Source organism: Guyparkeria hydrothermalis (assembly GCF_023555385.1).
GTDB lineage: Bacteria > Pseudomonadota > Gammaproteobacteria > Halothiobacillales > Halothiobacillaceae > Guyparkeria > Guyparkeria hydrothermalis_A.
This window is the reverse complement of sequence record NZ_JAJSED010000001.1, coordinates 1929410-1987080: the sequence shown is the minus strand read 5'-3', so window position 1 is coordinate 1987080 and position 57671 is coordinate 1929410. Positions and strand designations below refer to the sequence as shown.

Here is a 57671-nt window from a genome sequence, read left to right as displayed (position 1 = left end):
GATCTGGTTCACCAACGCATCGATGCTGCCCGCCGCGACGCGCACCTGCTCGTCGCGGCGCTCGGTGGTGGCGGTTTCGGGGCCGCCGGTGGCGGGTTCCGAAGGCGGCGTCTGCGTCTCGGCCGTCGCGGTCGACGCAGGCGCCAGCTTGCCCGGCGATGCCGGTGTCGCTTCCTCGCCACCCTGGGAGCGCTGAGCAAAGCGATTGGCACCCTCCGGGTCACGGATCAGGCCAATCAGCTCTCTTTGCTGCGGGATCGGCTGCTGGTTGCGCACTCGGTCGAGCAATCGAGCGATCACGTCGTAGCTATGCTGGACCAGGGCGACCAGCGACTCGTTGTCCCGGGACTCTTCGCGACGGGCCAGATCGAGGCGACCCTCGAGATGGTGCGCCACATCGCCCAGATTGAGCAGACCTGCCATCCGCGCGCCACCCTTGAGGGTGTGCAGATTGCGGTGCAACAGGCGAACGGATTCGAGATCGTGCGGATGGACGCGCCAATGGGCCAAGTAGGCATCCGCCTGCTCCAGCAGTTCATCCGCCTCGTCCAGGAATATCTGCAGGATATCCTCGTCCTGCTCGGCCGGGTCGTCGTCCGGCCGACGTTCGATATCGGCATACTCGTCGGTTTCGGCCAACTCGTCGGCCGGCTCCTCGACGCTCTCGGCTTGATCGGTAGCCGGGGCGTCCTCTTCCGCCGCCTCCGTCTCAGATGCCGGTTCGTGGTCGCCTTCATCCGCTTCGAAACCGACCGGGGCGGGCGCCTCGGAAGTCCCTTGATCCTCGTCGGCCTCGTCACCCGACGGCTCAGGTTCGTCGACCGACGCTTCGACGGCTGTCCCTTCGTCGCGAGACTCGCGAGCCTCGGCGCTTTCGGCAACCTCGCCGTACTCGGCCAGCACCTTGTTCAGTTGCTCGTCCAGCCGCTGCTCGAGCGCTTCACTGTCGGGACGGTCGCGGACGGGATCGACCGCCCATTGACGCAACGCCTCGATGGCATCGGCACCCTCGGCAAACAGCTCGAGGTCTTCGCCCCCCAGTCGCTCCTGGTGCTCGGCAAGCACCCGAGACCAGTCCTCGAGGTAACGTGCCAGCGCAGCGATGATGTCGACGCCGGCCGTGCGAGCGGATCCGAGCGTGGTATGCAGCAGCCGCACCAGTTCGCTGTCACAGGCGAGGCCAACGCCCTGCTCGCGCGCGGCGTCGATCTTCTGGTGCAATTCATCGATGTAACCACCGATTTCCTGGTCGAAGATCTCGCGCAGGACCGGATCCTCGATCACCGGCACCGCGGCATCGACATCGGCTTCGACATCGGCTTCGACATCGACATCGACATCGACATCGACATCGGCTTCGGCTTCGGCTTCGGCTTCGGCTTCGGCTTCGGCTTCGGCTTCGGCTTCGGCAGCATGATCGGCCTCGGCCGCCTCTTGCGCTTCCACCGGGGGTGATTCGTCGGCCTCCTCGATAAGCTCAGTCTCCCCGGCTTCGATACGATCGGCCAGCTCCCGGGACTCGACCCAGTGTGTCTCCGGTGTCGGGCGCCCTACCTCGAGATCCGGCAACGCGGCTTCCATCAGGGCAACGGCGTCGCTCGCGCCGTCACGGGTCGTCTTGTCGCTATCGAGCTTGCCGTCGATCACCTGATTGAGCAGTCGCTCCCAGGCCCACGCCCATTCACCGATGGCGTCCAGCCCCACCATCCGGCCGCTGCCCTTGATGGTGTGGAAGCCGCGGCGCAAGCGCACCAGTGCGTCGCCATCCTGCCGGGTCCGCCACTCGGTGGCAGCCTCGGCCATGTCCGGCACCGTTTCGCTCATTTCCTCGGCGAAGACCTCTCGCATCTCCGCCATCATCGGATCGTCTTCCGGCGCGGCCTCCGATGCCGCCGGCTCACCTTCGTCGGCTACCGGCTCATCTGCCGCCTTTGTCTCCGGCAACTCGGGGGCCTCGACGGACTGGTCAGGCAGATCGACCGCCTTCTCTTCCTCGTCGGGAGAGGCGCCCGCGCGCAGCTCGTCCTGATCCTCGGCCAGCCCGAAATCAAGCGCCGATTCGAGCGCCTCAGCCGACTGGTCTTCCACCTCGTCGAATGCCAGCGCGGCTGGTTGGCTCGCAGCGTCACCCTCGTCGGCAACACCCTCGTTGCTCGTGCCCGACGACTGCTCGGAATCCGCGTCAACGGTCTCGGTCTCGGTCTCGGTCTCGGTCTCGGTCTCGGTCTCGGTCTCGGTCTCGGTCCACGAGAGGGTGCGCTCTTCGCTCTCGGGCGGCAAACCCTCCGTTTCGGGCGTACCGACCGGCTGGTCCGGCAGCTCGTGCGGCTGGGCATCCTCGCTCGTCGCATCGGCAGCCGGGGCTGCACCCTGATCGTCCTGGTCCTCCGCCAAACCAAAGTCGAGCGCGGACTCCAACGCCTCGGAGGACTCGGACTCGGCTTCGGCAAACGCGAGCGTCTCGGCGTCGTCTCCCGGCTGGTCGACGGCCGCCTCGTCGGCCTCCTCAGGCAGCGGGGCGGCAAGCACCGCCTCATCATCAACGGGCGGTTGATCACTCTCTTCCTCGGACGCTTCCTGCGTTTCCAGAAGCGAGAGTGCCTCGTCGTCCGAAGCGAGCGACTCGCCCTGACCCGTTTCATCGGCCTCGAGTTCCGCCTCGGTACGTTCTTGCGCCTCCGGCAGATTCAGGGCATCAAGATCCTCCTGCGGAGCGGGTGCCTCGGCTTCTGATTCTTCCGGTTCGCTCTGCGGCAGATCCGGCAATTCCTCGGTATCGGCATCCTCCGTGGGAGCCAGCCGCTGGTCGTCCTCGCCCGCATCGAGCGAGTAGTCCAGCGCGGCCTCGAGTTCCTCCCCGCTGGCCTCCTCGGTGGCGTCCGCCTCGACGGCCGCGGCCTCAGTGGGGGAGTCACTCTCCGTCTCGCGGGTGTCGGCCTCGAGCTCTTCCTGGTCGACCTGCCAGAAGTCGAGCAATTCGTCGGCAGTGCCAAGAGCATCTTCGGTCGGTTCGGTCTCCGGTGAGGGACCCTCTTCGGCGAACGCTGCGTCCTCCTGTTCGGCCTGGGCCGACTTCTCGATGGGCTGTTCCGTAACTCCTTCGACCGGTTCGTCGTGACCGATAAGGTCGTCGATACGGCGCTTAGGCGCCTCGAGGAATCGTGCGATCTCCTTCCGGAAGTCGCGCAGGTTCTCGAGATAGAACTCCAGTGCAGCGAAGATTTCGCTGAGTGCCGGAAGGCTGTGTTCATCAGCGCCCGGTTCGCCGGACGCCTGGTCCCGACTCCATTGCGCCAGGGCCATGGCCAGCGGTGTGGCCGCATCATAGCCAGACAGTCGCAATACCTCACCGATGCCGGTCAGCATGTCGGCGGCCTGGGCCAAGGCTTCGCCCGGGGAGACATCGGCATTGTCGTCACCGGCCAGTCCGGCATTGATCTTCTCGCGCGCCTCGCCCAGCGACTCGTAGGCGGCACTGGCGATCGCACCGATCGAACTGGCGACAGTCTGGTCGTGCAGCGACTCGCCACGCTCATGATCGGCCATGTGGCGCGGGATGCCGTCGATGACCTGCTCGAGCAGCATGACGGTACCGGCCAGGTCCATGAGCATCGCGTCGTCGAGCGACTCGGTCCCTTCCGTGACAGCAAGCAGCCGATCGCGCCCCTCCTCGAGCGCCGACGCTGCGGCGTGATAGCCCAGCGCGTCCAGCACACCCGACATCTGCTCGAATTTCGACAGGATGCGGTTCAGCGGCTCGAGATCATCGCGCTTGCCACGGACGAACAGGTCGAGAACGTCCTGAGTGACGAGCAACTCCTCCTGGAGCGCCTGCTGAACGGCGATGAGCGCCTCGGCATTCAGGCCGACAAAGTGCGCCGGCGCCTCCGCGCGCTCCAGCTGGGTACGCCACTCGGCCGCCGTGTCGTAGCAGATGCGGTCCTGGTCATCGACCAGATCCAGCAGGGACAGGAGCACGGTGGCGCCCAGGTCGAGGCCGGCATGATTGATTACCGCCTCGCTTCGCCCCTGCAGTTGCAGGCGGAAGAGCTGTAGAACACGTCCTACGGCGCGCTTGAGGGTGGGGGCGTATCGGTCGGGATTCGATTCGGTCAGCCGTAGCAGTTCGCCGACGACCCGGATCGCGATGATCGCGCTGCGGCTCGATTCGTGCGCGATGATCTCCATGGAGAGATCGCGCAGGCCCGGAAGCACCGTCCAGTCGTCCCGCATGACCGCCAGCACCTCGCGCTCCATCCGCCGCAGCAAGGGGCGCAACTCGGCTTCGGCGTCCACCCCCTTCGGGCGATGTGGGCGCTTGCCCAGTTCATGTTCGGCCTGCAACAGGAAGGAACGGGCAGCCAGTTCACGGACATCGAGCGGCGGTTGCCCGATGGTCTCGCGCAGCCGGCTGACCATCGGCTGCAGACTCGCCGGGGTAATCTCCGTCCCGGCAGCCATGCGATCGAGCAGCGCCTGCAACAGTGCAGCCGACTCGATCTGGGCAGACACGGCGGATTCCTCGCGCCCATCCTCCTCGAGTGGCTCTAGTGCGGCCAGCTGGGTGCGGACCAGCACGCGCACCAGCTGAATATCAACCATCGAAAAGACGCGATCCAAGGTGTGGAGCGCCTGAGTGGCATCGAAGACGTGCTCGGTCGCGTTCTGACCCTCGGACAGCTGCTCCAGGGCCCTCAAGAGCTCGGCGAGCCGCTCTTCCAGCCCCTCACGGAGCCAGTCGAACACGATCGCATCGACTTTCCTTTCTGTCCGCATCTTCAGTTACACCGCCTTTCGGCATCCCGCCTGCTGGAATCTCCGCTGCCGGTGATCACGGCGCCGGAGGCTTGGTCCTTTGACCCGATCGGGATCAGGCCCGCTTTTCGGCCGGCTCGTCCCAGCTCTCGTCCGACTCGGACTCGTCGTCGACCGCATCCACCGGTTCGGCCCCAACCGATGCCTCGTCGCGCTCGGGCATGGTGAAGCCGGCGACCGAACGGTTGAGCTCCTGGGACAGCGACCCGAGTGCACCGATCTCGTCGGCCGCCTGGGTGGCGTTCTCGGCGGTTTGCTGGGTCTCCTGCCGGATCCGGTTGACCGCTTCACGCAGGTCGGTGGCCACCGAAGCCTCCTTCTGCGCGACCGAGGTGATGTCGTTGATCTGCTGAGAAAGTTTCAGCGAGACACTTTCGATCTCGGACAGCGCCTTGCCGGCATTCTCGGCCAAGGTTGCACCGTCGACGACATTGGATGTGGTCTGCTCCATGGCGAGCATCGCCTCGGAGGTATCGGTCTGGATCGTGTTGACCAACAGCTCGATTTGGCGGGTCGCATCACTGACGCGCTCGGCCAGTCGCTGAACCTCGTCGGCGACCACCGCGAAGCCGCGGCCCGCCTCGCCAGCCATGGCCGCCTGGATGGCGGCGTTGAGTGCGAGGATGTTGGTCTGGTCGGCGATGTCGGTGATCAGGCCGACGATGTCGCCGATCTCCTGCGAAGATTCGCCCAGGCGCTTGAGTCGCTTGGAGGTTTCCTGGATCTGCTCCCGGGTCTGGTTCATGCCCTTGATGGTTTGACGCACGGCATCGCCACCGCGGTGGGCCACGTCGACCGACGACTCGGCAATCTGAGCCGACTGCTGAGCGCTGACCGAGACGCTCTGGATCTCGTCGGACATCTGCGCGATCGCGTCCGAAATCTCGGTGATCCGCTGGGCCTGGCCACGCGACTTCTCGGCGAGGGCGCGGGAGCTGTCCTGCGAGGACTGCACCGCTTCGGCCACCCGAACCGAGGTGTCGTTGATGGTACCCACCAGGTCGCGTAGGGCGTCGATGGTGTAGTTGACCGAGTCGGCAATCGCGCCGGTGATGTCCTCGGTCACGGTGGTGTGCGCGGTCAGGTCCCCGTCCGCCAGCGTCATCATCTCGTCGAGCAGACGCAGGATCGCCGCCTGATTCCGCTGGTTGGTGGCCTCGGTCTCATTCAGCGCGCGACGGGACTCCTGCACCAGCGTCACACCCAGCCAGATCAGGAAGAGCAGGCCGATCGCCCCGCTCGCATAACCCAGGTAGAGGAACTGCGAGGCCTGGTTCTGGTCTTCGGCCAATGTGCGCGCCAACTCGGAACTCGCCTGGGTGAACTCGCCCGACATGACGTCGATCTCGCGGGCTGCCTGGTTCGCTGCCAGCAGCTGCGGCGCCTGTTCGAGTACGGCGGATACGAGCTGGTTGACCGTGGCGAACAGCACGCCCACTTCGCGCAGCCCGTCGCGGACAGCCGGGTTGTTCACCCGCGGGGCCATGCGGTTGCCATTGAGCAGGCCGTTCAACACGCCGCCAAACAGCGCCACGTCCCGGCCGAAGCGCTCGGAGGCGTTCACCGCCTGCTCACCACCGCCGGTGATCTCGTCAAGCGTCGTCCCGATCCGCTCGATGAACATCAACTGACGGGTGGCGAGGTAGATGACGTGGCTGGGCGCGTCGTTGGCAACCAGCGTCTGAACCACCTCGTCCGAGGCGGCGGTCAGATCCGGCAGGATCTCCTCGATCTGCCCGGACTGTTCGCCGACGCTCAGTATGGCGGCACGCCCCTCGAGCACCTTGGCCAGGGAGTCGTTGTAGACATTCCAGCGCTCGGCCACCGTACCCAGGAGATCCTCACGGTTCGGCGGCACCGCCAGCTGCGGACGCTGGGGGTCCTCACCCTGGAGGGCGTTGAGGCTGTCGGTGAAGTCGGCGCGGATCGACTGGACCCGGTCGAAGGCGCCCGGGTTGCCCCGGATCGCGCGCAGCACCTCGATGGTCAACTCCTGCGAGGAGCGCTCGAGCTCGGCCGCCGCCAGGCGGCGATCAAGAAAATCCTGTTCGCGCTGGGCCGAGTAGATGAAAACGACAACCGTCGCGATCAGGGCCAGAACCGCCAGGACCACGAGGACCAGTATCTTACGGCTGATGCCGCCCATCCGTGCGCCAAGACTCATAGTTGCCACTTACTCCTGAGATCGATTCATCATTTTGTTGCTAGCGGGCTCCTGCCCGGAACCGCGGCATCATGCGACGGCATTGAGAAACTGGTCGTTTTCCAGCAGCGAGCGGAACTCGAGCACCGGCAGCCATTCGTCGTTCAGCCGCACCTCTTGGTGAAAGCCCGCCAGAGCGGCGAGATCCCCGTGGTGCGTGGACTCGCTCAGCGGGCGCTCCTCTCCATAGGGCACCTGCCGAATGCCGTAGGAGCGCTCCACGAGAAAGGCGGACGCGGCCTGGGCGTGTTTCGCCAGGAAAACCACGCTGTGACGCGAGGCCGGCGACGCGGTATCGAACCAGAAGCGAGCCAGGTCGAAGACCCCGGTCAGCTCGCCGCGCAGGTTCGCCAGGCCGACTACCCAAGGCTTGGCGCCCGGGAGCATCACCTGGCGCGGCGGGGTGACGATCGCGCGCACCTCGTCGAGTGCGACCAGCATGCGGCGACCGTCCACGGCAAACAGAATGCCCTGCCAGGTCCGGACGTGGTCCTCGTTCCTCGGCAGGCCGACCGCATGCGCATCGACCTGGACGTTGAGCCAATCGAGGTAGTCGAACGCGTCTTCAGAGTGCGACATGGCGTCAGCCGAGCACGCTCTTGAGCACGGAGATCAGGTCGGCTTCCTTGACCGGCTTGACCAAGTATTCCTTCGCGCCCTGGCGCATGCCCCAGATCCGGTCGGTCTGCTGATCCTTGGTGGTCACGATGATCACCGGGATGTCGCTGGTTCCACCGTCCTTGTTGAGCGTGCGGGTGGCCTGGAAGCCGTTCATGCCGGGCATCACTACGTCCATCAGCACCGCATCGGGACGCACTTGCCGAACCAGATCGACACCCTCCTCGCCGCTGTTGGCCACGGAAACCTGGTGACCATGACGCTCGAGAATCTGCTGGAGCACATACACCTCGGTCGGCGAGTCATCAATGACAACGATGTGAGCCACTACCCTGTTCCTCTAGAAAAAATCCGATTCAGATACCGTCGCCGGCCAAGACCGACTGCCGTCCGGGCCTCAGCCAGCTATCGCGCCCTCGTCGGCCACAGGACGCCCCTCGGCGAACCGCTCGACGGCCGCCAGGATCTCGTCACTGTTGAAGGGCTTGGTGAGGTAGTCGGAGGCGCCGACAATGCGCCCACGCGCCTTGTCGAAGATGCTGTCCTTGCTGGACAGCAGGATGATGGGGGTGCCGGCGAAGCGATCGTTGTTCTTGATCAACGCCGTGGTCTGGTAGCCGTCGAGACGCGGCATGAGGATATCGATAATCACGACGTCGGGATCGAAACCGCCGATCCGTGCCAGCGCGTCGAACCCGTCGATCGCACTCTCGACCTCGCAACCGGCCTTGCTGAGGATGCTGTCAGCCGTCCGTCGGATGGTCTTACTGTCGTCGACCACCATGACCCTAAGCCCCTCGAGGCCCGCGTGATTCTCTGTCGCTTCCATGTCTTCGTCCTTGCTGCTGGCCGATTCTTGCCGTGCTCCGTCCGGAATGTAACCAACGTGCTTCACTTTGGCAAACGCCCGCACGACCGACACGGCGGCGGAACAAGGCAGCGCCCCATCGTTTACAATACCGCCAGCGAACGCCTGCCGCCCACTGGCCCGCCACGCCACCCAGCGAAGAGCCTGACGAAAATTCGATGTCAAACAATCACTCAGCCCTGCAGATCGACAGCAACGAACTCACCCCGGAACTCGAGGCGAACTACTGCGGCCCACTGCTGATGATCGAATCCCACATCATCGAGAACCGCCGCCATATCGAGACGTGGTTCCGGGAGCAGTGGCGCCACACCCCTGCTCCGTTCTACTCGTCGGTGGACCTGCGCAATGCCGGCTACAAGCTGGGCCCGGTGGATACCAACCTCTTCCCGGCAGGCTTCAACAATCTCAACCACAGCTTCGATCCGCTGGTCGTCCAGGCGATCCAGTCGGCGGTCGAACATGCCTGCCCCGACGCACGCGGCATGCTGATCATTCCGGAGCGTCACACCCGCAACCAGTTCTACCTCGAGTCGCTGGCGACGATGGCGGAGCTGTTCGAACTGGCCGGCTTCGAGACGCGCATCGGCTCGCTCGACGAGTTGGACGAGCCCGCCCGCTTCGAGCTGCCCTCCGGGCGGACGCTGATTCAGCACCCGATCCACCGCGAGGGGCGGCGCATTGAGGTCGATGGCTTCTCGCCCTGCACCATCGTGCTCAACAACGATCTCTCCGGCGGGCGCGAGGAAATCCTCGACGACCTCGAGCAGACCGTCGTGCCGCCGACCGCGCTGGGGTGGTGGAATCGATCGAAATTCAACCACTTCAGCCACTACCAGGCGCTTGCCACCGAGCTGGCCGAGCTGATCGACCTTGACCCATGGCACCTGGCGCCGATGATCCTCGACTGCGGCCAGATCGACTTCATGAAACGCGAGGGCGAAGCCTGCCTGCAGGAGAAGGTGGGCGAAATGCTGGACGCCATCCAGAAGAAATACGACGAACTCGAGATCCGCGAGAAGCCGTTCGTGGTGATCAAGGCGGATGCCGGCACCTACGGCATGGGCGTAATGATGGCCCAGTCGACCGAGGACGTGGTGGGTCTCAACCGCAAGCAGCGCACCCGCATGGCTGCCTCCAAGGACGGTCGCGGGATCAACCGGGTGTTGATCCAGGAAGGGATCTACAGCTTCGAGCGCCTGGGCTCGAGCGGCCATGTCGCCGAACCGGTGCTCTACATGATCGACCGCCATGTGGTGGGCGGCTTCTATCGCGTGCACACCAAGAAAGGCCAGAGCGAGAACCTCAATTCGCCGGGCGCGGAATTCGTCCCGCTGCCCTTCACCCAGTCCTGCGTCACCCCGGCGCCGGATGCCTCGCCCGACAGCGACCAGAACCGGCTGTACTGCTACGGCGTGGTCGCTCGCTTGGCATTGCTGGCCGCCGCGCGAGAACAGCGCGACCTGATCGGCGGTCCAGCCGGTGACTCGGCCGCCGGCTGACCCCACCGACCGCAAGCGGAGCCGCCTCATGCGCATCGCCGTCGTCATGGATCCGATTGATCGGATCAAACCATGGAAGGACACGTCCTTCGCGTTCCTGCTCAGCGCCCAGGCACGCGGCTGGGAATGCTGGTACATCGAGCCCGAATGGCTGTTCTTTGCCGATGGCGCACCGCGGGCCGAGGCCGCGCCGGTCCACGTCGTCGATCGCGACCGGGACTTCCACACGCTGGGCGAGCGCTCTGCTCGCGCCCTGACGGACTTCGACATCATCCTGCAGCGTCAGGATCCGCCGATCGACCTCGACTACCACTACATCACCGGCCTGCTGTCGCTGGCCGAGCAGGCGGGTGTCGTGGTGGCCAACCGCCCCGACGCGGTGCGCGCGGCCAACGAGAAACTGCTGGCCCAGCACTTCCCCGACTTCTGCCCGCCGACACTGGTGAGCCGCTCGATTGCCCAGTTGCGCGCCTTCGCCGCCGAGCAGGGCGAGATCGTGGTCAAGCCACTGGACGCCATGGGCGGCAGTTCGGTCTTCAAGGTCCACGAGGACGACGTCAACACCCAGGTGATCCTCGAGGTCATGACCAAGGACCAGACCGAACTGGTCATGGCGCAGCGCTACCTGCCCGAGATCCGCACCGGCGACCGGCGCGTGCTGCTGATCGACGGCGAACCGGTCGACCACGCCCTGCTGCGCATCCCGGGGCAGAAGAGCTTCCGCGCCAACCTCGCCGCCGGCGGACGCGGCGAGGTGGTGCCGCTTCGCGAGCGTGACCGGGAGATTGCCGCGGCGGTCGGGCCGTGGCTGGCCGAACGCGGTCACTGGTTCGTCGGCCTGGACGTGATCGGCGACTGGCTGACCGAGGTCAACGTCACCAGTCCCACCTGCGCCCGGGAGATCAGCGCCGCCACCGGGCAGGACGTCACCGGACAGTTGCTCGATCACCTAGCGACACGCGTGCCGACGTGATCGACTCGCGGCGACGCGCCCTGCTGGCCGCGTTGGCCGGTCTGCCGGTTGCGTCCCTCCTGCCCGCCTGCTCGGACAGCCCGTCCCTGCGCGAGGGCGGCTTTTCGGTATTCGGCCAGGTCTGGACGCTGACCTTCCACGACACGTCACCGGAACGCATCAACGAGGCGCTCGGCACGGCCGAAACGATCGTCGAACCGCTCTATCGCCGCCTGCACCCATGGAAGGACAGCGAGCTGACGCGCCTGAACCGGCAGCTCGCCAGCCACGGCACGGCGCGAGCGAGCGACGACATCATCAGCCTGATCCGGGCCGCACGCCCGCTGTTCGAGGCCAGCGGCGGGCGTTTCGACCCGACCATCGGCGGGCTGATCGAACGATGGGGCTTTCATGACGACGGCGGGCGCCAGCAACGCACCGTCCCACCCGCGGAAAAGACACTCGACGCCTGGCTGACCGATGCCCCCTCGCTCGATGATGTCCATGTCGATGGCGACCGGATCCAGGTCGACAACCGACGGGTGCAGTTCGACTTCAACTCCCTGGCCGAGGGCTTCGCCGCCCAGCGCGTACTGGCCGCCATCGAGCAGTTGGGCGTGACCGACTGCCTGCTCGACACCGGGGGCGACCTGTACACGCTCGGTCGTCCCGGCGACCGCGACTGGCGGCTGGGCATCCGCGACCCGCTGGGCGATGCCCCGCTGGGTGGCATTGAGCTTGGCGGCCGGCGGGCGCTGTGCAGCTCGGGCAACTACGAACGACGCTTGGACTACCGTGGCGAAACCTTCGGCCACATTCTCGACCCCTTGACCGCCCGCCCCGCGCACAGCAACGCCGGCACCACCGTTCTCGGTCGCGACCCGGTGATCGCCGATGGCGCGGCCACCGCCTTGATGCTGATCGATCCCGATGAAGCCGGACGCTTCGCCCGGCGACTGGGACTCGACGGCGTCCTGCTTGTGACCGAGAATGGGCAGCCGTGGCGGGACAAGGGCATGCAGCAAGCGATGCAACCGTCGACCGCCGGCGAGACCACCGACTGGCAGACGATTTGACCATCAGCCGAGAGGGCAAGGATGCCAACCCAGAGAATCGCAACTGACGAGCGGGCCGCAGCCGCCGGAACACTCGGATCGAACCGCGTGCTCAAGGCGGCGATCGTGCTGGCCGTCCTGGTGCACATCGGCCTGCTGCTGGTGCACTTCACCCGCCCGGAAGTCGAACGCCAGCCCGTTATCGAGATCACCCTGGACGCGCCGGAGGCCGAGCGCAGCCTCGATGCCGGCCAACGGACCGATAGCGAAGCCCTCGACCTGCCGACCGATCCCACCTTGGCCGGGCAGGCCGGCCCCGACAGCGCCAGCGACACCCTGCGCGAAGACGGGCAAGGCCCCCAGCACGAGGGCGCGGGCGGTATGAGTGAAACCCCGCGCGACCTCTCGACCCAGGACCGCATCGACCGGCTCTACCAGCAGGTGAACACCGCCCTGCGGACGGGCTACGCCACCAGCCGCACGCAGCACGGCCCGCCCGGGCGGTACCTCGCGCGCTGGAAGCGCCAGGTCGAGGTCTACGGCAACGAACACTATCCGTCGGCGCTGGTCCAGCAGAACCTCTCGGGCCGGGTAATCCTGGAGGTCACGATCGGCAAGAAGGGGCATGTGCTCAATCTGGCCATCCGGCGTTCCTCGGGCAATTCGGTGGTCGACAACGCCGCGCGCAACCTGTTGCAGGCGGCGGCGCCCTATCCGCCGTTCCCGGCCGAACTCGCCGCCGAGCACGACCGGCTGGTGATCACCCGCACCTGGGTGTTCACCAGCGACCGCCGCCTTCGCGACGAAACTCCCACAAGCCCTTGATTGGCAACCGCCAAGCCGGCCGTGCGGGCGTTGCGCTGACCGAGCGGCACCCCTATACTTGCCCGTCGCCCGTCAACGGCCATGGACCGGATGACGAGGCAGGCAGCGGCCCACACCGACCCGCCGGGTCCCACGCCGCGAGTCGTCTTTCGGCGCATTCCATTTCAAATTTCAGCGTCTGCTCGGGCAGAGGTGGTGCAAAACATGGCAGTTGAACTCCCGGAAGGTTACAAGCCCTCGGAAGACGAGGAATACATGAACCCGATGCAGCTGGAGTACTTCCGGCAGAAACTCCTGACCTGGCGCGACCAGTTGATGACCGAATCGGATTCGACCATCAACCACCTGCGCGAAGAGAACTGGCAGGAGCCCGATATCAACGACCGGGCAACGCTGGAGTCGGACGCCGCCCTCGAGCTGCGCACCCGCGATCGCTACCGCAAGCTGATCAACAAGATCGACAAGGCCTTGAAGCGCATCAGCGACGGCGACTACGGCTTCTGCGAGGAGACCGGTGACGAAATCGGCCTCAAGCGCCTCGAGGCCCGCCCGATCGCCACGCTGACCATCGAGGCTCAGGAACGCCACGAACGCCTCGAGCGTGTGCAGCGCGATGACTGATCTCGCTCGACGCGTCACCGGGTGGTTCATCGGCGCCGGCCTGCTGCTTGCCGGCCCGATGGCGATGGCCGAGACCCAGGTCCGCATCGAGACGAACCAGGGACCGATCCTGGTGGAACTGTTTGACGAGCGCGCCCCGGCCACCGTCGACAATTTCCTGACATACGTGCGCGACGGCTTCTACGACGGCACCATCTTCCACCGCGTGATTCCGGATTTCGTCGCCCAGGGCGGTGGCTTCACCGCCGACTTCACGCGCAAGGAAACTCGCCCGCCAGTGAAGAACGAGGCCGACAACGGTATCGGCAACACCCGCGGCACCCTGGCCATGGCGCGCACCGCCGACCCCGATTCGGCCACCGCGCAGTTCTTCATCAACCTCGCCGACAACGACTTTCTCGACCGACGCGACGACTCCGCCGCCGGAGCCGGCTACACGGTGTTCGGCGAGGTGATCGAGGGCATGGAAACGGTCGATCGCATCGCGAACCTGCCAACCGGCGCGGCAGGCCCGTTCCGCAAGGACGTCCCGCGCGAGACGGTGCGGATCGACTCGGTGCAGATCGTCCAAACGGCCGACTGAACCGGCGTGGGCAGACCCAGCCACAGCGCCCGCTGCCCCTCATGACGCCGGACGCGCCCGACGTCCGGTTCGTCATCCGCTCCGAGGCGCTCGACGCGCTGCTCGTGGCGATGGCAAGAGCCAGCTACCTACCGCTGGATACCGAGTTCGTCCGCGAGCGCACCTATTTCCCTCGCCTGGCCCTGCTGCAGATCGCAACGGACGACACGGTCTGGCTGGTCGATCCGGAATCCGACATCGACCTGACCCCCTTCTGGCAGGCACTGGTCGCCACCGATGTGCCGGTGATCCTGCATGCCGGTGATCAGGACCTCGACTTGATCCTCTCGGCCGCCGGGCATCTCCCGCGCGACGTCTTCGACACCCAGATCGCCGCCGAGCTGCTCGGCATCGGTGGACAGATGAGCTACGCCGCTTTGGTCGAAAGCCTCTTGGGCGTGACGCTCGACAAGGCCGAGAAGCGCAGCGACTGGCTTGCACGCCCCCTGAGCCCGCAGCAGGTCAACTATGCCGTGCAGGACGTCGCCCAGCTGCATGCCCTCTATCCGATGCTGAAAGCGCAGCTGGCCGACCGGGACCGGCTCGACTGGATGGCCGAGGAAGCACACCGCCAGCTCGACCCACAGCGTTTCATGCCGCATGACGAGCAGCGCTGGAAGAAGGTGCGCGGCGTCCAGACCCTCAGCCGTGCCGGACTCGCCGTACTGCGCGAACTGGCCGCCTGGCGCGAGCACCGGGCCCGCGAACTCGACCGCCCGCGCCGATGGATCTGGGGCGATCAGGCCATGCTCGATCTGGCCCACGCCATCGTCCGCGACAAATCTCCCGCCACCACGGCGAGCATCGACGAACGCCTGATGCGAGGGAAGTCGCCCCCGGCCAAGGACCCCGCGGCCCGCCGCGAACTCGCTGCCGCCGTCAGCGCGGCCCTGGCCGACGACCCCGACGACTGGCCACGGCTGCCACGTCCCCCCGCCCTGCCTCCCGAGCAGCGCGAGCTGGTAAAATCCTGGCAGACCCAGTTGGCAGGGATGGCCACCGAGGCCGGCATTACCGCCTCAAGGCTGGCCACCAGCGCCGAACTGAAACAGCACCTGGCCAATCCGGATCGGCCTTCTCGACTCACTCGGGGCTGGCGCGCGGCGCTGCTTGCCCCGATCCTGCAGGCACAAGACTGACGACTACGACCGGAGGACCATCCGCAGATGACCGACAACGAGATCATCGAGCTGATCCAGGCCGAACTGCCCGACGCCCGCGTACGGCCGGACGGCGAGGGCTGCAATTTCCGCATCGCCGTGACCAGCAGCGCCTTTGTCGGCAAGTCCCTGCTGCAGCAGCACCAGATCCTCAACCGCATCCTCAAGCCAGCGCTCGAATCCGGCGACCTGCACGCGGTGACCTACGACACCCGCACCCCGGACAGCTGAGCCAACCGTTTCAAGAGGCATTCCGACCATGGCCATCGATTCCAGCAACCGAGACCAACTCGAAGCCGCCGCTTTCCGCCGGCTCGTCGCCCATTTGCAGGAGCGCACCGACGTGCAGAACATCGACCTGATGAATCTGGCCGGGTTCTGCCGCAACTGCCTCTCGCGCTGGCTACGCGAGGAAGCCGAGAAGCAGGGCATCGAGCTGGCCGATGCCGACGCGCGCGAGCACGTCTACGGCATGCCCTACGAAGAGTGGAAGGCGCGTTACCAGAAGTAAGACGCCGGACCACTCTCCCGTACAGAAAAACGCCCGAGCGGCTGATCGCTCGGGCGTTTTCGTTTCAGAACAGGGGCAAGGAGCTACACGAGCGAGGGCCACTTGCCGTTTTCCAGCGCCTTGGCCGCCCGTTCACGATAGAACTCGACCTGGGCGTTCTGGAACGGCTGTGTGTCGTTCGCCGTGATCACCCGGTACCAGCCGGTGTAGATCGCAAGCAAGTCGTCGACGCTATAACCGGACAGCTCTCGCGGATCGGCGCTCTGCTGGGCCAGCTCAGCCAGCTGCTGTTTGAGGATCTCGTGCAGACGGACGATCACCGCCGCGATCGGCTCGTCCCGATGCGACGGCGTGGTGCCGCCCAGCATCCGCCCGGCCTCCTTGACGGCCCCAGGATGCGACTCGAGGACCTTGGCCACCTCGTCGAGCATTGGCGCCGCCTTCTGCAGCGCTCGGCTCGCCGGCACCGGGAACCCCCGGCCCTGCGTCGACTCGACCTGCAGCTTGGCGATCTTCATCGCGGTCACCATGTCGGGCAGACCGACGTTGCGGGCACGGCGAATGGCGACATCGAGCCGGTCCGGCGTCATCCCCATGCCGCTGCCGAGGTACTTGAGGTAGGCGATGCTGAGGTTCTCGCGCTCGAGGTACAGCTGGCTGCCGCGCCGATAGGGCATCACCTCGTCGACAGCAAGCCGCTGCTCGATCACCAGCTTGTCGGGGTTGTCCGAGAGGATCTCCGCGCCCGCCAGCGGCGTCCCGCCCGATGGGTGGCAGGTGCCGGCCAACGTCTTGTCCTTGCCGGTCACCACCTCGTCGATCTTGACCGTCAGGGTGCCGTCATCGTGGATCTCGTCGACCAGGCCCACCGCGTATCCGTCCCGCTCGGGATTGGGCTCGAACATCGGCACGAACACCTTCTCGCCCACCTCGAACGACGCGGCCTGCAGCGGCGCACCGATCAGCAGCAAACCGACCGCCAGCCAGGCGGCCCGCCCGCCCCGGATGAAAGCCGACGCCCATTCACGGATAATGGCCCAGGTAATGGCCGCGGCACCCGCGATGCCGCTCCAATCCGCTGACAGGTTGATCCTCATCATCGTTACCTCGATTCTCGTGTTTCTCATGCCTCGCGCACCGCATTGTCCCAGACCACAGCCGATGGCCATCGTTCACGGCGCATGCGTGGAAGGGTCCGCATGAAAGCGCGGTTGGTCGAACGGTTGGTCGACGAATTCGGGCCGCTGGAAGTCTACGAGCAAAGCGGCGAGATCGCGCTGCATTTCGGCAACCAGACCGCGCAGTCGGCATGGCGCCCCGACATGCCGGAGCAACTGTGTTTTGCCTACTACCGGGGACTGACCCTGCCGCTGGCGCTCCACTCGAACCCCGACCACATCGGGCTGTTCGGGCTGGGGGGCGGCGTCATGGCGAAGTTTCTTCTCGAACATAGCGAGTCTAGCATCCATGCCGTGGACCTGCGCCCGGCACTGGCACCGTTGGCTGAGCGTCATTTCGGGCTCGACCTCGATCACCCGCGACTCGATCTGCAGTTCGCCGACCTGTGCGCAGCGGCATGGCAACCGCCCGAGAGGCTGGACGTCGCGCTGGTCGACCTGTTCGACGAGAGCGGCATGACGCGCCTGCCCGATGACGCCGTCGACCGCCTCGCCGGCGCGGTCGCTCCCGACGGCCTGTTGGCGGTGAATCTGTGGCGCAGCAGTATGCCGGCAGTGGTCGAGATCCATCGCCAGCTGTCGGCCCACTTCCATCCCGATGCGCTGGTCGCCCACGTGCCCGATCGCCTGAACACGCTGATGATCTATCGGCGCGATGCCTGGCGACCGGAGGACCTGGAGGCGGGCGTGAAACGCCTGACGGCCGCACCGCGTCCACTGCGACGGGCGCAGGGAGAGGCGTGGCAATGGCTGCAGCCACTACGGGGACAGCGGCGGCGCTGACTCACTTTCGTTATCGCCAGACGAAGAAAGGCCCGCCATGGAAGGCGGGCCTTTCGGGATGTGGCGCAGCGGACGGGACTCGAACCCGCGACCTCCGGCGTGACAGGCCGGCATTCTAACCAACTGAACTACCGCTGCTTGTAGAGATGATGGTGGGTGGTGAGAGGCTCGAACTCCCGACCTAAGCCTTGTAAGGGCTCCGCTCTACCAACTGAGCTAACCACCCAATGGAGCGGGAAACCGGATTCGAACCGGCGACCCCAACCTTGGCAAGGTTGTGCTCTACCAGCTGAGCTATTCCCGCACATCTCACGCAATCGATTGCTCGACCGCGTTTGCTAGAGCGCGCATTATACAAAGCCGAATCGGTGACGCAACCCCTTTGGCGCGCCGATGACGAAAAAATTTCGCCCCACCGAAAGACCGCGCCGCCATCCCCTTGATCGCAGGCCGAAATTGGTCGGGGAACGATCAACCGGGCAGCCGCTCGGCACCGGCATCGCCGCCGTTCGTCCCCGAACGAGACGCCGGCCGCTCGGTTTCCGAGGTCGGCTCGTACAACCCGATCAGCACCCAGCCGGGCCCCGGCCGCTGGCTGGGCTCCTCGCTCAAGGGCCGCAGGTTGCCGTCGGGGCTGATGCCGAACAGCAACTCACCGCGCCCCTCGTAGTGCACCACGTACTCGCTGTAGCCGAAGCTCTCGGTCAGGCGTGTGCTGAACAGCTCCGCACCCGCCTCCATCAACCGGAACAGGTGCCCCAGCGAGACCCCTTCCCGGAACAGGTTGCGGGCATTGAACTGGGTGGTGATGCGCTGATTGTCGGACCCGCTGACCTCCTGCGGCGTCTGCAGGACGAAGACGTTCGACTGGCCGAACTCGTGCCGGTAGCGGACCGCGGCAAGGTTATTGATCTCCGACTGGGCGGACATGGCGAACATCTGGCCGATCCCGACCAGATCGAGCTTGCGGTCGGCGGCCTCCGAAACGGGGTTGCCGTAGTAGGTCTCCAGCCCGTCCATGCGCGCCTGGCGGATCTCGCTGTAGTTGCCGTCGGCAATCACCGCGCGAAAGCCGTGCTTCTTGAGCACCTTGGCGATCTCGCGGGTCACGCGATTGGCACCGACGATCAGCACCCCCCGATCCTCCGGCAAGGCAATGTCCAGCGCTCGCGCCAACGGCCGCGCCGTCAGGGAGGCAAGGACGACAGTGCCCACGATGATGCTGAAGGTCAGCGGCACGATCACCACGGCACTCTCGTAGCCTTCGTCGACCAGCTTGATGGCAAACAGGCCGGAGACGGCAGCGGCCACGATGCCACGCGGGCCGATCCAGGCAATCATCAGTTTCTCACGCCAGTTGAGGTCACTGCCGATCGTCGACAACCACACCTTGAGCGGCTGCGCGATGAACACGATCGACGCGAGCACCAGCGCCGCGCCCAGGCCGACCTGACTCAGCGTGGCTGGCTCGATGCGCGCAGCCAGCAGGATGAACAGCCCCGAGATGAACAGGATGCTCAGGGTCTCCTTGAAGTGCAGGATGTCCTCCAGCGGCACCCCCCGCATGTTTGCCAGCCAGATGCCCATCACGGTTACCGCCAGCAAGCCGGACTCCTCGGCCAGCACGTTGGAGGTGGTGAACACGGCCAGCACCGAAGCCAGGACGGTGACGTTGATCAGGTAGTCCGGCAAGGCATGCCGCGAGAGCACCTGCCCCAGCAACCAACCACCGACCACGCCCAGGAACGCGCCGATCAGGACTAGCTCGAGGAACGGCAGGATCACGCCACTCATGCCAACTTCCCCGGCCTGCGACTGGGTGACGATGAACTCGAACACCAGGACGGCCAGCAGCGCACCGATGGGATCGATGATGATGCCCTCCCAGCGCAGGATCTTCGTGACCCGCGCGGTGGGGCGGACGATGCGCAGCAACGGCGCGATGACCGTGGGGCCGGTCACCACCACGATCGCCCCGAACAGGAAGGCGATGGGCCACTCCAGGCCGACGAACCAGTGCGCTGCCGTCGCGGCCACCCCCCAGGAAATCGCCGCGCCCAGCGACACCATCCGCAGGATCGTCGAGGACACCCCCTGAATGTCGCGAAACCGCAGGGTGAGACTGCCCTCGAACAGGATCACGCCCACGGCCAGCGACACGATCGGGAAGAGCAGATCACCAAAGAGCGCATCGGGCTCGAGCAGACCGAAGATCGGCCCCAATGCGATGCCGATCAGCAGGAGGAACAGGATCGGCGGCACCTTCACCCGCCAGGAAAGCCACTGCGCGGCAATGCCGAGCACGACGATGGCGGTCAGAGAAAGAAGAATGGAATCGTGCATGCAACTGCTCGAAGGGAACCAGTCGGCATGATAGACGCTCGGCGCGTCCGCCGACGAATCATCGCCGAGACGATCGCCCGGCCCGATGGATCGGAACGAAAAATCCCGGGGCGAGCCCGGGATCATGACAGGTGTCGGCCGCCAACAGGCGGCCGACGATCAGGCAGGCCCTGCGGCCTGGCTTACGGATGGATGTAAGCCCAGCCCGCCTGTTGCTGGTCGGCGAGGTAAGCGACGCCGGACGGCACGATGTCGTCCTCGTCTGTGTAGTACAGATCGCTCACCTCGAGGCCTTTGCCGCGCAGCGTGTTGGCGCAGACCTTGAACTCGACGTTGTTGGCCTTGAGGTTGTCGATTGCTGCGGCGAGCTGCGGATCCTTGCGCGCCTCGGTCATCATCTTGATGCCACCGCCGTGCACCACGATCTCGATCTCGGTCTCGGGGCCGGAAGGCGAATTGACGTGGTTGGTCGCGTTGCGCAGACCGGCCTTGATGGTGTTCATGTCGGACTTGTTGAAGTGATAGACCACCTGCTTGGTCTTTTCGGTCTCTGCCATGGCGGTGTTGGCCTGCAGCGCCAGCGGGGCGGCGATGATCAGGGCGAGCATGGTGAACAGCTTCTTCATGTTTCTCTCCGTGTCTTGTTGTGGAAACAGCGAATTCACCCTACGACGCGAATACCCGAGTGTGGAACTGAATTTTTCTTATCAGACGAGTGCCTGCATGAATTAAAAGGGTTGCGAATATTCGCACGTATTTGTGTGCTAAATCATGAATATACGGACACCCTCATCCGGAGCGGCACAAAAAAAAGCCCGCCACGGAGGCGGGCCTGCAACCGGGCTCACCGGCCGAGCCGGGCATCAGGCGTCGTTGTTGCCTCGGGTGACGATGCCCTTCTGACGGGAGAAGTCGAGCATGCGCTGGATCGACTCGACCGCCTTGACGCGGATCGCCGGGTCGACGCTGATCTCGTGGCCTTGCGGGTGCTTGAGGGCGTCGCGCACGCTCACCAGGCCGTTCATGGCCATCCACGGGCAGTGGGCGCAAGAGACGCAGGTGGCCGAGCGGCCGCCGGTGGGTGCCTCGATCAGAGTCTTGCCGGGGGCGGCCTCGGCCATCTTGTGGAAGATGCCGCGGTCGGTCGCCACGATCAGCGTCTCGTTGGGCAGCTCGGTAGCCGCCTTGATCAGCTGCGAGGTCGAGCCGACGCGGTCGGCCATCTCGACCACCGCCTCGGGCGATTCCGGGTGGACCAGGATCGCCGCCTCGGGGTGCTTTTCCTTGAGCTCGGCGAGCGCATCGGCGCGGAATTCGTCGTGTACCACGCAGGAGCCTTCCCACAGCAGCATGTCCGCGCCGGTCTTGTCGCGGATATAGCGACCCAGGTGCTTGTCCGGCGCCCAGAGGATCTTCTCGCCGCGTTCCTTGAGGTGCGAGACGATCTCGAGCGCGTTCGAGCTGGTGACCACCCAGTCGGCGCGCGCCTTCACCTCGGCCGAGGTATTGGCGTAGACCACCACGGTGCGGTCGGGATGCGCGTCGCAGAATGCGGTGAATTCCTCGGGCGGGCAGCCGAGATCCAGCGAGCACTCGGCATGCAGCTCCGGCATCAGCACCCGCTTCTCGGGGCTCAGGATCTTGGCCGTCTCGCCCATGAAGCGCACGCCGCACACCACCAGGGTCTGGGCCTCGTGCTCGGCGCCGAAGGCAGCCATGTCGAGCGAGTCGGACACCCGCCCGCCGGTCTCGTCGGCGAGAATCTGCAGGTCCTCGTCGACGTAGTAGTGAACCACCAGCACGGCGTTCTGCTCGGCCAGCAGTTCCTTGATCTCGGCCCGCAGGGCCTCGCGCTCCTCGGCGGTCACCGGCGCGGCCGGCTTCGAGGCCAGCGCGATGCGGGCGATCTCGGGTTCGAGTGCAACGGGGATCTCGCGCGCGGCGCGATCGGATTGGGCATTCGCGGTCATACGGCCTCCCGGAAAGGACGGCGCGCCGGGCTGCCCCGGCGGCCAACGAACAGGGCACGTCTGCCATCCATGACTATAGACGGCAGCACCGATTGCAAGGACGGGGTGTCGCTCAGCCCTTGTCTTCCTTGGGCGGCAGGCGCACGCGGATCGACAGCTCGCGCAGCGCGGCCGGGTCGATCTCGCCCGGCGCGTCGGTGAGCATGCAGGACGCCGACTGGGTCTTCGGGAAGGCGATCACGTCGCGGATCGAGGTCGCGCCGCTCATCAGCATGGCGATGCGGTCGAGACCGAAGGCCACGCCGGCCATGGGCGGCGCGCCGAACTTGAGCGCGTCGAGCAGGAAGCCGAACTTCTCCTGCGCCTCCTCCTCGTCGATGCCGAGGTGCTTGAACACGCGCTGCTGCATCTCCGGGTCGTGGATACGCACGGAACCGCCGCCCAGCTCGTAGCCGTTCAGGACGAAGTCGTAGGCACGCGAACGGACGTTCTCCGGGTCGGAGTCGAGCTTGTCGACGTCGTCCGGATGCGGCGCAGTGAACGGGTGGTGCAGGGCGTAGAGGCGCTTGTCCTTCTCGTCGTATTCGAACATCGGGAAGTCGACCACCCACAGCGCCTTGAAGCCGTGCTCGACCATGTCGAGGTCGTGGCCAAGACGCACGCGCAGCGCGCCCAGCGCTTCGTTGACCACCTTGGTCTTGTCCGCGCCGAAGAAGATCAGGTCGCCGTCGGCCGCGCCGGTGCGCTCCATGATGCCGGCGATCGCCTCGTCGGTGAGGAACTTGAGGATCGGCGACTGCAGGCCCTCGCGACCGGCGGCCGCGTCGTTGACCTTGACGTAGGCCAGCCCCTTGGCGCCGAAGATCGAGACGTACTTGGTGTAATCGTCGATCTGGCTGCGCGGCATCTTGCCGCCCTGCGGCACGTGCAGCGCGGCGACGCGCCCGCGCGGGTCGTTGGCCGGGCCAGAGAAGACTTTGAAGTCGACGTCCTTGACCAGATCGGCGACGTCGACCAGCTCGAGCGGGATGCGCAGGTCCGGCTTGTCGGAGCCGAAGCGGCGCATGGCCTCGTGCCAGGTCAGGCGCGGCAGCGGGTCGTGCAGCGGCACCTCGACCGTCTCGATGAACAGATGGCGCATCATGTTCTCGATCAGCCCCATGGTCATTTCTTCGTCGGCGAAGCTCATCTCCATGTCGAGCTGGGTGAACTCCGGCTGACGGTCGGCGCGCAGGTCCTCGTCACGGAAGCACTTGACGATCTGGTAGTAGCGCTCCAGGCCCGAGACCATCAGCAGCTGCTTGAACAGCTGCGGCGACTGCGGCAGGGCGAAGAACTCGCCCGGATGGGTGCGCGAGGGCACCAGGTAATCGCGCGCGCCCTCCGGGGTGGCCTTGGTGAGCACCGGGGTCTCGACGTCGATGAAGCCGGCATCGTCGAGGAAGCGGCGCATGGCGCTGGTGACGCGGTGACGCAGGCGCAGACGCTCGAGCATCTCTGGGCGGCGCAGGTCGAGGTAGCGGTAGCGCAGGCGCACGTCCTCGGAGACCCGCTCGTCGTCGAGCTGGAAGGGCAGCGGCTCGGAGCGGTTGAGCACGTTCAGCGACAAACCGAGCACCTCGATCTGGCCGGAACGGATATTGGGGTTCTCGGTGCCCGCGGGGCGATTGCGCACCCGGCCGCGCACCTGGATGACAAATTCGTTGCGCAGCGTCTCGGCGACCGCGAACATCTCCGGGTCGTCCGGATCGAACACCACCTGCACCAGACCATCGCGGTCGCGCAGGTCGACGAAGATCACGCCGCCGTGGTCACGGCGTCGGTTGACCCAACCGACCAGCTCGATTTCCTGGTCGAGCAGCGCCTGGTCGACTTGTCCGCAGGTGTGTGTCCGCATCGGCATTGTCATCAAACCCGTCTTGGTGAAAAGCCCGCTATGGTAGCGCCAGCCGCGGGATTTTTCGAGCGCTGCCGGCGGGAGTCACGCCTCGTCGCGAGGTTCGGGGGACCGGTTCCCGCCCAGGTAGGGCTCGGGCGGCGGGGTATCAAGCAGCCGACCGTCGCCGTCTCGGCGGGGCGGCACCACCACGCCGAGCGAGACCACCATGCGGAAGCCCTCCTCGACGGTCATGTTGAGCTTGATCACCTCGGTGCGCGGCACCATGATCACGAAGCCCGACGTCGGGTTGGGCGCGGTGGGCACGAACAGTGTCACCAGGTGCTCGTCGGTACGGTCCTGCACCTCGCCGATCGGCTCGCCGGAGACGAAGGCGATCGACCACGCGTTGCGCCGCGGGTACTCCACCAGGACGACCTGGCGAAACGAGCGCGAGTCCTGCGAGACGAAGGTCTCGACCACCTGCTTGACCGCCGAATAGATACTGCGCACCAGCGGAATCCGGTTGAGCAGTCGCTCCCAGGCGTGGATCAGACTGCGGCCGAGGATGTTGGCCACCAGCGCCCCGGTCAGCAGCACGATCAGCACGGCGAAGAACGCCCCCATGCCGGGCAGTTCGAAGCCCAGCAGGGCCTCGGGCCGATAGGCCGGCGGCAGCAGCACGATGCTCTTGTCCATGAAGGAAATCAGGGCGTTGACCACCCAGAAGGTGACCGCCAGCGGCGCCCAGACCAGGATGCCGGCAATCAGCCAGCGGCGCAGGGTGAGGAAGCGACCGCCCTTCCCGGACTTGCCGTCCGCCTCGGAGGTCTCCGGCTGTTCGCTCATGCCCCACCCCCGGGGATCAGCGGTCGCAGCCAGGAGGCTATGGCCGCCAGCAGGGCCACCGCCGCCAGCAGCGTGAACCACTGGCGCAGCCGCTGATAGGACCAGCCCACCGGCAGGTTGTCGAGCCAGTGCCGGTCGATCTGCCAGGACACCACCAGCAGCAGGAACAGCAGCGACAGGGAGAGCACCGCCCAGGGCAGCATCGCCACGATCCAGGCGGCCAGCACCAGCAACGCCCCCCAGGCCAGGCGATGGCGCGCGTCACCGACCAGCAGGGCCCGCTCGGCCGGGGTGGTCGCCAGCACCACGCCCCAGTGGATCGCGCCGAGAAAGCCGAGCATCACCGCGGCATAGGCGGACAGGGCGTCCAGCGACGCACCGACCCACGCGGACGGGCCCAGCCAGGCCAGCAGGGCCAGCCCCCAGAACGGCAGCAGCAGTCCCAGCGCAAGCAGGTAGGCGGTAGCACGCATTCCGATCTCCTTGGCCATCGGGCCGTCTTCATGCCGGGCGGCATGCGGGATATGAGCAGCATTCTACGCCCAAGCCTAGACCGGAACGACCCTCGCCGATGACCACAAACGAAATCGCCCGGGAAGCCCGGGCGACGTGAACATCAACTGAGGCGCCGGACGCGTCAGCCGGTGTTGAACTTGCTCACCAGCCGCGAGAGCTCGTGGGCGTTGCGGGCCACCGAGTCGCCGGCCGACGCGGTTTCCTGGGCCGCATGGGCGTTGTCCGTGGTGGTCGCGCTCATGTGCTCGATGCTGGTCTTCATCTCGCCGGAGACGGCGGTCTGCTCCTCGGCTGCGGCGGCGATACGGGTGCTCATGTCCTCGAGACGCTCGAACGCGGAGGCGATCTCGTTGAGCATCCGGTCGGCGTCAGTCACCGCCTCGAGGCTCTTGTTGCTCACCTCGCGACCGGTGGTCATGGCCTCGACCGCCTCGGCGGCACCCTCGCGCAGGCGGGCGATGATGTCGGTGATCTCGCGGGTCGAGTCCTGCGTGCGGTTGGCAAGAGAGCGCACCTCTTCGGCGACCACGGCGAAGCCGCGACCCTGCTCGCCGGCACGGGCCGCCTCGATCGCCGCGTTCAGTGCCAGCAGGTTGGTCTGCTCGGCGATCGCACCGATCACGTCGAGCACCTTGCCGATCGACTGCGACTGCTCGGAGAGGTTGGAAACGATGCCCTCGGCGCGCGTCAGCACCTCGTCGAGCTCCTCGGCGTTGCGGGCACTGCCGTTCACTCGGCCCAGACCGTCGTGCAGCTGGCGATTCGCCTGCTGGACCGCGGAGCTCGCCTCCTCGGCCCCACGGGCCACCTCCTCGGCGGCCTCCAGGGTCTGACCCATACCGGTCACCAGCGAGTCGATCGCCGACTCCTCGCGCTCGGCGCCTTCCCGGCCCCGGCGCGAGGCGCGCTCGAGGCTCTCGGAGGCCTCGGTCATCGCCGCGGACGAGCGGGCGACCTCGCGCACCAGGTTCTGCGCGGTGTCGGCGAAGGTGTTGAACGCCGCACCCACCTGGGCGATTTCGTCGTTGCCGTCGGCCGGCAGACGCTGGGTCAGATCGCCGTCGCCCTCGGCGATGTCGTGCATGCGACCGGCGATCCGCTGCAGCGGACGCGAGATGGTCAGCACCGAGAGCCACGCCAGCAGACCGACTACCACAATCCCGGCGACCACCGCGCCGATCTGCCAGTTGCTGGTCGATTCCAGCGCAGCGAGCAAACTGTCCGATCGCTCGGCGATCTCGCGACGCTCGCGCTGCACGATCGACTCCACGTCCTGCTCGATCCGTTTGAAGATCGGGGTGAGCTCGGTGCGAACGAGATAGGCATCCATGCGCCACTTCTCCGAAGCGTGGATATCGAAGGCATGATCGGCGGCCGCAACGAACTTCGGCAGCTTCTCGTTGAGCTGTTCGACCGCGTCGAGCTGCTCGAAGGTCAGCAGGTAGTCGTAGTCCTGCGCGATCTTCTCGGCGCGCTCTATCGCCTGGGTGGCGTAGAGGTCGAAGTTCTTTCGCATGGCGGGCGCACGGAAAGAGATGAATCCGCGCAGGCTCGCCACCACGTTGCCCCAATCCGCCTGCAGACGCGCGAGGTCGATCACGAGCTGACGACGCGAATAGCGGCTGGCATCGGCGTTCTGCTCGGCGTTGAGCAGCTGACCCAACAACCCCGCGATTTCCCGCTGCAACGGGTTGGCGTTGACGTTGGCGTACTGCATGCCGGGATTGTTGGCCGCCTCGTCACCGGAGATCGCGATGATCTTCTCGGCCGTCGCCGCGAAGTCGTCGATGCGCTGACCGAGTTCGTTGCCGCTGTCACCCCGGTACTGGGCCAGCGTCTGGCGCGCGGCCTCGACCCTCTCCAGCGCATCACGGAAACGCGCCAGATCCTCGTCGCGTTGACTTTGCAGGTAGAAGCCCAGCGCCCCGACGGCGCGCTCGACCTGGATGCGGATCGTGTCGGCGGCAAAGGCGGCCGGCTGGCCGCGCTCGACCACCTCTTCCACCTGGCCGGCGACCTTGCTCATGTTGACCATGGTCAGCACGGCGATCCCCATCATCAGGGCCAGGATCAACCCGAACCCCACCATGTTCTTCTGCGACAAACTGAATCGGTTCAGCCAAGCAAGCATTGCGTTCTCCTGCCCCATGACGGCACTTACAGCGCGGACGGATACCCGCACACCCCTTGCGGATAAAACGGGTTATCGACACACGTCATGGAAACTTGACCCCACCGACTCCGATCGTCGGGTTGCCGGGCGGCGATCGGCAGCTACAGCGTGCTCATCAGGAACGCCACGAACCCGGCCACGGCCAGCAGCACCAACGCCACGCCGAGCCATTCCTCGCGCGAGCCCTTGCGGCTGGCCGCCATCATCGGCTTGATGCGGGGGATCAGGAACAGCAGCACGGCGCCGAGCAACACCGCCATGCCGATTTTCATCCACAGGTCCATCGGCGGCCCTCCGGTCGGAAAGCCCGGGTGGCAAGCACCCGAGCAAAAATAACGAGGCAAAAAAAGGCCCCTTGTCGCCAAGGGGCCGTCGTTCGCTCGTGACGTCTGTCAGTCGTTCTGGCTCATCCCCAGCAGGCTGAGCAGGTGGACGAACAGGTTGAAGATGTTCAGGTACAGGCTGACGGTCAGCAGCAGGTAGTTGTCCTCGCCGCCGTTCACCATGCGGCCGGTGTCGTAGAGGATAAAGCCGCTCATCAGCAGCACGACCGCCGCGGAGATCGCCATCGACAGCGCCGGGATCTCGAGGAACAGGTTACCGAGCATGGCGGCGAGCACGACCACCAGACCGACGACCAGGAAACCGCCCATGAACGAGAAGTCACGCCGCGAGACCAGCGCGTAGCCGGACAGGCCGAGGAAGATCGCGCCGGTACCGCCCAGCGCTGTCATCACGATCTGCCCGCCGTTCGGCAGGGCGAGATACTGGCTCAGCATCGGGCCGAGGCCGAAGCCCAACAGGCCGGTGATGCCGAAGACCACCGCGAGCCCCGCGCCGGTGTGGGCAGTGCGCGGCAGCACGAACCAGATCAGCACCAGTGCCGCCCCGAGGCTGACCAGCGATGTCCAGCCGGGCACGCCGGCAAGCAGGGAAACGGTCGCCATTACTGCCGAGAACAGCAGCGTCAGCGACAGCATCATGTAGGTGTTGCGGATGACCTTGTGGGTCTCGAGCCGATCGACCCCCGTCTGGACGGCCGTCTGATTCTCGAATGCCATGCAACCTCACCTCGTCTCTGGTATTCATGTGATTCGGATTGAGTCCGGAGTATAAGTGCTGTGAACTCAGGCGCAATCATGCCGGTCACTCACGCAAAAGGAGATTCCCCTTGTCGCGACCCCGCCTAGCCTCCGTCCCACGCCGCGTGCTGATCACCGGCTGCTCGTCCGGTATCGGCCGATGCGCCGCCGAACAGCTTGCCGAACGCGGACATCACGTGGTCGCGAGCATGCGTGGGGCCGACGACCTCGCCGCCTGGCCCCATGAGCACATCCCGGCCGTCCGCCTGGATCTCGATGACCCGGCCTCGATCCGCGAGGGGCTGGCGGCAGCCGAGCAGTTGGCCGGTGGTCCGTTCGAGGTGCTCTTCAATAACGGCGCCTACGGCCAACCGGGCGCGGTGGAAGACCTCGGTCGCGACACCCTGCGCGCCCAACTCGAAACCAACCTGCTGGGCACGGTGGAGCTGACCAACCTCGTCATCCCGGCGATGCGCGAGGCCGGCTTCGGCCGGATCGTGCAGAACAGCTCGGTGCTTGGCGTCAGTGCCCTGGCCTTCCGCGGCGCCTACGTCGCCTCCAAGTTCGCCCTGGAAGGCATCAGCGACACGATGCGTCTGGAACTGGCCGGCAGCGGCATCGAGGTCTCGCTGATCGAGCCCGGCCCGATCAGCTCGCGCTTTCGCGCCAACGCCCAGCGGGCCTTCGAGGCCAATATCGACTGGCCGCACTCGGTGCACCGGGAGGCCTACGAACGCCAGCTCGAACGGCTGCGCAAACCGGGCCCGGCCGCCCCGTTCACGCTGCCGCCCGAGGCCGTGGTGCGCCGGCTGATCCACGCCATCGAGGCCCGGCGGCCGAAGGCCCGCTACCCGGTAACCGTGCCGACCTACCTGTTCGGCGTGCTCAAGCGACTGCTGACCACGCGCGCCATGGACCGGGTGCTGGCGCGCGCGTCCGGGGGCGGCAAGCGCTGATGTCCCCGCTCGACTCACCGGCCGCCCAGCTCTACTTCCTGATCGAATGGACGATCCGGCTGGCCGCCCTGTTCATCGTGCCGCTGCGCCGGCCGCCGACGGCCGCCACGGCCTGGCTGCTCCTGCTGTTCTTCCTGCCGATCGTCGGCCTGGTGATGTACCTACTGGTCGGCCGTCCACGCATCTCGCACGAGCGCAGCGAGAAGATCGCCCGGCTGGCCGAGACCCTGCGCCCGATCACCGAGCGCCTGGCACGCGCCGAACCGCAGGGCAGCGGCAACCTGCCGGCCCGCTTCGCTGCCGTCGACCAGATGGTGCGTCGCTGGCGGCAGTTCCCGCTGTTCGACGGCAACCGCATCGGCCTGATCGACTCGATGGAGACCTTCGCCGCCGAGCTGGTACAGGAAATCGACGCCGCCCGCCTTCACGTCCACCTGACCTTCTACATCGCGGCGATCGACCCAGCGACGCGCTCCGTGTTCGACGCCCTCGAACGCGCCGCCGCGCGAGGCGTGACCGTGCGGCTAATCGTCGACGATTTCGGCTCCAAGGAAGGGATGCGCCACCTCAAGGCACTGGCGCGCATGGGTATCGAGATCGGTCAGGCCTTCCCGCGCAGCAAGCTGCCGCGCAAGTCGGCCCGTTTCGATCTGCGCAACCACCGCAAGCTGGTGGTCATCGACGGACGACTGGGGTACGCGGGCTCGATGAACCTGGTCGATCCGGAATTCAAACCGGGGCGCATCTACGAGGACCTGATGATGCGGATCGAAGGGCCGGTGGTACTGGAGCTGCAGGCGGTCTTCGCCGGCGACTGGCATCTGGAGACCGGCATCCTGCTCGACACCGAGACCCATTTTCCGGACCCGGAGACGGCCGGTCACGAATCGTGCATCGGGCTGCCCAGCGGGCCCGAGTATCCGGAACCGCTGCTGCAGCAGCTCCTGCTGGGACTGATTCATGCCGCGACCGAGCGGCTCGAGATCGTGACGCCGTATTTCGTCCCGGACGAGTCGACGCTCGATGCGCTGAAGACCGCGGCCCGGCGCGGCGTGCATTGCGAGCTGATCCTGCCGGCCGAACTCGACCACCCGCTGGTGCAGCTGGCGCAGGAGTCGTATTTCGACGAGTTGCTCGAATCGGGCGTGCGCATCCGCCGGCATCCGTCGAAGCTGCTGCACAGCAAGATCACGCTCTGCGACGGGCGCCTGTCACTGGTCGGCAGCGCCAATCTCGACGTGCGCTCGTCGCTGATCAATGCCGAATTCGGCCTGCTCTGCTATTCGAGCGAGACCGCCGCTCGCTTTGCCGACCAGATCGAGGTCTACCGGCGCGTCTGCCAGCCGCTGGCTGCGGAACACTGGGCGCTGCGCGGACGTGGGCGCATCCTGCTGCAGAACATCGCCCGGCTCACCTCGCCGCTGCTCTGATCGACCAAAAAAAACGGCGCCCGCAGGCGCCGTTCGACTTTCGGCAAGGGGCCTCGCTCAGCGCCGTGCCGACCGCTCGTCGAGCGCGACCTGCATGCTGTCCTGTTCGCGCAGCTTCTTGGACAGATCACGCGCTGCGGCCAGCTCCTCCTTGTCCATCTCGCCGGCAAACGACTCCATCAGCTCGGTAGCCGCGCGATGGCCGTTCTCCACCATCGGGCTCAACAGGCCATATGCCGCGATGTAGTCCGGCTCGTCCATGCCCAGCCCGTGGGCATACATCATGGCCAGGTTGTAGCGAGCGACCATGTGCCCCTGGGAGGCGGCCTCGCCGTACCAGTGCAGTGCCTTGTCGTAATCGGCCTCGATGCCGTCACCGCCCAGGTAGAGGGCCGCGAGGTTGCTCTGGGCACGCGCGTAGCCCTTCTCCGCTGCACGCTCGAACCAGCGCGCCGCCTCGGCCACATCACGATCGGTGCCCTGACCCTCGAAGTAGAGAGTGCCGACCGCCAGCTCGCTGGGGGCGAACCCCGCTTCGGCCGCGGCACGGTACCAGCGCAGGCCCTTCTCGTAGTCCTGCTCGACCTTCTTGCCGGTGCAGTACATGTGACCGAGCACGTATTGGGCGAAGATCTCGCCGTCCTCGGCCTTGGGCAGCCAGTGCTCGACGCCGCCCTTTTCGTAAAGGTCCTGCGTGACGGCAGCCGGCACATCCGCGGCCATGCCGGCCAGCGGCACGGTCAGGCCGCCGGCCACCAGGGAAAATGTCACGGCACGCGCCAGACGGCGCATGCCAAAGGTTTGCTTGGATGCCATGGTCCCTGTCCTCGTTCTACTCCGATTCGGAGGATAAGCATGCCCCCGAACCGGGGCAAATTCAATCGTTAAGCCACATGCCTTGTGACTGATTTCTCAGGGAAAATATCCTAGGAAAGAAATATTCGATCATCAGCATGAAACCATATGCACGGCCTAGCGGGCGATGAGTAGCTGAAAGGCCAGCATGACCATGAAGGCCAGCACCACGGACGCCCCTACCGCCCGGGACGAGAGGTGCCTCAGGGCATCCGGCAGCATTTCGGCCAGCACCATCCAGATCATCGCCCCGGCCGCCAGCCCCAGCCCGATCGGCAGGAACGGCTCGAACGTCGTGACGAACAGGTAGGCCGGGATCGCCATGAGCGGCTGGGGCAGGCTGGAAAACACGGCCCACCAGGCGGCCTGCCAGACCGGCACCCCCCGGGGCACCAGCACCAGCGCGATCGCCAGCCCCTCGGGGATGTTGTGCACCGCGATCGCGACAGTGATGAACGTGCCGAGCTCCTGGCCGCCGCCGAACGCCACCCCGACGCCGACGCCCTCGGCGAACGAGTGGGCGGTCATCACCCCGACGATCAGCAACGCCTTGCGGGCATCCGCGCCCTTGAGGTCACCGACACCGGGAGCGTCTGCCCGGTCGATCCAGCGATCCGCCAGCACCACCAACCCCAGGCCGGAGGCCATGCCGACAAGCACCAACCACGCCCCCTCGGGCGCTCCCTCGACCACAAGGCTGTGACTCGCAGCGAGCATCAACCCGGCGGCCACGGCCGCCCCCAGACTCGTCCACCAGACACTGAACTGCCGGACGATGGCGAGAGGAATCGCCCCCAGCCCGGTCGCCAACGCAGTGACGAGGGCCGCCAGAAAGACGGTCAGCAGGCTGGTTTCAAGCAACATCGGGCGCTCCCGGGCAGGCGGACAGGGGAATCATGAATCGGACGATAGCCGGTCGCCGGGCGAATCGCCCGCCCATCCCAGGTCAAGCTCGCCCAGCGTAACCGGGCCGCGGGCCTCCAGCGACGAGCAGGTCACGCCCAGCAATCTCACCGGTCGTCGCCCGACCTCGGTGGCATCCAGCAGGGGGCGCAGGGCCTCGACCAGCTCGGTCGCCGCGGAGAGGGGGCGGCCGAAGGTCTGGCGGCGCGTAATTTGGACGAAATCGGCGTACTTCACCTTGAGGGTAACCGTGCGGGCGGTCAGTTCCCGGCCGGCGAGGTCGGCCGCCACCCGTTCGGCCAGCGGCACCACAGCGGCATCGACGGCCACGCGATCACCCAGGTCGCTGGCAAAGGTGGTCTCGTGGCCGAGCGACTTGCGGATCCGCTGACTGACCACTGGCCGCTCGTCGATGCCGCGCGCGATCGAGTAGTAGTGACGACCGGCCTTGCCGAACCAATCGACCAATTCGTGCAACGCATGGCGGCGCAGATCGCGTCCGGTCTCGATACCGTGATGCCGCATGCGTCGCTCGGTGGCCGGCCCGACACCGTGGAAATCACCGACTGGCAACTGGTCGACGAAAGCCTCGGCCGCGGCCGGGTCGATCACGTACAGCCCGTCGGGCTTGTCGAAATCGGAGGCCAGCTTAGCGAGGAACTTGTTGTAGGAAACCCCGGCCGATGCGACCAGACCGGTCGCATCGAGAATCGCCGCCTTGATCTCGCGCGCCATCAGGGTCGCCGAACCACGACAGGCAGGCGTCTCGGTCACGTCGAGGTAGGCCTCGTCGAGCGACAGCGGTTCGATACGATCGGTGTAGCGACGGAAGATGCCGTGGATCTGGCGAGACACGGCCCGGTAGACGTCGAAGCGCGGCCGCAGAAACACCGCCTCGGGGCAGGCGCGGGCGGCACGCGCGGCAGGCATCGCCGAGCGGATGCCGAAGCGGCGGGCCTCGTAGCTCGCCGCGGCGACCACGCCCCGGCCAGCCGGATCGCCGCCGACCACCACCGGCCGGCCGCGCAGCTCGGGCCGGTCTCGCTGCTCGACCGACGCGTAGAACGCATCCATGTCGACGTGGATGATCTTGCGCATGCAAAGCCTTCGTCGTGCCGGACGGGCAGCATAACGCGAACACGCGAGTGCCCCGGAACGAGAAAGACCCCGGATCCGTCGGGACCCGGGGTCTTCATGTCATGGTGGCCAGAGAGGGAATCGAACCCCCGACACGGGGATTTTCAATCCCCTGCTCTACCAACTGAGCTATCTGGCCAAATCGGTTCTTCGTTGCCGGCAACTGAGGGATGACGGGCAGGCCCGCCGGGCAACGAGGTTGCGCATTTAACGGCAAAATCGCCGCGCGGTCAACCCCGTCACGGGCGGACTCGAGAGAGCCGGCAGACGACGTTTTCCGCCGAAAGGCTGACGTGCCGCGGCGGGCATTGTATGCTCCCGGTTCGGGAACCGATTTCCGAGACCCCATAGCCAATCCGCCCGAGACGCGAACCGACCATGGCCGCACGTACTGCGCAGATCCGACGCGAAACCAACGAGACCCGCATCTCGCTCGAGATCAACCTCGACGGCGAGGGCAAGGCCCGGCTCCAGACCGGCGTGCCTTTCTTCGAGCACATGCTCGACCAGATCGCCCGGCACGGGCTGATCGACATCACGCTGACCTGCGACGGCGACACCGAGATCGACGACCACCACACCGTCGAGGACTGCGGCATCGTGCTCGGCCAGGCGGTGACGAAGGCCGTCGGCGACAAGCGCGGCATCTACCGTTACGGGCACGCCTACGTGCCGCTGGACGAGGCGTTGTCGCGCGTGGTGATCGATCTGTCCGGCCGTCCCGGGCTGGAATTCCACTGCGACTTCACCCGCTCGCTGATCGGCCGCTTCGAGACCGAGCTGGTCGAGGAGTTCTTCCGCGGCTTCGTCAACCACGCCAACGCCACGCTGCACGTCGATAACATCCGTGGGCGCAATGCGCATCACCAGGCCGAGACCATGTTCAAGGCCTTCGGTCGGGCGCTGCGCATGGCACTGAGCGCCGACGAGCGCCAGGCGGACGTGATCCCCTCGACCAAGGGCTCGCTCTGATATGCAAATCGCGGTCGTCGACTACGGCATGGGCAACCTGCGCTCGGTGGTCAAGGCCATCGAGCACGTAGCCCCGGATGGTGCCCACGTGGTGCTGACCGATGCCCCGGAGGTAATCCTGGAGTCCGAGCGTGTGGTCTTCCCCGGCCAGGGCGCGGCCGCCCAGTGCATGACCGCGCTGCGCGAGCGCAACCTGCCCGAGGCCCTGCGCGAGGCGGCGCGGACCCGCCCGTTTCTCGGCATCTGCATGGGCATGCAGGTGCTGCTCGACCGCTCCGAGGAGAACGACGGCGTGGACCTGCTCGGCTGGTTTCCCGGCCAGGTACGCCGCTTCCGCCCGGAGAACGAAGCGCTCAAGGTGCCGCAGATGGGCTGGAACCAGCTGCACCAGACGCAGGAGCACCCGCTGCTCGACGGCATCCGTCAGGACGCGCGCTTCTACTTCGTCCACAGCTACTACTGCGATCTGTCCGATCCGGCGCAGCAGGTGGCAACGGCGGAGTACGACCTGACCTACTGCGCCGCACTGGCCGATGACTACGTCTTCGCCATCCAGGCGCACCCGGAGAAGAGCGCCGACGACGGCCTCAAGCTTCTGGCCAATTTCACCCGCTGGTCCGGACCGTGGTCCTGACCGCATCGCACAACGACAGACGCGTATCGAGGACGCCCCAACCATGCTCCTGATCCCCGCCATCGATCTGAAGGAAGGCAAATGCGTGCGCCTGCGCCAGGGCCGCATGGAGGATGACACCGTCTTTTCCGACGACCCGGTCGCCGTGGCCGGACGCTGGGTGGAGGCCGGCGCGCGACGCCTGCACCTGGTCGATCTCGACGGTGCCTTCGCCGGCAGCCCCAAGAACCGCGAGGTCATCAAGGCCATCTGCGAGGCCTACCCGGACCTGCCGATCCAGGTCGGCGGCGGCATCCGCGACGAGGCGACCATCGAGCAGTACCTCGAGCTGGGCGTCGAGTTCGTGATCATCGGCACCAAGGCCGTCTCCGAGCCGCATTTCGTCGAGGACGTCTGCCTCGCCTTCCCGGGCCACATCATCGTCGGCCTGGACGCGCGTGACGACAAGGTCGCCATCGACGGCTGGTCGAAGCTCTCCCACCACGACGTCTACGACATGGCGCAGCGCTTCGAGCAGGACGGCGTGGCCGCGATCGTGTTCACCGACATCTCCCGCGACGGCATGATGCAGGGTGCGAACATCGAGGCAACTCGCAAGCTCGCCACCTCGGTGCGCGTTCCGGTGATCGCCTCCGGCGGCGTGACCGACATGAACGACATCGACCGCCTGATCGAGGCGGCCGACGATGGCGTCTCCGGCGCGATCATCGGCCGGGCGCTATACGAGGGCACCATCGACCTGCAGGAAGCGCAGAAGCGCATTGACGACCGCGCGGGCATCCCGCCGTTCTCCGAGTAGGCCATGGGGCTTGCCAAGCGCATCATCCCCTGCCTGGACGTGGCCGAGGGCCGCGTGGTCAAGGGCGTGCAGTTCGAGGGCCTGCGTGACGCCGGCGACCCGGTCGAGGCGGCGCGCCGCTACAACCAGGCGGGTGCCGACGAGCTGACCTTCCTCGACATCTCCGCCTCCCACGAGGGGCGCGAGACCATGCAGCACGTGGTCGAGGCGGTCGCCGCCGAGGTGTTCATCCCGCTGACCGTCGGCGGCGGCATCCGCACGCTCGACGACGTCCGCCGGCTGCTGCATGCCGGTGCCGACAAGGTCTCGATCAACACCGCCGCCGTCCACCATCCCGAACGCATCAAGGAGATGAGCGACGCGGTCGGCTCGCAGTGCATCGTGGTCGCCATCGACGCCCGGCGCGTCTCGGGCGAGGACGAGCCGCCGCGCTGGGAAATCTTCACCCACGGCGGGCGCAATCCGACCGGTCTCGACGCGATCAAGTGGGCCAAGTACATGGCCGACCTGGGTGCCGGCGAACTGCTGGTGACCAGCATGGATCGCGACGGCATGCAGCAGGGCTTCGACCTCGAACTGACCCGCACCATCAGCGATAACGTGCCGATCCCGGTGATCGCCTCCGGCGGCGTGGGCAACCTCCAGCACCTGGTCGACGGCATCACCGAAGGCCACGCCGACGCGGTGCTGGCCGCGAGCATCTTCCACTTCGGCACCTACAGCATCGATGAGGCCAAGGCGGTCATGGCCGAGGCCGGCATCGAGGTCCGGGACTGACCGGGCCGGCCTTCCCCGGGCCGCTGACGGTTTTCCCGGCATCCCTGATATACTCCGGCGCCGCCCGCCCACCGCTACACGACGACACGCAAGTGACCGATTCCCAGGCAAATTCCCCGGCCACCGCCAACGCCGACTGGATCGAGGCGATCGCCTTCGATGCCGACGGACTGGTGCCGGCAATCGCGCAGGACGCGGAGAGCGGCCGGGTGATGATGTTCGCCTGGATGAACCGCGAGGCGGTGGCGAAGACCGTCGAGCTGGGCGAGGCGGTGTACTTCTCCCGCTCGCGCGGCAAGCTCTGGCACAAGGGCGAGCAGAGCGGCCATACTCAGAAGGTGCGGGAGATCCGGCTTGACTGCGACGGCGACGTCCTGCTGTTGTCGATCGAACAGGCCGGCGGCATCGCCTGTCACACGGGACGGGAGTCCTGCTTCTACCGTCGCCTCAAGGACGGCCGCTGGCAGGTGGCCGACGAGGTGAAGAAATCTCCGGGAGCGATCTATGGCAACGGCTGATTCCCCGTCCTCTTCCGCCTCGTCGAGCGAGGTGCTCGAACGGCTGGCCGCCCTGCTCGAGGAGCGTAAGGGCGCCGATGCCGGCAGCTCCTACGTCGCCAGCCTGTACAAGAAGGGCCGGGCCAAGATCGCCCAGAAGGTGGGCGAGGAGGGGGTCGAGGTCGCGCTTGCCGCGGTGGGCGACGACCCCGACGAACTGATCAACGAGATGGCCGACCTGTGGTTCCACAGCCTGGTACTGCTGGCCGATGCCAACCAAACCCCGGCGGACGTGCTCGCGGAGCTCGACCGCCGTTTCGGACTGTCGGGCCTTGAAGAAAAGGCGCGGCGCACACAAGATTGACTGGACACCTGTAGGAGATCGCGATCATGGGTACTTTTAGCATCTGGCACTGGCTGATCATTCTCGCCATCGTGCTGCTTCTGTTCGGCACCAAGCGCCTCAAGAACCTCGGCACCGACCTCGGTAGCGCCATCAAGGGCTTCAAGTCGGCCGTGAAGGAAGAGTCCGAGAAGGACGAGGAAGAGCAGAAGCGCGCCGAGAACCTCGAGCACAAGGAAGGCGAGCAACCGAACGCCAACCGCGTGATCGAGAGCGAGACCATCGAGGCCGGCAAGGAAAAGACCGCCGAGAAGTCCTCCGAGAACAAGAACAGCTGATCCGCGCCGCGCGTCGGGACTAACACGTGTTCGGTTTCAGCTTCTGGGAATTCTCCTTGCTCATGGTCGTGGCGCTCGTGGTTATCGGACCCGAGCGCCTGCCGGGCGTGGCGCGCAAGGCGGGCGAGTGGACCTACAAGGTCCGCAAGTTCGTCAACAACGCCAAGGCGGAGATGGACAGCGAGTTCAACATGCAGGACATGAAGCAGCTGCTGAACTCGCAGGAATCCGAAATCTCCAAGCTGCGCGCCATGGTCGAGGAGACCCGCGACGACCTCTCCGGCACCGGCGAGACGGTCAAGGGCGCCCTCTCGGACGCCGAACGCACCATGCGCGACTCGGCGGCCGGCGAGCAGGCGCGCCAGAAGGACACGGAATCGCCGACCGAGGATGACGCCGACGCCCCGAGCCGGCTCAAGGCGGTCGACGAAGGCGCCGAGACCGCGGCGGATCGCGATCCCTTCGAAGACGAGCTGAGCCGACTCGAGTCCGAGACGGGCGAGAACTTCCACCGCCCGTTCGCCGCGCCGGAACCCGACACCCCGGCCGAATCGGCCACGATCCAGGAATCGACCACGAAAGGCCAAGATGAACCAAAGGAACGCGGACGCGACAACTGACGAGCCGTCCGGCCTGGCCGGTTTCGTCTCGCACCTGGTCGAACTGCGCAACCGGCTGATCAAGTCGGTTGCCGTGGTGTTCGTCCTGTTCCTGGCGCTGTTCCCGTTCCGCAACGAGCTGTTCCGCTTCCTGTCCGAGCCGCTGTCGCGCTTCCTCCCGGAAGACACCAGCATGATCGCGGTCCAGGTGGCCTCGACCTTCTTCATCCCGCTCAAGCTGGCCGGCTTCACCGCGCTGTTCCTGGCGATTCCCTTTCTGCTCTACCAGTTGTGGGCATTCATCGCCCCGGGGCTCTACCAGCACGAGCGCAAGATGGTCGTGCCGCTGGTGTTCTCCAGCACGATCCTGTTCTACATCGGTGCGGCCTTCGCCTACTTCGCAGTGTTCCCGGTGGTGTTCGGCTTCCTCTCCGGCGCCGGGCCGACCGAGGTCAACTTCGCGCCGGACATCAACGAGTACCTGAGCTTCACCATCACGATGTTCTTTGCCTTCGGCTTCGTCTTCGAAGTGCCGGTGGCAACGGTGCTGCTCATCCTGATCGGCGTGGTCACGCCCGAGCAACTGGCCGAGAAGCGCCGCTACGCGATCCTGGTGGCCTTCATCCTCGGGGCGATCTTTACCCCGCCGGACATCCTGTCGCAGTTCATGATGGCGATCCCGGTCTGGTTCCTCTATGAATTGGGGATCGTGATCGGCCGCATTCTGCTCAAGCGCCAGGGCGGCCCGGTACTGCCGAGCGACGACGAGCCGGATCCAGATGGCTCCGGTCCGGGCGGCGGCACCCCGTCGGGCGGTAGCGGCGGCGAAGGCGCTGCTCCCGCGCCTCGCCAGTACGAGACCGAAAAGGACGAGGATTTCGACTTCGACCGCGCCTTCGACGAGATCGAGCGCGAACAGCAGTCACTGGACGAGACCAGCCCCCGGGACGACGCCGGGGAACGGCCCGCGCCCGACGAGGCGGCGGACGACGACCGGCAGGGCAATCCGCCGGAAGACGACGAGGCCGATCGGGAGCGCCCGGGACGCCAGTGATCCCGGCCCGATAGCCTCGCCACGCCGCAGCGCCCGAATGCGGGCCGCTGGGCAAGGAACCCCAGAATGAATCGGATGGCACGCTGCCCGCCGCGTGCCGGCACGAAGCCACGCGCCACCCGATTCGTTCAGGCGTTCGTTAACGCGCTTAACCTGAAGGAATACGACACATGTCCAACATCGCCCCGCGACGCCCCGTCCTGCTCGTCATCATGGACGGCGTTGGCGTCAACCCGAGCCGCAAGAACAACGCCGTCAGCCTGGCCGAGACGCCGCGCCTCGACGAGCTGTTCGCCCACCACCCGCACACCGTGATCGAGGCTTCGGGCCGGGCCTGCGGCCTGCCCGACGGCCAGATGGGCAACTCCGAGGTCGGTCACCTGACGCTCGGCAGCGGCGCGATCAACCGCCAGGATCTGGTGCGGATCGACGATGCGATCAAGGACGGCAGCTTCTACGACAACGCCGCCCTGGGCCAGGCCATGCAGAAGGCAGCCGACCAGGACCGCCCGATCCACCTGATCGGCCTGGTCTCCGACGGCGGCGTACACAGCCACGTCCGCCACCTGCTTGCGCTGATCAAGATGGCGAAGAAGGTCGGCGCCCGGCCGTTGCTGCACATGATCACCGACGGCCGCGACACCGCGCCGAAGTCGGCACAGACCTACCTCGACCAGATCGAGCCCAAGCTCGCGGATGCCAACGGCGCGATCGCGACGATCAGCGGCCGTTACTACGCCATGGATCGCGACCAGCGCTGGGAGCGTACCGAAGAGGCCTTCAATGCCATCGTCCGGGGAGACGGGCCGCGCTACGCGGATGCCCGCGAGGCGCTGGCCACCTCCTACGAGGCCGACCAGACCGACGAGTTCATCCGCCCGGCGGTACTCGACGGCTTCGAGGCACTCGCGCCCACCGACGCGATGATCTTCTTCAACTTCCGCAACGATCGGCCGCGCCAGCTGACCGAAGCACTCGGCCAGGCGGAATTCTCCGGCTTCGATCGCGGCGACTATCAGCCGATCATCGTCACCTGCCTGACCGAATACGACCCGCGTTTCCTTTCGCCGATCGGCTTCCCGCCGGAACGGCCGAAGAACGTGCTCGCCGAGGCGATCAGCCAGGCAGGCATCAAGCAGTTCCACTGCGCGGAGACCGAGAAATACGCCCACGTGACGTTCTTCTTCAACGGCGGCAAGGAAGAAACCTTCGCCGGTGAGGACCGCGTCATGGTGCCCTCGCCGAAGGTATCGACCTACGATCTGCAGCCGGAGATGAGCGCCCGCGAGGTGGCCGACGCCGCGATCGACGCGGTCTCGGCGCAGCAGTACGGCTTCGTGCTGGTGAACTTCGCCAACGGCGACATGGTGGGCCACACCGCCGTGCGTGACTCGGTGATCAAGGCCATGGAAACGGTCGACCTCGAGGTCGGCCGCCTGGTGGATGCCGCCAGCGAACAGGGCTACTCGATCATCCTCACCGCCGACCACGGCAACTGCGACGAGATGGTCGATCCGGTCACCGGCGACCCGCACACCCAACACACGGTGTACCCGGTGCCCTGCATCGTCATCGACCAGACGCCGGTACGGCTGCGCACCGGTGGCGGCATTGCCAATATCGCCGCCACCGTGCTCGAGTTGATGGGCCTGCCGCTGCCGAAGAAGATGAAACGCTCGCTGTTGCTGGAAAAGCCCAGCAGCTGAGCCGCACCCCAGCCGACAGGCACAGTAAGGCCGCGCTGACCGGACACCGGTCGCGCGGCCTTACTGCGTCCGGGGCAAGCAGATCAGCACAAGCGGATGGGCTACGGCGTAACCGAAGGGACGACACGAATAACGTTATGTTATAACCTTTCGCTCATTCCGCTCTAAATAACCTGGCCCGACGGATCTCCTCATCATGCCCTCTTTTGCTTACCCGGGCGTATCGACACGCTCACGCCCCCTGCTTCTCGCCACCCTGTCCCTACTGGCCCCCGGCACCGCACTCGCCTTCGAACCGGAACTTGCCGTGACCGTGGATGCGAGCTATTACGACGACACGCAGGACGGACACGGTGACCAAGCACTCAACGAGATCGCAGGCGCACTCGCCGTGCACGAACACGAAGAGGGGACACACGGTCTCGAACAGGGCGTCAATCTCCGCCCGACCGAAATCACGGTTGGCGGCACACTGGATCACGACACCGAAATCCGCCTGACCGCCACCGTTTCGGACACGGGAGCCGTGGACGTCGAGGAGGCCTTCGTCGCCACCGAACTGCCCCGGGGCGTGAAACTGACCGCCGGCCGGTTCTACTCGGGCATCGGCTACCAGAACGCACGCCACCCGCATGCCTGGGACTTTGTCGACCAGAATCTCGCCTATCGCGCCCTGCTGGGCGAACACGGCCTCTCCGATATCGGCCTGCAGGCCGTCTTCACGCCGATCGGCCGCCCCGACATCCATGTCGGCGTGGAGGCATTCCGCGGTGACGAGAACGAACGCCTTGGGACCAGTGTCTCGCACGCCGACCACTTGCCGGACCGCGCGGAGGCACCTCGGCTCTGGACGGCATTCGTGAAGGCCACACCCAGCATCGGCGACGAGCATCGGTTCCGATTCGGTGCCTCGACCGCGCTGTTCCGCAGCCACCAGGAGCACCACGAGGAAGGGGAGCCCGACGAACATGCGCTTGACGGCGACGCACGGCTGTACGGGCTGGAGGCCGTGTACCACCACGAGGCCGGCGGTCAGCAGGGACGAGGAGACTGGCGCCTGGCGGCCGAATACCTGCGGGCGGAAAAGTATTTGACGATCACTCACCACAACAGCGAGCCGGTCGCGGTCGGCAATAGCCGCACGTTCGTCGAGGATGGCTTCTATCTGCAGGCCATCTACGGCATTGCCCCGAATTGGGAGCTCGGCCTGCGCTTCGACGCGGCCGGGCTGACCAACGAGCTGCCAGACGCGCGCACTGGTCTCCTCACCGATCCCGGGGAAAGCCGACGCTGGACGGCCGCGGCCACCTGGCACCTGAGCGAGACCAGTCGACTTCGGGGCCAGGTCGCACGCGTGAGTGCCGCACTGGAGGATGGCCGTGAGCGGTACACGCAGTTCTATCTTCAGTACCAGTGGCGGCTGGCGCTTGGCGGGCATCGCCACGCGCACTGACGTGCCGGGAACCGGCGGCATGCTACCCTCGATGAGCCGCAACCGGGTGCGGCCATCACGCTCGAGGAGTGCGCCGTGACCGATCCGCAACCTGCCAGTTCGACCAACCAGTCCGCCCCCCAGCCATCACGCCGAGGCCTCGGCTGCCTGGGCGTGAGCCTGGTGATCCTGGGCACCGTGATCGTCACCGTGGTGGTCGGCGCCCTGCTGGCCCGCTACGTGCTGTTCCCGGAGCATTTTGAACCGGTGCAGCTCGATGCGGCGGAAGAACAGGTGCTCGAGCAAAAACTCGACACGCTCGGCGTGCGCGCCGATTCCGGTCCACGCCACGGCCCAGGCGATCGCTTCGCTCCCCGCACGGACGAATTCGACGCTCAGGGCCGGCTTCGCCCGGAGCCGTACGATGAACCAACCGACGGTCCGCGCGAAGTGCATTTCGACGAGCGCGAACTCAATGCACTGATTGCTCGCGACCCGGAGCTGGCCCGTCGCCTGGCCATCGACCTGTCGCGCGACCTGGTCAGCGTCAAGCTGCTGGTGCCCCTGCCACCGGACTTCCCCGTCATGGGTGGGCAGACGCTGCGCCTGACGGCCGGGGCCGAGGTCCACGAGGTCGTCGGCCGCGACGGCCAGCCGCGCCTCGCGGTGATCGTCACCGGCGTGAGCCTGTGGGGCGTGCCGCTGCCGAATGCGTGGATCGGCGGACTCAAGGGGGTCGATCTGGTGGAGCAGTTCGGCGACGATCCCGGCTTCTGGCGGGCGCTGGCCGACGGCGTGGAGAGCGTGCAAGTCGAAGAAGGCGAGCTGGTGCTCCGGCTCGCCGAGTGACACTTTCACCGATCGAGACAAGGAGCAATCCATGAAGACCGCACTAATCACCGGCACCAACCGCGGCATCGGCCTGGAACTGACTCGCCAGCTCCTCGACGACGGCTGGCGAGTCCACGCCACCGCGAGGGACCCGATGGGCTCGGCCGAACTGACCGAACTGGCCGAACACCACCCGACCACCCTGCAGCGCCATGCCCTCGACGTGCACGAGCCGGCAGCGATCGACGCGCTCTCACGGGAGCTAGCCGACGAGTCGATCGACTGGCTGATCAACAATGCCGGCATCTACGGGCCGCGCGGCGTCGCCTTCGGCAATGTCGACGATGTGGAGGCCTGGCTTGAGGTCTTCCGCATCAACAGCATCGCGCCGATGCTCGTCATGCAGGCGTTCGCCGAACAGGTGGCGCGCAGCGAGGAGAAGAAGATCGGCATTCTTTCGAGCAAGGTCGGCTCGATGGGCGATAACGGCTCGGGCGGCGGCTACATCTACCGCTCCAGTAAGGCGGCGGTCAACGCGGTGATCAAGAGCGCCTCGATCGATCTCGAGCTGCTGGGGATCAACGTCGTCGCGCTCCACCCCGGTTGGGTACTCACCGACATGGGCGGCCCGCACGCCGAAATCACCACCGCCCAGAGCGCCGCCGGGCTGCGCCACAACATGGCCGAGCTCAGCGAAGCCGACCGCGGGCGGTTCATCGACATCGACGGCACCACCATCCCCTGGTAAGCGGGCATTGTCCCCACAAACGGGAATCGTTATCGTTTGCACAAATAATAACGACTCCCGGAGGCCCACTGCGACTGATCCCCCCCCCTGCGGAACCCTTGGCGATCGGATCGAGGTCCTCGCCAGCGATCACGACCAGGTGATCGCCAGCTTCCGCCATGCTGAGCTTGATCGCTTCGTTGCCGCCGAGCAGCACTTGACCAGAGGCTCGCCTCGCTTGGCGTCCAGGCCGATCGCGCGCCTGCCGATGATCGCTTCGCCCCGCAAGCAGAGGAGTTCGACTCGCAGGGCCGTCTGCGGCCCGAGCCATACCGTGAGGCGACCGGCCCGCGCGAGGTGCGTTCCGACGAGCGTGAACTCGAAGCCATCATCGCCCGCAACACCGAACTGGCCCGCCGCCTGGCCGTCGACCTGTCCCGGGATCTCGTAAGCGTCAAACTGCTGGTGCCACTACCACCGGATTTCCCGGCGATGGGCGGGCAGACCCTGCGCCTGACGGCCGGCGCCGAAGTCCGCGAGGTGCCCACGCCCAACGGCGATACCCGACTGGACGTGATCGTCACCGGCATGTGCCTTTCCGGGTGCCACTACCCAATGCGTGGATCGGCGGGTTGAAGGGCGTCGACCTGATCGAGCAGTTCGACGACGATCCGGGTTTCTGGCAGGCGCTGGCCGACGGCGTGGCGCGCGTGCAGGTCGAGGAAGGCGAGTTGGTGCTCCGGGTCGCCGAATGACACTGATTGACATCAACAGGAGGCAAACCGGGTGAAGACCGCACTGATCACCGGCACCAACCGTGGCATTGGCCTGGAACTGACTCGCCAGCTCCTCGACGACGGCTGGCGAGTCCACGCCACCGCTCACCACCCGGTGGACTCGACCGAGCTCACTGAGCTAGCCGAACAGTTTCCGGCCACGCTGGAACGCCACGCACTCGACGTGGGTGATCCGACCGCCATCAATGCGCTCTCCCGCGAACTGGCGGACGAATCGATCGACTGGCTGATCAACAACGCCGGCATCTACAGCCCACGCGGTGCCGCCTTCGGCAACGTCGAAGACGTCGATGTCTGGCTGGAGGTGTTCCGCATCAACAGCGTCGCGCCGATGCTCGTGATGCAGGCGTTCGCCGAGCAGGTTGCCCGCAGTGAGGAGAAGAAGATCGGCATTCTTTCGAGCAAGGTCGGCTCGACGGGCGACAACGGCTCGGGCGGTGGTTACATCTACCGCTCCAGCAAGGCGGCGGTCAAGGCGGCGGTCAACGCGGTGATCACGAGCGCCTCGATCGACCTCGAACCCCGGGGCATCAACGTCGTCGCGCTCCATCCCGGCTCGGTATGGACCGACATGGGCGGCCCGCACGCCGAGATCACCACCGCCCAGAGCGCCGCCGGACTGCGCCACAACATGGCCGAGCTGAGCGAAGCCGACCGCGGGCGGTTCATCGACATCGACGGCACCACCATCCCCTGGTAAGCGGGCATTGTTTCCGCGAACGGGAATCGTTATCGTTTGCACGAACCGTAACGATTCACCGGGGGGGGGCGGCCATGCGACTGATGCACCACTGCGGAGCTGTTGGCGATCGGGTCGAGGTGCGCGCCAGCGATCAGGACCAGGTGATCGCCGACTTCCGCTACGACGAACTCGACCGCTTCATCGCCGAAGGCAAGCTGTCGGCCGCCGAGCTGTTCGACCGCAGCGAGACCGGTTGTGCGGCCCTGTGCCGACGGCTGGCACTACTTGCCTGCGCGCAGGCCTGCCGTCAGGGCATGACCTGCCTTGCCGTCGACTGCCCGCATCACCCGGCCTCCCGATCTTCGGCAACACCACCTCAACGAGGCACCCGCACGGCCGGGCCGTGATTCATCGTGGTGCGTTGCGGATGGCTGTCGCACCTTACTGGTGCATGAAGCGGCCGACGTACCCGGCAGACCCCTCGCCGATTCATGACCTGAATGACCGGCCACACAGCGGCGGCTCGTGACAGCCGCGCATAATCAGGCAGTTGCGGAACAAGGTCACGCCCCCGGGCCGAAACCGCAAACCACCGCACCCCGGTCATGCAAACCGGCACGGTTTCTGCTTTTCTTGCACCAAGTCGGGCATCAGCGGATCATGTCGGCAGTTCGCCGCGCGCACCGCGCCCGCCGCATTTCGAGATTCAACGTCTACCGGAGGATTCCATGTCCAACGCGACCAACAAAGTCATGACCATGATGGAAGAGCACGGCGTCAAGTTCGTCGACTTCCGCTTTACCGACACGCTGGGCAAGCAGCAGCACGTCACCTACCCGGCCAGCCACATCGACGAGGACACCTTCGAAGAAGGCGTCATGTTCGACGGCTCCTCGATCGCCGGCTGGAAGGGCATCAACGCATCGGACATGATCCTCATGCCGGACGCCGAGTCCGCCAACATCGACCCGTTCTCCGAAGAGCCGACCCTGATCGTCATCTGCGACATCATCGAGCCGGACACCATGCAGGGCTACAACCGTGACCCGCGCTCGGTCGCTCGTCGCGCCGAGGCCTACATCCAGTCCTCCGGCCTGGCCGACGTCGCCTTCTTCGGTCCGGAGAACGAGTTCTTCATCCTCGACGACGTTCGCTGGGGCTCGGACATGTCCGGCTCGTTCGTCAAGATCGACTCCAAGGAAGCCGCGTGGAATGCCGAACGCGTCTACGAAGACGGCAACATGGGCCACCGCCCGGGCGTCAAGGGGGGCTACTTCCCGGTACCGCCGGTCGACTCCCTGCACGACATCCGCCAGGCCATGTGCCTTGTGCTCGAGGAGATGGGCCAGAACGTCGAGGTACATCACCACGAAGTCGCAACCGCCGGCCAGTGCGAGATTGGCGTCGCGTTCAACACGCTGGTCAAGAAGGCCGACGAGGTCCAGGATCTCAAGTACGTGATCCACAACGTCGCGCACGCCTACGGCAAGACCGCCACCTTCATGCCCAAGCCGATCGTCGGCGACAACGGCTCCGGCATGCACGTCCACCAGTCCATGGGCAAGGACGGCAAGAACCTGTTCTCTGGTGACGGCTACGCGGGTCTGTCCGAAATGGCGCTCTACTACATTGGCGGCATCATCAAGCACGCCCGCGCACTGAACGCCTTCTGCAACCCGTCAACCAACAGCTACAAGCGTCTGGTTCCGGGCTTCGAAGCGCCGGTCAAGCTGGCATACTCCAGCCGTAACCGCTCGGCTTCCATCCGGATCCCGTTCGTCGCCAACCCGAAGGCGCGCCGCGTCGAGCTGCGCTTCCCGGACTCCACCGCCAACCCGTACCTCGCGTTCGCGGCAATGCTGATGGCCGGCATCGACGGCATCCAGAACAAGATCCACCCGGGCGAAGCGGCAAGCAAGAACCTCTACGACCTGCCGCCGGAAGAAGAGAAGGATATCCCGGAAGTGGCCTTCTCCCTGGACGAAGCCCTCAAGGCCCTGGACGAGGACCGCGAATTCCTCACCCGTGGCGACGTCTTCAGCGACGACCTGATCGACGCCTACATCGAGCTCAAGGGCGAGGAAGTCCAGCTGCTGCGGATGACCACGCACCCGGTCGAGTTCGACATGTACTACAGCGTGTAAGCCGCGCTGTAATCGCCGGGCCCGCCCGGCGACCGGAAATGACAACGCCCCGCTTTTGCGGGGCGTTTTTTGTGGGCAACGGAGCGACGAGAGCAAGACGAGGGTCAGTCTCCCGAATCCTTCAAGGACTTGCAGTCCTCCGTGGGCACACCGTCAGGGCCGAGCTTTTCCTTCAACTTCTCCCGAAACTCCCGAATCTGCTCCCGTGCCTCCGCTTCGCTCACGCCGTAGCGCCGCTGGATCTTGCCGATCAGTTCCTGCTTCTTCCCTTCGATCACGGCAAACTCGTCGCCCGTGATACGACCCCAGTATTCCTCGGCACAACCAACGAACGATCGCCAGTTGCCCTCAATGTGTTCCCACTTCATATGGAACTCCTGCGCCTTTTTGCCCTCTTGATTGTAGGCAATAAAAAGAGAGCTGCCGAGATGAAGGGCATTCACTCAGGAACCCGAACTGAATCAATCTCATTACAACGGACACATACCCACGTGAATAGAGAAGCGAACATACAACCCGAGGCCCTTTTTCGCGCACTGGGCGACTCCACACGGCTGCGAAGCCTGATGCTGTTACTGCGGGAGGGTGAGCTGTGTGTCTGCGAACTGACCATGTCGCTCGACCTGAGTCAGCCCAAGATCTCCCGGCACCTTGCCCACCTGCGCGAGGCGGGCATCGCCGAGGTGCGCCGCGACGGCACGTGGGTGTTCTACCGCGTCAACGAGCGGCTGCCCGACTGGGCTCGAGAAGTTCTGCGATGCACCTTGGCCGGCACCGAAGAGCTGGAAACGTTCCAGGTCGACCGGGCACGGCTGGCCGACCTGGACGAGCGCCCGTCACGAGACCGCGCCTGAGGCGCGGCGCCGACCTCAGTTGGCGTGCCGCAGGGAAGCGGGGAGGGGGAAGATCATGTTCTCGACTACCGTCGGCTCGCGCTCTTCGAGCGTGGCCTCGCAGTCGAGCTTGAGGCGTTCGATCACCTGCTGGACGAGAATTTCCGGCGCCGACGCCCCGGCCGTGAGACCGACGCGACCACAGCCCTCGAACCATGCCGGATCGATGTCGTCCGCGGCATCGATCAAGTAGGCGGGCACGCCGACCTGCTCGGCGATCTCGCGCAGGCGGTTGGAGTTCGAGCTCGTCTTGGAGCCGACCACCAGCACCACCTCACAGCTTTCCGCGAGCTCGCGCACCGCATCCTGGCGATTCTGCGTGGCGTAGCAGATATCGTCCTTGCGCGGCCCCTCGACATGAGGAAATCGCTCCTGCAACGCTGTGATGATGGCGCGCGTCTCGTCGACCGAGAGCGTGGTCTGCGTCGCCCAGGCCAGCCCCTTGGGGTTGTCCACCTCCAGGCGCTCGACGTCGCTGATCTTCTCGACCAGATGGATCCGTCCGCCGAAGGACGGATCGAAATGCCCCATGGTGCCCTCGACCTCGGGGTGTCCGTCGTGACCGACCAGCACCACGTCGCGTCCGGCGCGCGAATGGCGCGCCACTTCCATATGCACCTTGGTCACCAGCGGGCAGGTCGCATCGAACACCTTCAGGCCGCGTTCGGCGGCGGTGTCCTGGATCGACTTGGAGACGCCGTGGGCGGAGAAGATCAGGGTCGAGTCGTCCGGCACGTCAGCCAGATCCTCGATAAAGATCGCTCCCTTGTCGCGCAGGTTGTCGACGATGTAGCGATTGTGGACGATCTCGTGGCGCACGTAGATCGGCGCGCCGAAGGACTCAAGCGCACGGTCGACGATCTCGACCGCCCGGTCGACCCCGGCGCAGAAGCCGCGCGGATTGGCCAACTGGATCTTCATGTTGTCGCTCCCGACGGGCTCTCGCCCGCCTGTTCCGCCTGCTGCCCGTCGATGCCCAGCACCTGCACGATGAACTGGACGTTCTGACCGGCCAGCGGGTGGTTGAAATCAACGGTGACCGCATCCTCGGTGACCGCCGTGACGGTGCCGGGCACCGCCTCGCCGTTGGGCAGGTCGAACTCGATCACCAGCTGCGGCTCGAGCTGCATCTCCTCGGGAAACTGCCCGCGCGGCATGGTGTGGATGTTGGTGGGATCCGGCATGCCGAAGGCATATTCCGGCGTCAGCAGGATGCGGGTGTACTCGCCCAGCGGCAGCCCGATCAGCGCGTCCTCGAGGTTGGGCTCGAACGCACCGTTGCCGAGGCGCACCGTGAACGGCTCGTCACCGAAGGTGCTGTCCACCACCCGGTCGTCGGGCAGACGTAGCTCGTAGTGGATGGTGACCTCGGAATCCTTTTCGATGGTCGGCAGCGCAGACTGGTCAGCGTCGGTCATCGGATGCACTCGGTTGCCGTTGGGGCCGCAACTCGGCCCAGATGATAAGAATCACGCCGATGGTAATGGCCGCATCGGCGATGTTGAAGGCCGGCCAGTGCCAGCCCGCCCAGTGGAAATCGAGAAAGTCGACCACGTGACCGTAGGCCACCCGGTCGATCACATTGCCTACCGCCCCGCCGATGATCGCGGCGATGCCGGCCTTGATCCGGCAATCAGGGATCGCGACGAAGAACAGCCATGCCAGCAGGGCCGCGACGATCACCACAGCGAGAAAGACGAAGAACCAGCGCTGCCAGCCATCGTGGTCGGCGAGGAAGGAGAAGGCCGCCCCGGTGTTGTACAGCAGCGTCAGGTTGAAAAACGGCAGGATCTCTACCGGTCGCGCATAGGCAAGCCCTGCCAGTGCGGCCCACTTGGTCAACTGGTCGGCGACGAGCACACCGAGCGAAAGCCACAGCCAGCGCAGGTTGGTAACAGGACGCCGCATCACACCAAGTGGCGGGTTTCCCCGTCACCCTCGATGTTCTCGATGCAACGACCGCAGAGAGTCGGGTGCGCGTCGTGCGTACCGACATCGGGACGGAAGTGCCAGCAACGCTCGCACTTCTCGGCCTCCATCGGCGTGATCCGCACCGCGAGCTGACCTACGCCCTCGATGGTCTCGGCATCGACGTCGGCCGGCTTGTCCGCCAGCGCACCCACGGTCGCCTCGGAGACGATCAGCAGGAAGCGGAGCTCCTCACCCAAGGCGGCCAGGCGATCGGCAACCGTTTCGTCGGCCCAGATCTCGACGTTGGCCGACAGGTTCGCCTTGATGCGCTTCTCGTTGCGCGCCGCCTCGGCATGGCGGTTGACCGCGTCGCGAATGGCGATCAGGTCATCCCAGAAGCCGCGCTGCTTCGGACCGGCGTGGCCGTCCTCGAGCAGCGGGGCGAGGGCGTCGACGTGGGTGGCCTTGAAGACGGTGTCCTCGCGGCCATCGGCGAGCGCCGGCAGGTGCTGCCAGATTTCCTCGGCGGTGAACGACAGCACCGGGGCAATCCAGCGGGTCAGCGCCTCGACTGTGCGCCACATCGCCGTTTGCGCGGAGCGACGCATCAGCGCGTCCATCTGGCCGGTGTAGATACGGTCCTTGACGATGTCGAGGTAGAACGCACCCAGTTCGATCGAGCAGAAATGGTGGATGCGCGCGACCATCTGGTGGAACTGGTAGGCCGTAAAGCCGTCGCGCACCTCGCAGTTGAGCTGCGCGGCACGGTCGACCAGCCAGGCGTCCAGCGCCAGCAGATCACTGTCGGCGACCGCATCGTTGTTCGGATCAAAACCGTCGATGTTTGCCAGCAGGAAACGCGCGGTGTTGCGGATGCGGCGGTAGGCATCGGCGGTGCGTTGCAGGATCTCGTCGGAGACCGTCATTTCACCGGAAAAGTCCGTGGAGGCCACCCACAGGCGCAGCGGGTCGGCGCCCATCTTGTCGATCACCTGCTGCGGCGCGATCACGTTGCCCAACGACTTGGACATCTTGCGCCCCTTGGCATCCACGGTGAAACCGTGTGTGAGCACGCCGCGGTACGGCGCCTGCTCGCGCAGGGCGGTGGCAGTGAGCAGCGAGGACTGGAACCAGCCGCGGTGCTGGTCGGAACCCTCCAGGTACAGATCGGCCGGCCAGGTCAATTCCTCGCGGCGGTCGAGCACCGCCCAGTGGGTGACCCCCGAGTCGAACCACACGTCGAGGGTGTCGATCACCTTGTCGTACTCGGCAGCGTCCTCGCCGATCAGTTCGCGAGGATCGAGATCGAACCAGTAGTCGACGCCATGCTGCTCCACCTGCTCGGCGACCCGGCGCATCAGCTCGGCGGAATCGGGATGCGCATGGCCGGTCTGCTTGTGGGCGAACAACGCGATCGGCACGCCCCAGAAGCGCTGGCGCGAGATGCACCAGTCCGGGCGGTTCTCGACCATGCCCTCGATGCGTGCCCGGCCCCAGTCCGGCGTGAACTCGACCTCGTCGAGCGCCTTGATCGCATCGGCGCGCAGGTGCTGCTGCGTCATCGAGACGAACCACTGGTGCGTCGCGCGGAAGATCAGCGGGGTCTTGTGCCGCCAGCAGTGCGGGTAGCTGTGCTTGAACTTGGAATGCGCCAGCAGGCGACCATTCGACTCCAGCTGCTCGAGGATCGCCTTGCCGCCGGCCTTGAGATCCCGCCCGCCGACGAGCGGCGTGTCGGCGAAGAAGCGCCCCTCGCCGTCGACCGGATTGTCGACCGGCAGGTCGTACTGCTTGCCGACCGCGAAGTCTTCCTCGCCGTGCGCCGGGGCGGTGTGCACGAGCCCCGTACCGGCATCCAGCGTGACGTGCTCGCCGAGGATCACCGGCACCTCGCGCTCAAGGAACGGGTGCGCCAGCCGGACGCCCTCGAACGCTTCGCCGGTCGCCTTGCCCAACACCTCGTGCGACTCGGCGCCCATACGCGACAACGCCTCCTCGGCCAGCCCCTCGGCCAGCACGATCCGCCGACCGTCGATCTCGATCAGCTGGTAGCTCAGCTCGGCGTTCATCGCCACGGCCTGGTTGGCCGGCAGCGTCCAGGGCGTGGTGGTCCAGATGACGAAATCGACCGGCGCCTCGTCCTCGACGCCGAAGGCACGGTTGACGGCCGCCGGGTCGATGGCAGCGAAGGCCACGTCGATCTGATGGGAGGTCTTGTCCTGGTACTCGACCTCGGCCTCGGCCAGAGCCGAGCCGCAATCGACGCACCAGTGCACCGGCTTCTCGCCGCGATGGAGGTGGCCGCGCTCGATGATGCCGGCCAGCGCCCGCAGGGTGTCGGCCTCGAAGCCGAAGTCCATCGAGCGGTAGGGGTTGTCCCAGTCGCCGATCACGCCGAGTCGGATGAAGTCCTGCTTCTGCCGCTCGATCTGGCTGGCCGCGTAGTCCCGGCAGGCCTGGCGGAAGGCACGCTCGTCGAGCTTGACGCCCGGCTTGCCGTGCTCGCGCTCGACCACCAGCTCGATCGGCAGGCCGTGGCAGTCCCAGCCCGGCACGTAGGGGGTGTCGAAGCCCTCGAGCAGGCGCGTCTTGTTGATGACGTCCTTGAGGATCTTGTTGACCGCATGGCCGATGTGGATGTCGCCGTTGGCATACGGCGGACCGTCGTGCAGCACGAACTTGGGCCGGTCGGTGGCATGCTCGCGCACCGCGCGGTAGAGATCACGCTCCTGCCAGCGCTCGAGCATCTGCGGCTCGCGCTTGGGCAGGTTGCCGCGCATGGGGAAGTCGGTCTTGGGAAGGTTGAGCGTCGATTTGTAATCGGTCACGGTTGGGCCACGTCGGTTCAGTTCGCCGGAGGACTGCAAACCGCTGATTGTAACAGGCAAGCCCCACAGACCACCGTTCTTCGGCCGCATTCAGCGGCGGAAATATCGCGCGGCGGTCATGAGAACGATCCTGGATCGCCCAATAGGCGGGGCAGCACGACTGATTGCGCGGAGCCGTCTTGCATTGCCCGACTCAGATTGGCGGGCACTGCCCATCGAGATTGAGCGAGGCCTTCCGCACACGGCCGCTCGGGGCAATGACCACCTCGGACGCATTGCCCGAAATATCCGCCGGCACGCACACCCGCAGCCTCCCGGCAGCGAACCCACCACCGGGCTTGGTGGCATGACCAGCGGGCAGATAAATGACCGCTTCATTGAACGGCCCGTTACCCTCGATCACCACGGCACCATCGGGTCCCGGCACGGTGCCATGGCGCTCTATCGACTCGCCGTCGTCCAGCCGCCCGTTCCGGTTCCCGTCGCGGTAGACAAGCCACTGTCCGGAGGACCACTCCCCGCTGCAGCCGATTCCAGGGTTACCGGCACACAACGCCACCGGCTGGCCCAGATTGATCGCCGCCTGGCGGGCCGCCATGACAGCCCCTTGCACGCCATTGCTGGCGGCAGCCAAACGGTTCTGGGCTGTGATGGCGGAAAACGCCGGGATCGCGATCGCAAGGGTGACGGCCAGAACAGTGATCGTCACCATGAGCTCGATCAGGGAGAAGCCCTGGCCGATTACCTTCGATGTGAGCGCCGTCACGATCTACCCCCCCACGATCTCGCGCCACGACAATCGCCGGAACGGCACGCCAGCGCCCGGGGGCGACAACTCGACGGTGCCATTACGCACGGTCTTGCCCGACAGCACCAACTCACCATCGAGCTTCTGCCCCACAAGCACACCTCCGAGGGCCTCATCGAGCAGGAGGCCATTGAACGCGAGCGAGTCCCCATTGAACCGAGTCTCGTCGCGCACACCGTCGCCATTCGTATCGAAAAACGGCTGTCCCGGATTGGCACCACTGAAGGGGTCGACCGCCATGACCGCGCCCGCCGGATACGGGTAACAGATATCACGAGGCTCGGGGATCAGCGTCGACACATAGATCCGGCCCGCGATCTCCTGGCTGGGCTGGACGATGCGCTCGCCACGCGAGAGCCCCGTGTTCGGATCGACCAGATCCATGTACCACCCCGCGTGCCCGATCAGATCGGCGCGGTCGCCGGCGCTCGTGGCTCGACCATACTCGCCGTTGGCCGGGTCTTGCTCGGCGACGATACGACGCCTCACCAGATCGGTCCGCGAGGACGACTCATCGACCACCGGCACCCCATCGTTCCGAGCCGATACACGCAATCCGTACCAGCTCTGGACAGCGGGATCGATCTGCTCGACGTCGGCCTCGGAAAGAAAGCGTCCCGTACCGACGAACAGCCACAGGGCCCCGTCATCGGCCGAGGCATGCAGCAGCGGCTGGGCCGTGATCGACTGAGCGACACCTGCATCGTTGCGAGCCCTAAATACGACCTCGCCGCGACCTCCCGACGGACCAAGATCGAAATGCCAGATATTGCCTTTCAGATCACCCGCGTAGGCATCGGTCGACAAGCCATTCGTCCCGTCAGATTGCCACACGGCCGGTGAGGACAGGCCAGCATTCCTCCCGGCCGAGTACGTGTCCAGTTCGCCATCCTCCAGATCGAACTGCAACAGTTTCCCGGCACTGTCATCCGCTCCGCTGCCCAGCAGAACCACCCATTTCCCGTCGTCGGTGCGGGGATCCGGGACCTGGGCAATGATCGGTTGTCCCAACACCTGTCCGATCGCCTCGCCGCCCTTGAGGCCGTCGTCCGCAGCACGCTCCCAGAGGGTTTCGATGGCATCCGGGTCGGTAATATCGAGCGCGTAAACCGCCGGAGAGGGGCCCAACCCCGTCGTGCCGACCAGGATCGTCCGCCAGCGACCGTCGATGTAGACATCGGAGGTGGTCAACTCACCATCGTGGAAATACTGATGGGGGATAACCTGTTCGCCGCCGTCGCCCACGGGCGCGCCATATTGAGGGTGCGCGAGACGCCCCAGGGAAGCCTCTCCCCGACCGCGCAGGACCGCACCGGGGAGAAACGCGAAGCGCTCTGCGCCCGTCTCGGCATCGAAGGCGTGCACCATGCCATCGTTTGCCGCCACGTAAAGCATGGCATCGCGGTCCGCATTGTCCCGAGCGAAGTCGGCATGACGGTCACTGCCCTCGAACCGCCGGCCTTCGAAGCGTCCGGGTTCAGGAGATGCCACGTACACAGGCGAAGAGTGCACCACGTCGCCGATGAGGGACTTGCGTGCCCTGAAACGACCGCCGGGATTTCCCAACTCGAGGCGACGATCACCTCGCAGGAAGTTGACGATCTCCTCGACGCTGGGTTGGCCGGGAAATCCAACCCCCAGGCCACCGACAAGCGCCGCCTTCTGCGACCCAGAGAGGTTGTTCGCCGCCAGCGCGACCTCGCCCTTGCCCGGCCGGTACGTCATGATCCGGCGCTCGCGCCATGGCGGCAGCGCCCCGTCGGCATCCCACACGGGCTGCTCGAGATCGTAGGCTCCGTCGTCATCGGCCCGATAGGCCCGCACTACCCCGCTCCACTGACCCGTCACGTACGAGGCATCGAATCGCAGCGACTCGCCCGGCAGACGCTCCTCGCCGTCAAACGCCACGCCGTTCCCGCTCCCCGGTTGGCTGCCAAGATTGGCGATGACGGCACGAATACCCGCCGTGTATTCGTCGAGATCGCCGGCCTGGAGGAATCCGCCATGCCCGTTCAGTCCAGCGTGCGCCAGGTCGGCCACCCCATTGCGAGACACCAGAAAATGTCGCGGCCAGGCAAAGCCGTCAATGGCCGCCGCATCGGCCAGACCCGCGTCAACCTGTCTCGCCCAATCGGCAATCTCCGCATAGCGGGTGCCTTCCGGCTCGATTCCCTCCGGCTCAAGTCCCAATCCGACAGTGATCGTCGTCATGTGCTGCCAGAAAGCCGGGTCGTCGACATTGGAGGGCACCCGGTTGGCGAGATCGGTACGAAGGTCGTTCTTCCAGTAGTACATCGCCACGTCGGCGAGCGTGCTGCGCGAAAGAAACAGGCTCGGATTCCGTTCGGCAAACGGGGGCGCCGCCTCGTAGCGGTAGCGACGGCCGTCCGGGCCTTCGATGGAGCCATCCGCCTCGGCACCCAAGCTGGCCCCGGCGCGGGCATCGGCGTCACCGATCCGATCGAGGAACGATAGGGTGGGCAGATCGCCCTGCCACATGCTGCTGGTCGCAAGGATCGCGTAAGACTGACGGCAAGAGAGCTTTTCGGCATCCGCGGCACCTGCCTCCGAGCCCATCGCACGCCACGGCTCGTCGGTACGGTAATACCCGCCCACCTGCATCAGGGGGCGTCGCAACCGAGTGGTGAGTCCATTCGGTTGCAGCCGCTCCAGCCAGCTCCAAAAATTGGATTTCTGCTCCACCCAGGGCCGCACACGAGCGAACGCGGTGCGATTGGACAAGACACTGAAGATGTCCTCACCGAAATACACCGGCACCCGATTGAGTGCGGTCCAGAGCAGCTTGTCGTGATTGGTCGAGCCAAAACCAACCCGATAGTTGGGATTGAACTGAGCGAACGCCCGCATGGTGCCGGTCTTGGCCGTCAGCATCCGCGTGTGGTGGTAGGCAAACCAGTTGGCGATGTTCGTGCCCACCCGAACCCCCGGCGGGGCCGCCCGACCACTGGCATCGTCCTGGAAGACACAATTTGCGGCAAGCTCGCTGGGCAAGTGGCCACAATCCCCGGCATCACCGGCAACAAAATGTACCGTGTGCGGCCCGGACGCTGGCCCGGTGGCGTACTGGAAGAAGGC

The 57671-nt window shown here is 66.0% G+C and carries 56 protein-coding genes and 4 tRNA genes (2 of these 60 running past the window's edge); 31 read left to right on the top strand and 29 right to left on the bottom strand.

The annotated features are described in order from the left end of the window. The 5 genes from LV476_RS11280 to LV476_RS09265 all read right to left on the bottom strand — a co-directional run. Positions 1-4746 carry the 5' portion of an Hpt domain-containing protein gene (locus tag LV476_RS11280; protein WP_250075468.1) on the bottom strand. It extends 1824 nt beyond the left edge of the window, so 4746 of the gene's 6570 nt are visible here — the first part of the coding sequence; its start codon is at positions 4744-4746; its stop codon lies beyond the left edge, outside the window. Positions 4747-4870: 124 nt separating this feature from the next. Further along, the gene (locus LV476_RS09280; protein ID WP_250075466.1) at positions 4871-6979 is read right to left on the bottom strand and encodes a methyl-accepting chemotaxis protein; all 2109 of its coding nucleotides are present in this window, start codon (positions 6977-6979) and stop codon (positions 4871-4873) included. A 69-nt stretch (positions 6980-7048) separates the two neighbouring features. Then, entirely contained in the window at positions 7049-7597 is a 549-nt protein-coding gene (locus LV476_RS09275; protein WP_250075464.1) for a chemotaxis protein CheW, read from the bottom strand. Positions 7598-7601: 4 nt separating this feature from the next. Next, complete coding sequence (locus LV476_RS09270; protein ID WP_250075462.1) at positions 7602-7964, bottom strand: response regulator; 363 nt, start codon at positions 7962-7964, stop codon at positions 7602-7604. A 69-nt stretch (positions 7965-8033) separates the two neighbouring features. Continuing rightward, a complete protein-coding gene (locus tag LV476_RS09265) occupies positions 8034-8465 on the bottom strand; it encodes a response regulator (protein WP_250075459.1) in 432 nt (143 codons plus the stop codon). Between the two features lie 197 nt (positions 8466-8662). On the opposite strand from LV476_RS09265, the gene gshA reads away from it, so the two are divergent. The 9 genes from gshA (at position 8663) to LV476_RS09220 (ending at position 15752) form a co-directional block, all read left to right on the top strand. After that, a complete protein-coding gene (gene gshA, locus LV476_RS09260) occupies positions 8663-10006 on the top strand; it encodes a glutamate--cysteine ligase (protein WP_250075454.1) in 1344 nt (447 codons plus the stop codon). 28 nt (positions 10007-10034) lie between these two features. Beyond that, positions 10035-10979, top strand: coding sequence for a glutathione synthase (gshB, locus tag LV476_RS09255; RefSeq protein WP_250075452.1), 945 nt, complete (start codon positions 10035-10037; stop codon positions 10977-10979). Continuing rightward, positions 10976-12034, top strand: a complete 1059-nt coding sequence (locus LV476_RS09250) for an FAD:protein FMN transferase (protein ID WP_250075451.1) — start codon at positions 10976-10978, stop codon at positions 12032-12034. The genes gshB and LV476_RS09250 overlap by 4 nt, the downstream gene beginning before the upstream one ends. Before the next feature lie 21 nt (positions 12035-12055). Continuing rightward, complete coding sequence (locus LV476_RS09245) at positions 12056-12838, top strand: TonB family protein (RefSeq protein ID WP_250075448.1); 783 nt, start codon at positions 12056-12058, stop codon at positions 12836-12838. Between the two features lie 204 nt (positions 12839-13042). After that, positions 13043-13459 (top strand): RNA polymerase-binding protein DksA, encoded by a 417-nt coding sequence (gene dksA, locus LV476_RS09240; protein WP_250075446.1) that lies wholly within the window; start codon positions 13043-13045, stop codon positions 13457-13459. Positions 13460-13517: 58 nt separating this feature from the next. Further along, positions 13518-14042 (top strand): peptidylprolyl isomerase, encoded by a 525-nt coding sequence (locus LV476_RS09235; protein ID WP_250076316.1) that lies wholly within the window; start codon positions 13518-13520, stop codon positions 14040-14042. Between the two features lie 41 nt (positions 14043-14083). Next, positions 14084-15220 (top strand): ribonuclease D, encoded by a 1137-nt coding sequence (locus LV476_RS09230; protein ID WP_250075444.1) that lies wholly within the window; start codon positions 14084-14086, stop codon positions 15218-15220. Positions 15221-15247: 27 nt separating this feature from the next. Further along, positions 15248-15472: a BolA/IbaG family iron-sulfur metabolism protein gene (locus tag LV476_RS09225; protein ID WP_250075441.1), complete on the top strand. Its 225-nt coding sequence runs from the start codon at positions 15248-15250 to the stop codon at positions 15470-15472. Between the two features lie 34 nt (positions 15473-15506). After that, positions 15507-15752, top strand: coding sequence for a DUF1244 domain-containing protein (locus LV476_RS09220; protein ID WP_250076314.1), 246 nt, complete (start codon positions 15507-15509; stop codon positions 15750-15752). An 83-nt stretch (positions 15753-15835) separates the two neighbouring features. Here the strand turns inward: LV476_RS09220 and LV476_RS09215 are convergent, their stop codons facing one another. Then, entirely contained in the window at positions 15836-16852 is a 1017-nt protein-coding gene (locus tag LV476_RS09215; protein ID WP_250075439.1) for a hypothetical protein, read from the bottom strand. Between the two features lie 99 nt (positions 16853-16951). On the opposite strand from LV476_RS09215, the gene LV476_RS09210 reads away from it, so the two are divergent. Continuing rightward, entirely contained in the window at positions 16952-17713 is a 762-nt protein-coding gene (locus tag LV476_RS09210) for a spermidine synthase (RefSeq protein ID WP_250075438.1), read from the top strand. A gap of 61 nt (positions 17714-17774) precedes the next feature. On the opposite strand, the gene LV476_RS09205 is transcribed toward LV476_RS09210, so the two are convergent. The 12 genes from LV476_RS09205 to LV476_RS09150 all read right to left on the bottom strand — a co-directional run bounded on the left by LV476_RS09205 (position 17775) and on the right by LV476_RS09150 (position 28501). After that, positions 17775-17851, bottom strand: a tRNA-Asp gene (locus LV476_RS09205). Between the two features lie 12 nt (positions 17852-17863). Beyond that, positions 17864-17939 (bottom strand) — tRNA-Val (locus LV476_RS09200). A gap of 2 nt (positions 17940-17941) precedes the next feature. Next, positions 17942-18017: transfer RNA gene (locus LV476_RS09195), tRNA-Gly, on the bottom strand. Positions 18018-18184: 167 nt separating this feature from the next. Beyond that, on the bottom strand, positions 18185-20056 hold the full coding sequence (locus LV476_RS09190) for a cation:proton antiporter (RefSeq protein ID WP_250075436.1): 1872 nt from the start codon (positions 20054-20056) through the stop codon (positions 18185-18187). A gap of 182 nt (positions 20057-20238) precedes the next feature. Next, positions 20239-20682: a DsrE family protein gene (locus tag LV476_RS09185; protein ID WP_250075434.1), complete on the bottom strand. Its 444-nt coding sequence runs from the start codon at positions 20680-20682 to the stop codon at positions 20239-20241. Positions 20683-20919: 237 nt separating this feature from the next. After that, positions 20920-22026 carry a quinolinate synthase NadA gene (gene nadA, locus LV476_RS09180; RefSeq protein WP_250075431.1) on the bottom strand — a complete coding sequence of 369 codons (1107 nt, stop codon included), beginning with the start codon at positions 22024-22026 and terminating at the stop codon, positions 20920-20922. A gap of 112 nt (positions 22027-22138) precedes the next feature. Then, positions 22139-23923, bottom strand: a complete 1785-nt coding sequence (gene aspS, locus LV476_RS09175) for an aspartate--tRNA ligase (protein WP_250076312.1) — start codon at positions 23921-23923, stop codon at positions 22139-22141. Between the two features lie 84 nt (positions 23924-24007). Then, a complete protein-coding gene (locus LV476_RS09170) occupies positions 24008-24751 on the bottom strand; it encodes a DUF502 domain-containing protein (protein ID WP_250075429.1) in 744 nt (247 codons plus the stop codon). Next, entirely contained in the window at positions 24748-25224 is a 477-nt protein-coding gene (locus LV476_RS09165) for a DUF3429 domain-containing protein (RefSeq protein ID WP_250075426.1), read from the bottom strand. Before LV476_RS09165 ends, LV476_RS09170 begins: the two co-directional genes overlap by 4 nt. A 164-nt stretch (positions 25225-25388) precedes the next feature. Next, positions 25389-27398 carry a methyl-accepting chemotaxis protein gene (locus LV476_RS09160; RefSeq protein ID WP_250075424.1) on the bottom strand — a complete coding sequence of 670 codons (2010 nt, stop codon included), beginning with the start codon at positions 27396-27398 and terminating at the stop codon, positions 25389-25391. A gap of 143 nt (positions 27399-27541) precedes the next feature. Continuing rightward, positions 27542-27724 (bottom strand): hypothetical protein, encoded by a 183-nt coding sequence (locus tag LV476_RS09155; RefSeq protein WP_250075422.1) that lies wholly within the window; start codon positions 27722-27724, stop codon positions 27542-27544. 108 nt (positions 27725-27832) lie between these two features. Further along, positions 27833-28501 carry a Bax inhibitor-1/YccA family protein gene (locus LV476_RS09150; RefSeq protein WP_250075421.1) on the bottom strand — a complete coding sequence of 223 codons (669 nt, stop codon included), beginning with the start codon at positions 28499-28501 and terminating at the stop codon, positions 27833-27835. A gap of 110 nt (positions 28502-28611) precedes the next feature. Here LV476_RS09150 and LV476_RS09145 point away from each other — a divergent pair, with 110 nt between their 5' ends. Continuing rightward, a complete protein-coding gene (locus LV476_RS09145; protein ID WP_250075418.1) occupies positions 28612-29478 on the top strand; it encodes an SDR family NAD(P)-dependent oxidoreductase in 867 nt (288 codons plus the stop codon). Beyond that, positions 29478-30908 carry a cardiolipin synthase gene (cls, locus tag LV476_RS09140; protein ID WP_250075417.1) on the top strand — a complete coding sequence of 477 codons (1431 nt, stop codon included), beginning with the start codon at positions 29478-29480 and terminating at the stop codon, positions 30906-30908. Before LV476_RS09145 ends, cls begins: the two co-directional genes overlap by 1 nt. Before the next feature lie 57 nt (positions 30909-30965). Here the strand turns inward: cls and LV476_RS09135 are convergent, their stop codons facing one another. The 4 genes from LV476_RS09135 to LV476_RS09120 form a co-directional block, all read right to left on the bottom strand. Further along, positions 30966-31724, bottom strand: a complete 759-nt coding sequence (locus LV476_RS09135; protein ID WP_250075416.1) for a tetratricopeptide repeat protein — start codon at positions 31722-31724, stop codon at positions 30966-30968. Positions 31725-31880: 156 nt separating this feature from the next. Continuing rightward, the gene (locus tag LV476_RS09130) at positions 31881-32627 is read right to left on the bottom strand and encodes a ZIP family metal transporter (protein WP_250075415.1); all 747 of its coding nucleotides are present in this window, start codon (positions 32625-32627) and stop codon (positions 31881-31883) included. A 30-nt stretch (positions 32628-32657) separates the two neighbouring features. Then, positions 32658-33764, bottom strand: coding sequence for a DNA polymerase IV (gene dinB, locus LV476_RS09125; RefSeq protein WP_250075414.1), 1107 nt, complete (start codon positions 33762-33764; stop codon positions 32658-32660). 102 nt (positions 33765-33866) lie between these two features. Next, a tRNA-Phe gene (locus tag LV476_RS09120) sits at positions 33867-33942 on the bottom strand. A 239-nt stretch (positions 33943-34181) separates the two neighbouring features. Between LV476_RS09120 and hisB the strand changes: the two genes are divergently transcribed. The 18 genes from hisB to glnA all read left to right on the top strand — a co-directional run bounded on the left by hisB (position 34182) and on the right by glnA (position 48135). Continuing rightward, positions 34182-34775 carry an imidazoleglycerol-phosphate dehydratase HisB gene (gene hisB, locus LV476_RS09115; protein WP_250075413.1) on the top strand — a complete coding sequence of 198 codons (594 nt, stop codon included), beginning with the start codon at positions 34182-34184 and terminating at the stop codon, positions 34773-34775. A 1-nt stretch (position 34776) separates the two neighbouring features. Further along, a complete protein-coding gene (gene hisH, locus LV476_RS09110; protein ID WP_250075412.1) occupies positions 34777-35409 on the top strand; it encodes an imidazole glycerol phosphate synthase subunit HisH in 633 nt (210 codons plus the stop codon). Between the two features lie 43 nt (positions 35410-35452). Further along, the gene (gene hisA / locus LV476_RS09105) at positions 35453-36208 is read left to right on the top strand and encodes a 1-(5-phosphoribosyl)-5-[(5-phosphoribosylamino)methylideneamino]imidazole-4-carboxamide isomerase (protein ID WP_250075411.1); all 756 of its coding nucleotides are present in this window, start codon (positions 35453-35455) and stop codon (positions 36206-36208) included. A 3-nt stretch (positions 36209-36211) separates the two neighbouring features. After that, the gene (hisF, locus tag LV476_RS09100) at positions 36212-36985 is read left to right on the top strand and encodes an imidazole glycerol phosphate synthase subunit HisF (protein WP_250075410.1); all 774 of its coding nucleotides are present in this window, start codon (positions 36212-36214) and stop codon (positions 36983-36985) included. Between the two features lie 92 nt (positions 36986-37077). After that, entirely contained in the window at positions 37078-37503 is a 426-nt protein-coding gene (gene hisI, locus LV476_RS09095) for a phosphoribosyl-AMP cyclohydrolase (protein ID WP_250075409.1), read from the top strand. Further along, entirely contained in the window at positions 37490-37846 is a 357-nt protein-coding gene (locus tag LV476_RS09090) for a phosphoribosyl-ATP diphosphatase (protein WP_250075408.1), read from the top strand. Before hisI ends, LV476_RS09090 begins: the two co-directional genes overlap by 14 nt. Positions 37847-37872: 26 nt before the next feature. Then, on the top strand, positions 37873-38163 hold the full coding sequence (gene tatA, locus LV476_RS09085) for a Sec-independent protein translocase subunit TatA (protein ID WP_250075407.1): 291 nt from the start codon (positions 37873-37875) through the stop codon (positions 38161-38163). Between the two features lie 26 nt (positions 38164-38189). Next, positions 38190-38783: a Sec-independent protein translocase protein TatB gene (tatB, locus tag LV476_RS09080; protein ID WP_250075406.1), complete on the top strand. Its 594-nt coding sequence runs from the start codon at positions 38190-38192 to the stop codon at positions 38781-38783. After that, entirely contained in the window at positions 38752-39816 is a 1065-nt protein-coding gene (tatC, locus tag LV476_RS09075; protein ID WP_250075405.1) for a twin-arginine translocase subunit TatC, read from the top strand. The genes tatB and tatC overlap by 32 nt, the downstream gene beginning before the upstream one ends. Positions 39817-39986: 170 nt before the next feature. Continuing rightward, positions 39987-41522: a 2,3-bisphosphoglycerate-independent phosphoglycerate mutase gene (gene gpmI / locus LV476_RS09070; protein WP_250075403.1), complete on the top strand. Its 1536-nt coding sequence runs from the start codon at positions 39987-39989 to the stop codon at positions 41520-41522. Positions 41523-41718: 196 nt separating this feature from the next. After that, positions 41719-42975: a porin gene (locus LV476_RS09065; RefSeq protein ID WP_250075402.1), complete on the top strand. Its 1257-nt coding sequence runs from the start codon at positions 41719-41721 to the stop codon at positions 42973-42975. Positions 42976-43050: 75 nt separating this feature from the next. Continuing rightward, positions 43051-43803, top strand: a complete 753-nt coding sequence (locus tag LV476_RS09060; protein ID WP_250075401.1) for a hypothetical protein — start codon at positions 43051-43053, stop codon at positions 43801-43803. Between the two features lie 31 nt (positions 43804-43834). Then, positions 43835-44533: an SDR family oxidoreductase gene (locus LV476_RS09055; RefSeq protein ID WP_250075400.1), complete on the top strand. Its 699-nt coding sequence runs from the start codon at positions 43835-43837 to the stop codon at positions 44531-44533. Between the two features lie 336 nt (positions 44534-44869). Beyond that, positions 44870-45148 carry a hypothetical protein gene (locus LV476_RS09050; RefSeq protein WP_250075399.1) on the top strand — a complete coding sequence of 93 codons (279 nt, stop codon included), beginning with the start codon at positions 44870-44872 and terminating at the stop codon, positions 45146-45148. Beyond that, positions 45145-45267, top strand: a complete 123-nt coding sequence (locus tag LV476_RS11240; RefSeq protein WP_284047433.1) for a hypothetical protein — start codon at positions 45145-45147, stop codon at positions 45265-45267. The genes LV476_RS09050 and LV476_RS11240 overlap by 4 nt, the downstream gene beginning before the upstream one ends. Before the next feature lie 31 nt (positions 45268-45298). After that, positions 45299-46009, top strand: coding sequence for an SDR family oxidoreductase (locus tag LV476_RS09045; RefSeq protein WP_250075398.1), 711 nt, complete (start codon positions 45299-45301; stop codon positions 46007-46009). 74 nt (positions 46010-46083) lie between these two features. Further along, positions 46084-46398 (top strand): hypothetical protein, encoded by a 315-nt coding sequence (locus tag LV476_RS09040; RefSeq protein ID WP_250075396.1) that lies wholly within the window; start codon positions 46084-46086, stop codon positions 46396-46398. Positions 46399-46743: 345 nt separating this feature from the next. Further along, a complete protein-coding gene (glnA, locus tag LV476_RS09035; RefSeq protein ID WP_434062834.1) occupies positions 46744-48135 on the top strand; it encodes a glutamate--ammonia ligase in 1392 nt (463 codons plus the stop codon). 104 nt (positions 48136-48239) lie between these two features. Here glnA and LV476_RS09030 read toward each other — a convergent pair whose 3' ends face one another. Next, on the bottom strand, positions 48240-48503 hold the full coding sequence (locus LV476_RS09030) for a CsbD family protein (protein ID WP_250075394.1): 264 nt from the start codon (positions 48501-48503) through the stop codon (positions 48240-48242). 123 nt (positions 48504-48626) lie between these two features. Between LV476_RS09030 and LV476_RS09025 the strand changes: the two genes are divergently transcribed. Then, a complete protein-coding gene (locus LV476_RS09025) occupies positions 48627-48989 on the top strand; it encodes a metalloregulator ArsR/SmtB family transcription factor (protein ID WP_349666007.1) in 363 nt (120 codons plus the stop codon). 15 nt (positions 48990-49004) lie between these two features. On the opposite strand, the gene ispH is transcribed toward LV476_RS09025, so the two are convergent. From ispH to LV476_RS08995, 6 genes are all read right to left on the bottom strand, one after another. Further along, entirely contained in the window at positions 49005-49949 is a 945-nt protein-coding gene (ispH, locus tag LV476_RS09020; RefSeq protein ID WP_250075391.1) for a 4-hydroxy-3-methylbut-2-enyl diphosphate reductase, read from the bottom strand. Then, positions 49946-50446 (bottom strand): FKBP-type peptidyl-prolyl cis-trans isomerase, encoded by a 501-nt coding sequence (locus tag LV476_RS09015; protein WP_250075390.1) that lies wholly within the window; start codon positions 50444-50446, stop codon positions 49946-49948. Before LV476_RS09015 ends, ispH begins: the two co-directional genes overlap by 4 nt. Beyond that, on the bottom strand, positions 50433-50936 hold the full coding sequence (gene lspA, locus LV476_RS09010; protein WP_250075389.1) for a signal peptidase II: 504 nt from the start codon (positions 50934-50936) through the stop codon (positions 50433-50435). Before lspA ends, LV476_RS09015 begins: the two co-directional genes overlap by 14 nt. Continuing rightward, a complete protein-coding gene (gene ileS / locus LV476_RS09005; protein ID WP_250075388.1) occupies positions 50936-53767 on the bottom strand; it encodes an isoleucine--tRNA ligase in 2832 nt (943 codons plus the stop codon). Before ileS ends, lspA begins: the two co-directional genes overlap by 1 nt. A 193-nt stretch (positions 53768-53960) precedes the next feature. Then, entirely contained in the window at positions 53961-54533 is a 573-nt protein-coding gene (locus LV476_RS09000) for a GspH/FimT family pseudopilin (protein WP_250075387.1), read from the bottom strand. Between the two features lie 3 nt (positions 54534-54536). Next, positions 54537-57671, bottom strand: the 3' portion of a protein-coding gene (locus tag LV476_RS08995; protein WP_250075386.1) for a pilus assembly protein. The gene runs 654 nt beyond the window's last position; 3135 of the gene's 3789 nt are visible here — the last part of the coding sequence; its start codon lies off the right edge, out of view — the gene reads right to left on this strand; it ends in the stop codon at positions 54537-54539.

Bases quoted from the DNA above. Each gene is read 5' to 3' on its own strand.
- LV476_RS09280 (WP_250075466.1), bottom strand. From the start codon at position 6,979: ATGAGTCTTGGCGCACGGATGGGCGGCATCAGCCGTAAGATACTGGTC.
- LV476_RS09275 (WP_250075464.1), bottom strand. From the start codon at position 7,597: ATGTCGCACTCTGAAGACGCGTTCGACTACCTCGATTGGCTCAACGTC.
- LV476_RS09265 (WP_250075459.1), bottom strand. From the start codon at position 8,465: ATGGAAGCGACAGAGAATCACGCGGGCCTCGAGGGGCTTAGGGTCATG.
- gshA (WP_250075454.1), top strand. From the start codon at position 8,663: ATGTCAAACAATCACTCAGCCCTGCAGATCGACAGCAACGAACTCACC.
- gshB (WP_250075452.1), top strand. From the start codon at position 10,035: ATGCGCATCGCCGTCGTCATGGATCCGATTGATCGGATCAAACCATGG.
- LV476_RS09245 (WP_250075448.1), top strand. From the start codon at position 12,056: ATGCCAACCCAGAGAATCGCAACTGACGAGCGGGCCGCAGCCGCCGGA.
- dksA (WP_250075446.1), top strand. From the start codon at position 13,043: ATGGCAGTTGAACTCCCGGAAGGTTACAAGCCCTCGGAAGACGAGGAA.
- LV476_RS09235 (WP_250076316.1), top strand. From the start codon at position 13,518: ATGGCGATGGCCGAGACCCAGGTCCGCATCGAGACGAACCAGGGACCG.
- LV476_RS09230 (WP_250075444.1), top strand. From the start codon at position 14,084: ATGACGCCGGACGCGCCCGACGTCCGGTTCGTCATCCGCTCCGAGGCG.
- LV476_RS09225 (WP_250075441.1), top strand. From the start codon at position 15,248: ATGACCGACAACGAGATCATCGAGCTGATCCAGGCCGAACTGCCCGAC.
- LV476_RS09215 (WP_250075439.1), bottom strand. From the start codon at position 16,852: ATGATGAGGATCAACCTGTCAGCGGATTGGAGCGGCATCGCGGGTGCC.
- LV476_RS09210 (WP_250075438.1), top strand. From the start codon at position 16,952: ATGAAAGCGCGGTTGGTCGAACGGTTGGTCGACGAATTCGGGCCGCTG.
- LV476_RS09190 (WP_250075436.1), bottom strand. From the start codon at position 20,056: ATGCACGATTCCATTCTTCTTTCTCTGACCGCCATCGTCGTGCTCGGC.
- LV476_RS09185 (WP_250075434.1), bottom strand. From the start codon at position 20,682: ATGAAGAAGCTGTTCACCATGCTCGCCCTGATCATCGCCGCCCCGCTG.
- nadA (WP_250075431.1), bottom strand. From the start codon at position 22,026: ATGACCGCGAATGCCCAATCCGATCGCGCCGCGCGCGAGATCCCCGTT.
- aspS (WP_250076312.1), bottom strand. From the start codon at position 23,923: ATGCGGACACACACCTGCGGACAAGTCGACCAGGCGCTGCTCGACCAG.
- LV476_RS09170 (WP_250075429.1), bottom strand. From the start codon at position 24,751: ATGAGCGAACAGCCGGAGACCTCCGAGGCGGACGGCAAGTCCGGGAAG.
- LV476_RS09165 (WP_250075426.1), bottom strand. From the start codon at position 25,224: ATGCGTGCTACCGCCTACCTGCTTGCGCTGGGACTGCTGCTGCCGTTC.
- LV476_RS09160 (WP_250075424.1), bottom strand. From the start codon at position 27,398: ATGCTTGCTTGGCTGAACCGATTCAGTTTGTCGCAGAAGAACATGGTG.
- LV476_RS09155 (WP_250075422.1), bottom strand. From the start codon at position 27,724: ATGGACCTGTGGATGAAAATCGGCATGGCGGTGTTGCTCGGCGCCGTG.
- LV476_RS09150 (WP_250075421.1), bottom strand. From the start codon at position 28,501: ATGGCATTCGAGAATCAGACGGCCGTCCAGACGGGGGTCGATCGGCTC.
- cls (WP_250075417.1), top strand. From the start codon at position 29,478: ATGTCCCCGCTCGACTCACCGGCCGCCCAGCTCTACTTCCTGATCGAA.
- LV476_RS09135 (WP_250075416.1), bottom strand. From the start codon at position 31,724: ATGGCATCCAAGCAAACCTTTGGCATGCGCCGTCTGGCGCGTGCCGTG.
- LV476_RS09130 (WP_250075415.1), bottom strand. From the start codon at position 32,627: ATGTTGCTTGAAACCAGCCTGCTGACCGTCTTTCTGGCGGCCCTCGTC.
- dinB (WP_250075414.1), bottom strand. From the start codon at position 33,764: ATGCGCAAGATCATCCACGTCGACATGGATGCGTTCTACGCGTCGGTC.
- hisB (WP_250075413.1), top strand. From the start codon at position 34,182: ATGGCCGCACGTACTGCGCAGATCCGACGCGAAACCAACGAGACCCGC.
- hisH (WP_250075412.1), top strand. From the start codon at position 34,777: ATGCAAATCGCGGTCGTCGACTACGGCATGGGCAACCTGCGCTCGGTG.
- hisA (WP_250075411.1), top strand. From the start codon at position 35,453: ATGCTCCTGATCCCCGCCATCGATCTGAAGGAAGGCAAATGCGTGCGC.
- hisF (WP_250075410.1), top strand. From the start codon at position 36,212: ATGGGGCTTGCCAAGCGCATCATCCCCTGCCTGGACGTGGCCGAGGGC.
- LV476_RS09090 (WP_250075408.1), top strand. From the start codon at position 37,490: ATGGCAACGGCTGATTCCCCGTCCTCTTCCGCCTCGTCGAGCGAGGTG.
- tatA (WP_250075407.1), top strand. From the start codon at position 37,873: ATGGGTACTTTTAGCATCTGGCACTGGCTGATCATTCTCGCCATCGTG.
- tatC (WP_250075405.1), top strand. From the start codon at position 38,752: ATGAACCAAAGGAACGCGGACGCGACAACTGACGAGCCGTCCGGCCTG.
- gpmI (WP_250075403.1), top strand. From the start codon at position 39,987: ATGTCCAACATCGCCCCGCGACGCCCCGTCCTGCTCGTCATCATGGAC.
- LV476_RS09065 (WP_250075402.1), top strand. From the start codon at position 41,719: ATGCCCTCTTTTGCTTACCCGGGCGTATCGACACGCTCACGCCCCCTG.
- LV476_RS09055 (WP_250075400.1), top strand. From the start codon at position 43,835: ATGAAGACCGCACTAATCACCGGCACCAACCGCGGCATCGGCCTGGAA.
- LV476_RS09040 (WP_250075396.1), top strand. From the start codon at position 46,084: ATGCGACTGATGCACCACTGCGGAGCTGTTGGCGATCGGGTCGAGGTG.
- glnA (WP_434062834.1), top strand. From the start codon at position 46,744: ATGACCATGATGGAAGAGCACGGCGTCAAGTTCGTCGACTTCCGCTTT.
- LV476_RS09030 (WP_250075394.1), bottom strand. From the start codon at position 48,503: ATGAAGTGGGAACACATTGAGGGCAACTGGCGATCGTTCGTTGGTTGT.
- ispH (WP_250075391.1), bottom strand. From the start codon at position 49,949: ATGAAGATCCAGTTGGCCAATCCGCGCGGCTTCTGCGCCGGGGTCGAC.
- LV476_RS09015 (WP_250075390.1), bottom strand. From the start codon at position 50,446: ATGACCGACGCTGACCAGTCTGCGCTGCCGACCATCGAAAAGGATTCC.
- lspA (WP_250075389.1), bottom strand. From the start codon at position 50,936: ATGCGGCGTCCTGTTACCAACCTGCGCTGGCTGTGGCTTTCGCTCGGT.